Origin of the sequence: Cyanothece sp. BG0011, assembly GCF_003013815.1 — a bacterium.
GTDB lineage: Bacteria > Cyanobacteriota > Cyanobacteriia > Cyanobacteriales > Microcystaceae > Crocosphaera.
Genome location: NZ_PRLH01000140.1, coordinates 1 through 53,715 on the forward strand (window position 1 = coordinate 1; position 53,715 = coordinate 53,715).

Consider the following 53,715-nt stretch of genomic DNA (forward strand, 5'->3'; position numbering starts at 1 on the left):
TTTTATTATGCTGAAAATAAGCCTCCATCACTTGCCGTACCATGGGCGCGGCCACCGAACCGCCACCTCCGCCAGAATGCTCTGCAAAGGCAACCACCACAATTTCTGGGTTATCGTAAGGGGCAAAGCCACCAAACCAGGCATGAGACTCTCCTGGGGGGGCTTCTGCGGTGCCACTTTTACCGGCTGACGGGGGTAAACTCGGAACATTTAGAGCTTTTCCGGTTCCACTGGAAACCACGGCCCTCAGCCCTTCTCGTAGAATTTTCAGGGTACTGGGTTTAAGTTCCATCGAAGTGCGCCATTTTTCCAGGTCATCCTTTTCCTCAAAGAAATGAGGTTTTAAGCGATAACCTCCGTTGGCCGGCACTGCGAACATAATAGCCACTTGTAGGGGGGTAGCTTGGGTAAACCCTTGACCAATGGACATATTCACCGTGTCCCCGTCGGTCCATTCCCAATCATAATTTTCCATTTTCCATTCATTATCGGCAATTAAGCCGGCTGCCTCTTCTCCGAGTTCAATGCCCGTTTTAGACCCAAACCCATAAAGACGGGCGTATTTAATGAGGGTTGGCCCCCCCACGCCGCGGCCAATTTGACCATGAAAGGTGTTACTACTCCAGGCCATCGCCCTGACATAACCCATCGGTCCAAAGCCGGCCCGATTCCATTCTCCGAAGGCGGTTCCTCCTACGTTGAGATAGGCGAAGGTACTTAACACCGTATCGGGGGGATATTTGCCCGATTCCATGCCGGCGGTGGCGGTGACGACTTTAAAAGTAGAAGCGGGGGGAAAGCCCCTTAAAGCGCGGTTAACGAAGGGATTTCCTTTCTTTTGTAGCCGTTTCCAGGTTTGGGGGGTGATTTGAGTCGAGAAAATATTAGGGTCAAAGGTCGGGTTACTGGCCATGGCCAGAACCCCTCCCGTTTGGGGGTTAAGGGCAACCACTGCCCCAATACGTTCTCCTAGGGCGGCTTCTGCTGCTTTCTGTACGTCGAGGTCTAGGGTTAGGGTGACATCTTTACCGGGTTGGCCGACTTTTTGGCCTAAGACTTTCATCACTTTACCGGCCCCATCCACTTCTAATTCAATGCCGCCCCATTCTCCTCGTAACTGTTGTTCATAGGCCGCTTCGACCCCCATTTTCCCGACAATATCCCCTAAGCGATAGCCCTCAGAACGTCGTCGCTTCAGTTCTTCGGCGTTGAGTTCTCCGGTGTAACCTAAAACGTGGGCTGCTATTTCTTTATTAGGATAATCGCGAACGGTTTCAATATCGACTTCTAGGCCGTTTAATTCGGTTTTAAATTCTTCTAAAGCGGTAATTTGGGCAGGATTTAAACTACGAGCAATTCTAATTAGGGTTGAGGCGTTATAACCGGCCTGTTGAATTTTACTTTCAATACTTTCTTCAGGAACGGACAGGAGTTGAGCTAAATATTTACGATTTTGCGGCCAGTCCGGTTGATTAACCACCATGGGCCACAGATAAGCTGCGTGGGTGAGACGAGTGGAGGCTAAAACCCGCCCTTTGCGATCAAAAATATTGCCCCGAACAGGGGGTTTAGGAACGATGCGAACCCGATTATTTTCTGCTTTTTCTCGAAAGTCTTCCCCTTGCATTAATTGTAAAAAGGCCAGACGAGTGCCAATGGCCCCTAAGAGGATGACACTGACAAATAACATGATAAATAGGGGTTGACGTTGTTGCCCGATGGTTCGGTTCGTCTTTTTCTGTCGCGTATCGTAGGAACTATAATTATCGGTAGGTATGGCGTTTTGCCATTTAGACCGAGAGGATTGTTTAAGCCACATATTGCCGAGGAAACTAGGTATTAAGTTTCTAGGATAACTTTTTTCTGATTTTATCAAAGGAATTACCCATAACCTCAGTTCCCAATAAGCAAAGGCAGAGTGATTAAAATAAGATAACTATTAAGTCACTCGGCCTATAAGTTTCATGATTTATTGTCGGGGTTGCATCACAATAGGTATATTCATTCGAGCTAATAACTCAGATACTTGAGTTAAGTTTTCAGCAGTGGGTTCAATTTGTCCAAGATTAGCCACTAAACTACTTAATTGATTGACTTGATTTTCTTCGGAAAAACTGTCAATGGGAAAAGAGCCAGATTCTAGATTTTCCATGACCGCCATCACTAAATCATCGCTTAATGATAGGCCAGAAAAGCCAGCCGGTGCCACTTCATTTTCCCCTTGACCACTGGCAGTAACGAGAGAATAATTAATCTGGTCAAAGTCGATATTTTCTGTTGATAAATCATTGGGTAAAAAAGTTCCTCGAATTTCGGGTTGTAATAAAACAGGAACGTTTTGATTGGTTTGAGGTTGTATCCGTCCGTTACGAAAGGTAAAAGGAATACTTAACTCCACAAAACCTCTGATTTCAAAATCAGGATTAGGATTTCGGAGTAGGCTATCGGTGAGATTCGGTAATAGTTGCACCGTTGCCGTCTGTCTTGAGGGTAACGTAAATGAACCGATAAGAGAGTAATTAGCCGAAAAAAGACCTGGAGGCAAAGCAAAAATATTTTCTAGGGGTAAATTATCTCCCGCAATATCATAGAGTAAATTGACATTATTCTGACTTAAACGTCGGTCTAAATTATCGGGAGTGGGTGCGCTTGAACGAAAGCGAAAACTAAAGCGAATGTCTTCTCTGAAAAGGTTAGTAATGGTTAAAAAATAGCCTTGAACCACTCTTCTGGCAACCCCTTGGAAGGGAACAGGAATCGGACTTCTTGGAGCAATGGGTTTGACTAACAATTCAAAAGTTGATACATTAATCGTCATTGTTTTATGTCCTTAATTTGTGAAGGTTTTCAACAAGCAATTTCAGTATGACTCGTCATACCTAATCATTCAACAGAAGTTTAAGAAGTTAAGATAAGATTTTAAGCAATTGAATTTTAGATAATTGATCTGTCTTTAATCGATTTGAACCATTAATATATTGATGAAGACAGACCAGGGAATGGGAAACAGAAAATTTTTACGAAAATAGTCAAGAGGCAACAAAGGTCTTTGTTGAGTCTCCTTTGTCAAGGGGATTTGGTATCATATCCTTATTCAGTGAGTTCGACGAAATCTTAACAATTTATCTGTTAAACTTTGAAAGAAAAGCCAGGAAAAATCCTAGCTTTGTTGAATGTTTAGGTGTGTTGTAATCGGAGTTTATGAACGAATAGGACATTTAGCACTCATCTTTGTCATCCCCTGGACAGTCTTTACCATAGACGATAGAACTGTCAGAGAAAGGGTTAGAAGACGCAATGGCCATGGTCTCGACACCGAAAACAACCAACAGCGAAATTGCCATTATTGTCGCTAGTTTACGTTTTATGGTTAGTTTCTTGTTCATGGTTAGGTCTCTCCTTAACTCACACCTGGTTAGAGGGTTTCTTTTACCCTCTACTCTGATCATAGGAATCCTTTGTTAGAATGTCAGTCCCATTGATCACTAATTTTTCTTGTTTTCTGTAGGAGGTAACATGGAATTAAGTAGAAAATAGTAGAATTAAAATCCGTTTGAGAAAGGACAAAAGCAAAGGATTAATCTTCTTAAGTGACAATAAAAGCCAATTTTTTTCTAAATCTCATGATCGCTGTTCCCCACTACATCAGTCCCCAAGATTATCTAGATATCGAAGGCCAAAGTCCCATCCGTCATGAATATCGACGGGGTTTAGTATATGCCATGGCGGGTGGGACTGATAACCACGATCGCATTGCCCTTAACCTACTCACTCTGATTAACTTGCATTTAGGGGACTCTAGAGACTGTCGGTTTTACTCTGGTAATGTCAAAGTTAACTATAAAGATGAATATTATTACTATCCTGATGCTTTTGTCACCTGTGACCCCCGCGATCGCCAAGATCGTTATCTGAAACGGTATCCCAAAATGATCGTTGAAGTCCTTTCTCCCAGTACAGCCGTTTTTGATCAAGGGGAAAAATTTAAGGATTATCAACAGCTTGAAACCTTAGAAGAATATGTCTTAATTACTCAAGAAAGTCAGGGTGTAGAATGTCGTCGTCGTAATGCTACGGGGACTTGGGAAACGATGATTTATGAGAAGGATGATCCCGTAATCCTCCAAAGCATTAACCTGAAGTTAGCCATGGCTGATCTGTATCGTGGCATAGATTAGGGGTGAAAATCATCAAAAAGCACTCAAGTCAACTGTTACAATGCAATTGATTATGACTCTAAGGGCAAAATCTTTGACCCAATCTAGACAATTTTTGTTTTAATTAATCTTATCTATTTATGCGATCGCTATGAAACCAAAAAACTGGGATCAATTCCTGAAAGAAGTTGCCAATGATCAAAATTTAAAAGGAAGATTGAGAGAGATTTTTTTAGTCCGGTTTGCTTATGAAAATTGGCGTAAACCGGATACAGAAGTATGGGAACTAGCAGAAGCCGCTAGTCATGAAACTTATAAAAAGCAAATGACGGAGTTATATAGTTCTTTTTCCAGTGAAAAAGCCAATGGTTGTCCTGAATTAGACCCCCGCAGCAAAGGGCCAGGAAAGTTTCAAATCTTAAGAGAATGGTTAAAAGATATCAAATATCCTGAGTGGAAACAAACCACAACCATGCCGACGTTTACCACTTTTCCTATGGTGGATACTCGTACCCCCATTAAAATTGATTCTCCCATTTATATTCCCCGTCCCCCCATTGAATCAGATTGTTGTCAAACCATTCTCAAACCGGGTGCGTTAATTCGCATTAAAGCCCCTGAAAAAATGGGTAAAACTTCCCTGTTAAAGACCATTTTAGCCCATGCTCAAGTTAATGATTGTCGCAAAGTTTACCTAAATCTGCGATCGGCTGAATCGGCAATGTTTAGTAGTTTAGATAAATTTTTACGCTGGTTTTGTGCCAATATTAGCAGAGAATTGGGTTTAAAACCGCAACTAGACGATTACTGGGATGAAGAATTATTTGGGAGTTTAGTGAGTTGTAAAACCTATTTTCAAAGTTACGTTTTAGAAAATATTGATCGTCCTTTAGCCCTAGGATTAGATAATTTAGATCGCATCTTTGAATATGCTGATATTGCTAAAGATTTTTTACCCATGTTACGCTATTGGCACGAAGAAGCCAATAACTTAGAAATTTGGCAAAACCTACGTTTAGTAATTGCCAATTCAACGGAAGTTTATATTAAATTAGATGCCAATCAATCTCCGTTTAATGTAGGAAGACAAGTTAAACTACCAGGATTTAACTTAGAACAAGTGTTAAGCTTAGCAAAATATTATGGATTTGATTGGTCTGAAAATCCTGAAAAAGAAGAATTTGCTAAAGATTTAATTGACATGGTAGGAGGACATCCTTATCTCATTCGTTTGGCTTTGGATGGGTTAGCTTATAAGAATATTTCCGAAGATAAACTATTAGCAGAAGCCCCCACTCAAGGCGGCATTTATAGTGGTCATTTACGTCGTCATTGGGATAATTTACAATCGTCTCCTGACTTAGCAGAAGCAATGAAAGAAGTGGTAAAAAGTGATAATGGCGTTCAATTAGAACCGTCCGTTGCCTACAAATTAGAAAGTATGGGATTGATTACTTTAGTAGGAGATGAAGCTCAACCCAGTTGTCAATTATATCATCGTTATTTTGCTGATAATCTTTAGAAAAGTTATTAGTTAAACGGTTGAAAACTCAAAAGACAATATGATACCAATAAAACCTAAATATATTGAATGATAGAAAACCCCAACAGTTCATTAATGTAGGGTGGGTTAGACGGCTATAATCTAAGTTATAATAAGACCATAATTATTCGTCGTAACCCACCATTTTAGTTGAAACAGTCCACTTCACAGTCCACTTCTGATAATGTTATTAAACTATAATCCTCGTCATTGTTTACCCTCTGCTGAAGAATTACCCGACTCTGATGATACTCCTGTGGATAACGAATTACAAGACTTAATCCCCCATGTTCTTAAAGATAGTTTAGCCTTAATTTGGGAAGAGAGAATGGACTGGTATTTTGGGGTAGATATGGGAATTTATTATGACCCTGAAAACCCTACAGATGTTATTGTTCCCCATGGGTTTCTAAGCGTAGGAGTTCCCCGTATTATTGATTCAGATTTGAGGTTATCTCATGTCTTATGGGATGAACTGGTTATCCCCACAATGGTGTTAGAAGTTGTCTCTCAAACCAGACGAGGAGAATATACGCAAAAGAAAGAAGATTACGCAAAAATAGGGATTTTATACTATGTCATTTATAACCCTTTAAGAAAAAGAAAACCCCGTTTAGAAGTGTATCAATTAAACAATGGAGAGTATGAATTATTACCAGGGGAACCGGTTTGGTTATCAGAAATTAATTTAGGAATCGGTAGAGAAATCGGAGTTTATCAAGGGGTAAAAAGAGAATGGTTATATTGGTATGATCAACAAGGTAAACGCTATTTAACCCCTCAAGAAAAGTCTAAAAAATTAGAAGAAAAATTGAGAGAATTGGGTATAAATCCCAATGATATATAACTTAGGAATTTCAGATTATCATTAAACTAGAAATTATCAAATTTTTATGATACAAACCACTCAAAAAATTAGCGATCAAGAACTAATGAAACTCAGTTCTCAGAACCCAGAATTGAGATTTGAACGCAACGCAGATGGAACTTTAGTAACGATGGCACCCACAGGAAAAATATCAGGAAACAGAGAAGCGAAAGCAATCACTTATGTCTCTATTTGGGTACAAGAAAACGACTTAGGAGAGGTGTTTAGTTCCAGTACAGGGTTTAAATTACCGAATGGTGCAGTTCGTTCTCCTGATGTTGCTTTTGTAGCGAAAGATCGCTTACCTTTAGGGTGGGATGAAGGAGAAGATGAATTTTTTAATTTAGCACCAGATTTTATCATAGAAATTAGGTCTAAAACTGACAATTTAGATGTCTTAAAAAGTAAAATGGAAGAGTATCTAAATAATGGGGTTAAGTTAGGGTGGTTAATCGATCGCCATAACCGTCAAGCTTTAGTTTATCGTCAAGATGGTTCGATTACTATCTATCCTGCTGATGCAATTTTAAACGGAGAAAATGTTATCCCTGGATTCACTTTTACTTTAAAAATCTTACTGTAAGACCGATTACTATTCCCTATTACCCGTTCCCTGTTCCGGAGTTCCCTATACTTTCTTGAACCTCCCGTCGCCCAAAGCGAGGGATTCCCTTATAGACTCTTATCTAGACCGAAGTCCCCGACAGAACGCCATTACAGGGCTGTTTGTTTAACGGACATATTAAGCTGCCGAGGACACCTCGGCAGTCTTGTCCTCACGTTCACGGGCGCACCGACCGCAAACGGATCTAAATTCTATTCTGTTTTTTGGCTGTGCTTTTCAGCTAAACCTAATATACCAGTCGCGTCACCCTTCGGGTTCGTTAGTCGCTCATGGGGGAAACCCCCAAGACCGCGCTAACTCACCATTACAATTGCTAGGGCGATATTTGTCCCGACGATCTGAGGTAAGGGAGGCCAATCCCCTTAATATCTTACGCGCATTACCGCTATTTGGAAGAGTAGCACAAAACCAGCAAACCTTGCCCGAAATTCATCCCGTCAGCGTAGCCTATGGTCTTCTTTCGGGAAGAAAAGATAAAAAAAGATCGCCTCTTAATGAAAGAAGCGATCGCCTAAAATGTACCCAACAAAGACTTATTTAACGAAATGCTGACCGCGATTATAAAGTTCGCGAGCATAGTCAGTCCAAGCACCCTGTCCCCAATAGCGGAAACAGCTAGTTTCAACTAACATGGTGTAGAGTAGAGCTTCTTGGTACTCAGGGGTGCGAGTGACATTAGCGTCTTCTTTAACACGATTATCGAATTTTTGGTGGAAACCGGCACTCAGTTCGTTCATGGGTCCGAGGACGTTTTCGTACCCTTTAACCCAACTGAGATCATTAGTCCAAGATGCACCATCCATATGAAAGCGATCGTCTTCTTTTTCTAATTCTGCGATCGCCTTATTTACCTTCTCAGGAGTTAGGTTATCAGTACCGATTTTATTCCAAATTTTGTGTTGTCCCACTGCTTGGCAAACGGGATAATCATCTTCGGTAACACCGGCCTGTTCTAAGAGTTCGATGTATTCAGTTCCATTGAACCCAACTACACCCTCATTATTATCCTTGATGCTATAGAAAGCATTGCGGAAACCGTCAGGAAACTCATTCATCATCACGCCGCCGTTTTCTCCGTCAGCGATCTGAGAAACACAAGAAGGAACTTCTACATTACCTACTTTTTGCTTTCCTCTGGCTTTAGCTTCGTGATAGGGCTGCATTTGAGCCACTAACTTGGTGTCAGACCCTTGAGTTTTGATTAACGCGGTAATACTGATAACTTCGCCGTGAGAGTTACGGGCAACTAAACGGTTAGGAACATATTTATCGTCACCGTTTTTGTGGAAGTCATCCCCATTCAACCGTTCTACGGAGTCCTCTTGCACCAATAACCAACGATAACCACAGTCTTTCAACGCCTTGATATATTCGTAAAGCGTATCAGGGTTATTCGGTAGGTGCATTTCTGGGGGAGAGAACCCTTTAACCCGTCTGAGGGCATCATAACCGAACAAAGCAGCGAATTGATGTTGCCACGCTTGGATCTGTAATTTTAGGTCAGGAATGGGGGTAGAAGGGGCAACCGCATGACTCCACATGGTTCCTAACCATTCGACATAAGGCTGATATTGGGGGTCACAAGCCATCTGCTTGAGGGGTTCAAGGATGTCATGTCGGGGAGTTTGTTGAAAATCCCATAATAAATTTCCAGAATAGTCCAACATGATGCGAGGATTGCAACCATTATTAACTAATTCAGGGATAAACTCAGCAATTCGCTTGTAACACCAAGCAAAGGTAGGGGCGTTATGATTATCTCCAATATGTTGATTTTCAAACATATGTTGGAGGTTGCTAATTAAAGCACCATCTTGACCTGCTGGGATGGTGGGTTGGTGCATATGAAGGGCGCAAGCAAACCCTGATTTTACATTAGCGAGATTGATATTAGAATGAGGGGCAAAAATAGGATCATTGTGGTTCACAACTGAGGCGATTTCGTCTTCCCAACCACTAATGGGAGGTAGTCCTGGCTTCGTCCCATGAATATGGTATCCGTTAGAAGAGGGTGCTGCTGCAATCATATTTATCGGTTTTCCTTCAAATCTTGATCAAGATAATTTGATTGTTTTTTTAGCTCGTCACACTTAAATCAAATTTATCTCTATAATCTGCATATTACTATACATTTCGAGTAAGTAAACATTAAATTTTAATTAAGTTTTTAACAAGGGGTTAAACGAGTTAGTCTGGGCAAGCTATTTTTAATAATTTCTTTACTGTAAGGTATTAATTATGGATTCTTTACCTATTTACTCTTTTTTTTCTAATTTAACCCTAATTAAACTTATCGTTAGAATAAGACTGTAAGGATAAAAATCGTAACCGTGAAAATTATCTTCTCTTTTTTGATTCTTGTTCCGTTTTTAATGTCTTTTTTAAATTATCTTGATTTCATAACTTTTGCAAGATTAACTAAGTAGTTGGACATAAATATAATTAACTGTCTTAAGAAATGTAAACAAGCTGTAACCCCTTAAGGTGCGCTTTCCAATGGCGAGGGAACCTCGCCTTGGGTCGCACCTCTCCCTGCTCCCTACTCCGGCGCTCCCCCGCTCACTTGACAGTAACGTTTATTTTTGTCCAGGTACTTAGCTGTCAGCTATCAGCTATTTTTTGATAACCCTGAGTGCTGAATGCTTTTTTATGCAACATAGTGACAGGCTTGGCCGTCTAACCCACCAGTCACCTTTTTAAGATTCTAATCAGAATCATTGAATGAGGGTTATTTACAATCAAAGTATTTGCAAGACTAATCAAGGATCACTATGACTGCTGCACGCGATTATTTACCCACACCACCCCCCACCCGTTACCGTCGTCGTCCGCAAAAAACGACTATAACCCGTCGTTATCAGTCTGTTGCTCCCAAAACCGTTACGCCTCGTCCGTCTGAATCTCGTTCTAAAGTGACTCGTCTCCAAACGAAGTCCCAACGCCTACCGTTAGCCTTACAATTTCTCTTACTGGTACAAAAAAGTTCAACCACCTTCACCTGTGGTTTAGTGGCCATTACCTTGGGGGTTTATGGTTGGACCGTTTATGCACCCACCCTGTGGAGTCAAGAATTTTCTAAACTCAAAACCCTACAAAGAAATGAACGTCAACTGGCTGCCACCAATGAATCTTTAAAGCATAAAATGGCAGAACAAGCAGAGGAACCGGCATCAGGGTTAACCCCTCCCAACCCTTATCAATCAATCTTTCTCTCCCCTGCTGAAGTTCCTGTGATTGAGATAACCGAGCCAACACAAAAAACGAAAAAAACCCTTGTTATTACAGAAACCCCTGTGGCTTATTAAGCAGTCAGGGCATAGCAAAAGGTGTCAAGATTATAATTGTTTTTCTGAAGCATTTGATAACCCCTTCTCACACTTGAACAGGCCATGGTTAACTCTCGATTTCCATCTCGTTCTAATCGTTCTAAAAATACTCGTCAAACTCGTTCTGCTAAAAAATCAGTCCCTAAAAATAGAATTACACGGCGATCGCCCAATGCTTCAAGAGGCAGGGGTAAACCGAAACCCCCTCCTTTACCGAAGTTCCGTCTATTGTTAGTGTGGGCGGTTTTGGTGAGTGGAATGTTAGGGTTAGCCTGGAAGGCCTATCAATTACAAATTGTTCAGGCCGAAGAATTAAAACAAAAAGCCCGTTTGCAACAAACGGTTAATATTCGCCCTTATATTCCACGACGCTCGATTATTGACAGTGAAGGTAATATTCTAGCCACCGATCGCCTCGAATATATTTTATATGTCCATCCGATTCAATTTAAACTGCCCGAGGCAGAGGTGGCGGCCAAACTGAGCAGTGTTCTTGAAAATCGCACCCCCCAGGAACTAATGGAACGGTTCAAACAACGGAAAACAGGGATTCCTGTTGCTAGAAGATTAACTGAAGGGGTGGCCAAACAAATCCAAGGATTAGGGTTAGATGGGGTAGAAGTCAACGAAACCTATCGCCGTTTTTATCCCCAAGAAAAAATGATGGCCGATGTCGTAGGATTTGTAGACCATGAACGACAAGGGCAAGCCGGGGTAGAATTAAGTCAAGAAAAACTCTTACAACGGGATTTAGAAAGCTTATACGTCCAAAGAACCGCCCTCGGTGCGATTCTGCCCAACTCCTTACCCCAAGATTTACTTAAGTCTAATGATTGGCGGGTGCAATTAACAGTGGATATGCGCCTGCAACGGGCGGCCCGTGCGGCTTTGCAACAACAGGTGCAAAAGTTTAACGCCAAACGGGGGGCCGTTATCGTCATGGACGCAACGGATGGCTCTATTGTCTCTTTGGTGTGCGAACCCACCTTTGATCCCAATGAATTTTATGAGTCTAGCATCGAATTATTAAAAAATTGGACCGTTAGCGATTTATACGAACCGGGTTCTACCTTTAAACCCATTAATGTCGCTTTAGCCCTTGAAGCCGGGGTGATTCAACCGAACACCGTTATTCATGATTCTGGGTTGGTGACGGTGGACGGTTGGCCCATTAAAAATGCCTCTAAGATGGGTAATGGCTCTATTAATATTGCTGAAATTCTGCAAACTTCGAGTAATGTGGCCATGGTTCACATGATGCGACGGTTGAAAAAGGAAGATTATTATAATCGTTTACAACAGTTAAATATTAACCAAAAAACAGGCATTGATTTACCCGGCGAAGTGGCCGGAAGACTCAAAAGTAAAGAAGTGTTTACGGAGCGATCGATTGAAGTGGCCACCGCTTCTTTTGGTCAAGGATTTTCCTTAACCCCCATGAAATTAGTCCAGTTACAAGGCGCTTTAGCTAATGGAGGAAAGTTAGTCACCCCTCATTTGGTGAAAGGGTTAGTGGATACAGAAGGAACCCTACACTGGCAACCGGATTATCCCACTAAGCAAATTATTGATCCAGAGGTGAGTCAAACGGTGGTGGAATTAATGGAAACCGTGGTGGCTCAGGGATCAGGAGAACCGGCGAAAACAGAAGGGTATCGCATTGGAGGGAAAACCGGAACGGCACAAAAAGCCGGCCCCAGGGGGGGTTATTTACCTAATGCGAAGATTACCAGTTTTGTGTCGATTTTACCTGTAGAATCCCCTCGATACGTGGTTCTCGTAGTAGTAGATGAACCGAAAGGGGCTAACACTTATGGCTCAACAGTAGCGGCCCCTGTGGCTAAATTAGTTATGGATGCGTTGATTTCTTTGAAAGGTATTCCACCAGCAAAATAAGCAGAGGGTGCAAGGCCATACTGCTCGGTTAACCAAAAAAACTCACTGTGACTGCGGGGGAGCAGGGAGCAGGGAACGTTATTGTTTTCCCCTAAGACTTTGGATTTATCTCGAAGAACTTCGATCCAAATGGATGTATCAATCAACAATATAGCGATTTTTTCTGACGCTCTCCGTACTAAAACCCTCTACAAATTCAATTTCACCTGCTAGTTCTAAAAGGTCTTTTTGGGTGTTTCTTTTGACCAATTCTGCTAAAGCAAAATTCACTAATTCTTTTTTAGTTCTCAATCCTGTAATAGCAAAACCTTGTTTGACAAGTTGTTCATCTAAATCAATATTAGTTTTCATACTGACCAATCATGTACACAATACACAACATTATACACCTTATGTGCAGAAGTTAACTGATAGAACTACACATTATAATTAGACCTTTGTCCTCTAAGATTATATTAGTTATGAATTTTACATGAATCTATTGGAAGATGATATAAAGTTAAATCATAGCAGTACAAAAAATGTAATTTCAAGTTAATTATCAAGAAAAAGTTATGACGTTAGAACAAAAAATTGCCAATAGTTTCCAAATGAGTGATGAAGTTTGGGAACGTCATACAAATCCTTGGAGTGTTTGGACAAGGTTGACAGTTTTACCATTAATCATTTTAGGGGTTTGGAGTCGAATTTGGCTAGGGTGGTGGTCAATTTTAATTGTTATGATTGCTTTAATTTGGAATTGGCTTAATCCTCGTTGTTTTCCTGTTCCTAAGAATACGAATAATTGGGCTTCTCAAGCAGTTTTAGGGGAGAGAATTTGGTTAAATCGAGATCAAAGTAATATTCCTAGTCATCATCAATTAGCCCCTTTAATTTTAAGTGGAATGGCTGCATTGGGGATAATTTTTGTGGTTTTTGGACTGGTTAAATTAGCTGTTTATCCGACTTTAATGGGTGCCATTTTAGTTTATACTGGTAAGTTATGGTTTTTAGATCGAATGGTCTGGTTATACCAAGATTTTGAGGAATAAAATTTTTATTAAACAATGAACAGTAAATTTACTTATAAACCCCTAGAAACTTCTCAAGAAGCTAAAGCATTAGGAACAATTCTCGGTCAATGTTTTACAGGGTTTCCAGAAGATAAATGGGAAAAATATCACGAAAATATTGGCGTGGATAATTTCCGAATTCTCTGTCAAGATAAAACAGTAATCGGAGGATTAGCCATTTATGTGATGGGTCAATATTTTGGGGGTGAATCGATTCCGATGGCGGGTATTGCTGCGGTAGGAATTGCTCCAGAATATCGCGGAAAAAAAGCAGCAACGGCTTTAATGAGTGAGGTTTTAAAAGAACTTTACAGCAAAAATATTCCTCTGTCTACCCTTTATCCTGCCACTCAACAACTGTATCGTGGAGTGGGTTATGATCAGGGTGGTATTCATTGTCAATGGGAAATTCCTTTGAGTCATCTTTCGGTTAATAATCGTGTTTTACCTATCGAAAAAATAGAAGATCCTCAACCTGATGAGTTTCAGGAATTATATCAACAACAAGCTAAAAGAAATAATGGTTATTTAGACCGTTCTTTATCCATTTGGAAAAATATTTTTAACAATGATAAAGGAAAAATATATGCTTATTTAATTGGAGAAAAAGATAATCGACAAGGTTATTTAATTTATCAGCAAGTTGTTGTTAATGGTCAAGTTTATTTAAAAGTTAAAGATTGGGTTGCTTTAAATTCTTTAGCCATGCAACGGTTATGGACTTTAATTAGTGATCATCGTTCTCAAGTCAGTAAATGTCAGTGGAAAGGGTCATTTTATGACTCTAAAATGTTATTATTACCCGAACAAACAGGAAAAATTATTGATCATGATATTTGGTTTACCAGAATTATTGATGTGGTAAAAGCCTTAGAAATGCGTCCTTATCCTAGTCAGATAGAAACGGAATTAAATTTTGCTATTGATGATCCTTTAATTTCTCAAAATTGTTCTAATTTTCAACTACAAATATCAGGAGAAAAAGGGAAAGTAACCAAAGTAGAAAAAGCAGATATTAAAGTAAATATTCAAAGTTTAGCCTCTTTATACACAGGATTTTTAACCGCTAAACAATTACATTATTGTGGAAAATTAGAAGCAAATGACATACATTTAGATAGTTTAGAGCAAGTTTTTGGTTTACCTAGTCCTAGTTTACCTGATTTCTTTTAACTAACAGCAGTAGGGTGGGCAATGCCCACCTTACCTTAGTATTAGAATTACCCTTTAACACATAAAACCTGTTTCAAAGTCGCTACAACTTCCACTAAATCCGATTGTTGATTAATGACTTTTTCAATAGGTTTATAAGCGCCGGGAATTTCATCTAATACCCCTCGATCTTTTCGACATTCTACCCCTTCAGTTTGGCTAATTAAATCATCAAGGGTAAACTGTTTTTTAGCTTGAGTTCGAGACATTAAACGCCCGGCCCCGTGCGAACAAGAACAATAACTATCATGGTTTCCTTTCCCTTTTACAATGTAAGATTTTGCTCCCATTGAACCAGGAATAATCCCATAATCTTCTTCTCTTGCTCTCACTGCACCTTTACGGGTTACATACACTTCTTGACCAAAATGTAGCTCTTTTTCAGCATAATTATGATGACAATTTACGGATAATAAAGCTTGATTGGGTTTCCCTCCTGCTAAATGTTTATCAATAATTTGTTTAAACCGTTGCATCATTACATCTCGGTTAAAACGGGCATAGTTTTGCGCCCATTGTAAGTCGTGCCAATAAGCAGCAAATTCGTCAGTACCGGCTACAAAATACGCTAGATCGGGATCGGGTAAAGAAAGACTCGCTAACTTTGCTAACTCTTTCGCTGTCCCAATATGACATTGTGCTAACTTATTACCAATATGACGAGAACCAGAATGTAACATTAACCAAATTTGGTCTTCTGTGTCTAAACAAACCTCAATAAAATGATTACCACCGCCTAATGATCCCATTTGTTTTAAGGCTTTTGCTTCTAACTTTTGCACTCCTTTATGTAGGTGTTTAAACTCACGCCAATTTTGCCAATTGGTAACGGTTTTATCCGCTTCTTTATTCTGTTCAAACCCCACTGGAATAGTGGCTTCAATTTCTGAGCGAATTTGCTTTAATTTTCCTTCTAATTGATCAGCTTTATACGGGGTTTTAATGGCAGCCATCCCGCAACCAATATCTACCCCCACAGCAGCCGGAATGACTGCGTCTTCGGTGGCAATAACCGACCCCACTAACGCCCCTTTTCCTAAGTGTACATCGGGCATTAAAGCAACGTGCTTATACACAAACGGTAAAGAAGCCACATTTTTGGCCATTTTGGTTTCAGCCGATCCTAACTCATGATCAGCCCAGGATAAGACGGGTTTTTCTGTACTAAGTTTTAACGGTTCGTAAGGCATAAATTTTTACTTTAAAAACAATACACTACAATTATACTACAAATAATTCAAAAATGCTAATTCTTTATCCCAAGTTCTAAACTTGGGGTAGTTCAATTAAGTGAGGTAAAATATAATGTGATCCTAGTTCATCAAGTTAAATCATCAAAAACAATGAATTTAGATAATGAACGCTTAACGAACTTAAGTATTGACGAATTAGAAGCCCTTGCTAATAGTAGCCTAGTGCCAAACACTCAAACTCAACTAAGTGAATTATTAGATAAAAACGCCAATAATAAATTATCTGCTGAAGAACAAATCACCTTAGATAAGCTACTCAATCAAATTGATCAACTTAATATCTTGAAAACCAGAGCAAAATACACTTTAAGCTGTCTGCAAAGAGTTCAATGAGCGATTACATTCCGGTTGACTTAAAACGACGAATTAGACAGCAATTCAATGAGATTTGTGCATACTGTCAAACGGCTGAATATTTAACCGTTACCACTTTTGAGATTGAACATATTGTTCCCCTTTCCGCAGGAGGCAAAACTTTATTAGATAATCTTTGTTTAGCTTGTCCCTCGTGTAATCGTCATAAAGCTTCCCGTCAAACTGCAATTAATCCCAAAACTGGAAAACAAGAAAACCTATTTAATCCTCAAACACAACAATGGAAAGATCATTTTCAATGGAATGAAAACGGGACAGAAATAATAGGAATCACACCAGAAGGTAAGGCAACCATTTCTGCTTTGAAAATGAATCGCCCTCAATTGATTAGAGTCCGAAGAATGTGGGTTACACTCGGTGAACATCCGCCTAAAATTTAGAAAAATCATCAAATTCTATTCATCACTTTGCAGAACAGTCTTAGACACGATCCGAGTTTTCTTCCGTTGCGCTTCGGTGAGTTCTTCCCCTGCTTGCAGTTGGGTGGCGTTGCTTTGTAGTACGGTAGCTGCACTGTTATCTCCTAATTGGAGGGCAGTTTTCGCTGCGGTTTGTAGTAGGGTGGCCGCCCCTTGGCGATCGCCTTGATTAAGTTTCGCTTCGGCTAACTGGGTTTGACGGTATTTAGCCAAAGTTAAGATAGATTTTTGGACATTACTATCGATTTTCGCATCATAAACCACTTGAGCTTCTACGGTTAAGGGAATTTTTTCAGATAATAAAGCGGTTTGAGACAGGGCCGGATCATCGTAACGCACTTGTACCGTGCCGATGGTGTGAGTTCCGGGGGATAATTGGTTTAAATAGAGATTTACTAGGATTACTCGGTCTTTATCGGTCATTAAGTCCCCTAGACGGACAATGTAGGTGTTTCCTTCCTGTTGAGCGTTCAATTCGACGGTTTCGGGTTCCACTTGGGCAACCGGTTTAAAGCTTGCTAGACTCACTTCTGGAACAAATTCTAAACAAAGATAAGCATTAGTTAACCCCACCGACTGAATGCGAGTAAACAGACGAGTAAACTCGGTTATGGCTTGCTCTGGTTGTTCAATATAACAGAGGGTTCCCCCCACTGCATCGGCGATGCTTTCTAAAACGTCTTGATTCCAATGATTACCAAAGCCAAGGGTATTGAGGGTAATATTATATTCTGCGGCTACTTGAGCTAATTTTAAACAGCGTTCATTGTCCCCATGTTCATTTTCCCCGTCGGTAAGTAAAAAGATTTGAGAGACGCGATCATCTTTCCCTAAAGCGACTTCTTTGATCCCCAGTTTCATTCCTTCATCGATGCAAGTTCCCCCTGCGGGTTCGAGACGTTGGATCTGTTGGTTAACGGTTTTGATGTCGTCTACAGCTTGGTTGGGGACAATCACCTTTGCTTTATGATCAAAAGCCACCACTGAGAGGCGATCGCCTGGCCCGAGACTTTCGACGAGGCGGATGGCTGCTTCTTTGACGGTTTTGATGGGTTTGCCTGTCATGGAGCCACTATGGTCTAAAATTAAGCCTAGGTTTAAGGGTAGGGTGCGATCGCTGCTTTCGCTAATAGCAGAAAGGGATATGGCCACTTGTCTTTGAGTGTTGCTTTGATTAGCATCAATGTGACTATCGTTTAAGGCACTTTTTAATTGAACTTTCATAATCAACCCTTCACTTCATTACTTATTTTTGAAAGATTTTACTTTATTATTAGTATACAGCCCTTACTGATTTATCAGGTTGTCTTTAAGTGATTGTTATTACAATTGCTTAAATAAATGGTGATAGAATATTGTTTAGTAGTAATAGTTTAACTTTAAAATACCTATGATTATTAGAGCGGTTTTAGAGTGGGATGATGAAGTAAAAGCTTTTTCGGCAACTTGTCCAGAATTAAATTATATTTCTTCTTGTGGTGATACGAAGGAGGAAGCTATAGCAAATTTAAAAGAAGCGATTCAATTACTTTTAGAACCGATTCCTGAGCATATAGTTAATCCCGATCAAAAGTTTGATACAGTTGAATTTGTTATTTAAAATAGCTGTAACTTATGCCAAAAACACCTCGTTTAACAGCTAGAGAAGTGATTAAACAACTTAAACAATCGGGTTTTATTGAGGTTTCACAAACAGGTTCTCATTTAAAGTTGTTTAATCCTGAAACGCAACGGACAGCCATTGTTCCTATTCATCAAGGTAAAATGATTCCCATCGGTACTTTAAAATCGATTGAAAAGCAATCAGGAATTACTTTTAAATAAGTTAATAAAATAGAGTAGGTGCATTACACTACGTTAATGCACCCTACAAGATTAGCGATCGCACTTATAATTCATCATGATTACCTCCATCAGATTCAGTATCATCAGGATCCATTCTTTCTAAACATCTTTCAGTATCCTGATAATTATCTCCTACAATATTAAAACTAATGTCAGGATGCCTTCTATGTATTTCTTGAACTGGTGTTCCAAAAGGAACAGTCCAAGTCGTAATAGTGAAAAGTGCAGGAAAAGACCATCTTGTAAAAGTTGGCGTTATTGAATTTATGGGACAATAATTAACGTCAATTCTTAGATAAACACCTAAGTTATTATCACGAATTCTATTGTAATTCACAGCCTGATTATACAGGTGTCTCTCCATACCTCTCCATTGTCCAATTCTTTGCCAAAGAGCCCATTGAGGTACAGCGTTTTCTGGAGTATGAGGAAATCCAAGCTGCAATGCGCCTATGTGTCCTATATCTATATCCGAATAACCTACAGTATTAAATCCTGAGCTTGGAGTAATAGAAAATGGCCTTGAACCAACGTTATCAACTGGATATATAAATCCCTCAACTCCTATAGGTCTAGGTCCATAATTTCGATAATTATCTTCTAATTGCTGTAAATATATTCTTATGATTCCATATCTTTCTGGACGCTCAACCTCCCTCCCATTATTAACCATGGTATTATACTCACAATATATCAGACGAGTCTGTATTTGCCTTGAACACCGCTGATTATTTGCTTGTTTTAACTGTGCTATTACCTTCTTCGGTTTTATCTTCCTTCTGTTAAAGTCGGCTAAAAGCTGAATGACAAGATCAGAATTAATTTTCAAAAAGTTTTTACTATAAGAATTATATTTAGATATGGGAAATATCATAAATACGGATATTAATAATAAATTAAAAATCATATTCATACATTTCTACTCGCACTTATTATATTTTGGACAACAATATAGCTTAAATCTATAGGGAGTAGATACTACAGCTTGTCCCCCATTGGCTGGAATATCATCCAGTCGTTTATCTGTATGATTAGCTATATCAACCTTTATAGTAACTTTATGGTCACAAAAGTTATTAATAATAGCTCCACCATCAGCAAAAATAGCCTCAACACATGAAGGTAATTTTTGTCTATCTCTTGAGGAACAGTTGTCTGCTAAAGCGGATGGTACATAAAACAGGAAGAAAAAGAAAAACAGTAACCCTATATTGAAAGTAATAATTTTATTAAATTGGCTGAATTTTTTAAAACAATTATGCTTGTTCTTCATAGTTTTTTTGTATTGATTGTATATTTATTCTTTTCAAAATAACACTTCTTGAATGGAAAGTCAAAAATCACCCACATTACCTAAAAAGAGGTGCGTCAAAAACGCACCCAAAGTCATGCAAATAAAACTTAAATTAACAATTAGGCTGCATCATCATCATGAGCAAATCTGTTATAAAGAAAATCTAAAGCATAGTTGCGAAGATCATAGTATTGGGGATCTTCCATAATGCGATCGCGGTCCCTGGGCCGAGGAAAAGGAATATTCATGATTTCCCCAATATTAGCAGCCGGTCCATTGGTCATCATAACGAGGCGATCCGCTAAAAATAACGCCTCATCAATATCATGGGTAATCATTAACACGGTACAACGATGATCATTCCAAATTTTCAGCAATTCTTCTTGTAATTCCTCTTTGGTGATCGCATCTAACGCGCCGAAAGGCTCATCTAAGATTAACACTTCAGGACGAATCGCCAGGGCCCGGGCGATGGAAACCCGTTGTTTCATCCCTCCTGATATTTGGGTGGGTTTCTTGTTTTCTGCTTCCGTTAAACCCACCATGGCCAGGTGATCCCGTACAATAGATCGTTTTTCGGCTTCTCGCTTGTTAGGATGGACAGCATCCACCGCTAAATAGACGTTTTCAAACACGGTTAACCAAGGTAATAAAGCATAATTTTGGAACACCACCATGCGATCGGGCCCGGGTTTTTTGACCGGTTTACCATTAACTAAAACTGATCCGTGGGTGGGTGTAGCAAACCCGGAAACCATGTTTAAAAGGGTAGATTTTCCACAGCCAGAATGACCAATAACACAGATAAATTCTCCCTCTTTAACGGTTAAATTAACATCTTGTAAAACCGGATAAGGGCCTTTGGGAGTGGGATAAACTTTACTGACGTTTTCAATAACAACCGAAAGATTATGATTCATAGTAGGTTGAGGTTTGAGGTTAAGGATTTTGGGATTTTTAGATTGAATGGCGCGCATAATTTTCTCCGTATTGTGTAGGGTGGGCATTGCCCACCAAAAACTGAAATAAAAGTGAGTTTCGACTGACTGCAATAACTAAAAATTTTCCTCCTGCCTACAAACAAGAAATCTTGTTTTTTATAAGACAGAAAAATGCAGATTAAGCAGCAACAGGAACAGAGGTTTTAATACCATCAAGATGAACTTCTGCCATAGTAAAATTCTGTTTAATGGCTAATTCATTGAGATAATTAACGGGATCTTCTGCATCGAAAGTGATACCATCAAACAACTGAATGGGTTCTCTGCGATACTTAATATCGATCATCCCTAACTCCCTGGCTGCGGTACTAAACACGCTTACCCGACATACTCGTTCTAAAATTTCAACCCAGTTGCGAGGGAAAGGAATATGACCCCATCGGGCCATCTGTGTCATTATCCATAAATGTTCGGTCCGACTGGGCCGGTTCATTCCGTCCCCAAAGAACATATGATGGGCGTATTCCACCGGTTTTTCTACATTGCAAGTATAGTTTTTCGGGTCCCCTAACTGGATATATTCGGGGTTGGTACTGAGGTATTGACGACTGGCTAATAATTGGCGGATCTCTTCATGGTTAGCCGGATCAGCGCAATATTGACACCCTTCTAAAATGGCTTTAACCAGGGCAATATGACTATTCGGGTGGGTATTGGCCCAGTTTTCTCTGACTCCTAACACTTTACCCGGATGGCCTTGCCAAATTTCTAAATCTGTGGCAACAGTAAACCCTACCCCTTCGGTGGCGGCCCGAATATTCCAGGGTTCCCCCACACAGTACCCGTCAATGGTTCCGGCTTTGAGATCCGCTACCATTTGGGCCGGGGGGATGGTTTCTAGTTGGACATCGCGATCGGGATCGATGCCTCCTGCTGCAAACCAATAACGTAGCAGGAGGTTGTGCATAGAAGAGGGGTGAACCATGCCGAAAATATGGCGTTTTTGGGTAGATTCGAGTAACATCCGTCTTAATTCGTTGACATTTGTTACCCCTTGTTCATAAAATGACTGGCCCAAGGTGATCCCATTACCGTTGCGCGTCATGGTTAAAGCGGTGACAACCGGTAAGGGTTGATCTTGGTGTCCCCCGGCTGTTAACCAGGTGGGCATTCCGGCGGGCATTTGCGCCCCGTCTAGGTAGCCCCCTGCGATCCCATCCACCACCCCTCGCCAACTGCTTTCACGGACCAAATTCACCTCATCTAGACCATGTTTGGCAAAGAATCCCCGTTCTTGAGCAACAACTAGGGGAGCGCAAGCGGTGAGGGGAACAAAGCCGATTTCTAGGTTGACTTTTTCGAGGCCATAACGGGCGATCGCATCTGTTTTTTTGGCGCGTAATTTTTTGATTCGTTTCTGTTGGTTGAGAAAGTAAATAATCTCGCTACGAAGACTATAGTAACTGGGATGGTTAACCACTTCCATCCGTTTTCGGGGTCGAGGAATATCCACATCTAAAATGCCACCAATGTTTGACCCTGGACCATTAGTTAACATGACGATTCTATCTGAGAGTAAAACGGCTTCATCTACATCATGAGTTACCATAACGGAAGTGATTTGATACTGTTCACAAATTCGCATTAATTGTTCTTGTAAATTGCCTCTCGTTAAAGCATCTAATGCCCCGAAAGGTTCATCTAGTAACAATAATTTGGGACGAATAGAAAGGGCGCGAGCAATGGCGACTCGCTGCTTCATTCCCCCTGATAATTGTTTGGGATATTTATCAATGGCATGACGTAAACCGACTAAATCAATGTGTTTTTCAATGATTTCTTTTCGTTCTTTTGCTGGATAACCAGCCATGACTTCATCAACGGCAAGGGCAATATTTTGATAGACGGTTAACCAAGGTAATAGAGAATAATTTTGGAAAATGACCATTTTATCTGGCCCGGGTTTTTTCACTTTCTGCCCTTCTAAGGTAACAATTCCTTCTGTGGGTAAATCTAAACCTGCGATCATATTTAATAGAGTTGATTTACCACAACCTGAGTGACCAATTAATGAGATAAATTCCCCTTTTTTAATTTCTAAATTGATACTTTTTAGGGCAATATATTCGCCACCGTTATTCAACGAAAATACCTTATTAATGTCATCAACTGCAACAAAAACACCCATAATTTTACCTCTTTTTTTAAAAAAATTGAATTCAATATTATTCCTGTTGGGTTTCGTTACCTCAACCCAACCTACTTGTTACTTATTCACCAGGAGCAATAACTTTTTGTAAGTAAGCAATTCCCCGATCAAGTAATAGTCCAACTGCCCCGATATACACCACTGCTAAGATGATTTCACTGATATAATTTTGTTGGTACGCATCCCAAATAAAGAAGCCAATTCCGACAATTCCAGACATCACAATCTCTGCTGCGATAATAGCTAACCAAGCTAACCCGATCGCAATTCTTAATCCTGTGAAAATGTAAGGCAATGCAGAAGGAAGCAAAATCTTGAAAAAGAATTTTTGATTAGATAATTGTAAGACTTGCTGCACATTTATATAGTCTTGGGGAATTTGTTTTACGCCTTCCGTGGTATTAATTAAAATTGGCCACACCGCAGTAATAAAGATAACGAAGATAGCAGCTGGTTGGTTTTGTTGTAAAGCAACTAAAGCAATAGGAACCCAGGCTAAAGGTGCAACCATTCTTAAGAATTGAAATAGGGGATCTAAGGCTTTATTAATTTAAGGGTTGTGTTCCTACTAAAATCCCCACACTAATTCCTACAATAGCAGCTAAAGAATACCCTTGGGCAACCCGTCCTAAACTAGCTAAAGTTTGCCAAAATAAACCCTTATCTAAACCACCCCGATCATAAAAAGGATACATTAATAAAGTACGGGTTCGTTCATCAGTCCATAAACTACTGGGAGGGGGTAATTTAATTAAACCCGTCATAGAAATAAATTGCCAAACTACTAAAAATCCTAGAATTCCGATAATAGGTGGTATAATTTCACTTTTATTTTTATTCCAAAATGTTAACAATGGGTTTTGACTTTTTGTTCGGTTGGAACCTATCCTAGTGGTAGCAGTCATTATTTTTTTTCTCCTGTTTATTAATAAGAATTTTTGACTGAATTAAACTCGTTTAATAGCCAAACTATTTAAGTAAGCTTGGGGATTTTCAGGATCAAACTTGACCCCATCAAAAAAGGTTTCAACTCCTCTTGAGGTACTGGCCGGAATGTCCGCCGTAAACCCTGCTTCTGTGGCTGCTTCTCTCCAAATATCTTCACGGTTGACCTTATCGATAATTTTTTGAGCCGTATCAAGATCGGATATTTGATCTTTATGAAAACCCCATCGTAAGGTTTCAGTTAAGAACCAAAGATCGTGACTCTTATAGGGATAAGAAACGTTACCTTTGCCATCTTTCCAATATAATGGACCCATATTGATATCCTTAACTTCTGCTTTACCATCCCCCATTTTATAATTACCTTTATAGGGAGAGTCTAGAATATCAACCGGTACATTAAAGTAGTTTCTTCCAGCTAATATCTTAACCGCAGTAGCTCGATTATTGTTCTCATCAATCCATTGTTGTGCTTCCATTAATCCCTTTAATAAAGCTTTCGTTGCTTTAGGATTTTTATCTACCCAGTCAGCACGAATAGCCAGGTATTCTTCGGGGTGAAATTGCCAAATTTGCGAGGTTAAACCGGCCATATAACCAATATCTTCGGCAATAATTCGATAAGGCCAAGGATCACCTGTACTAAATGCGTCCATTGTCCCGTTACGCATCCCCTGTACTGTCTCAGCAGGAGGAACGGCGAGTAAATCGATGTCTGCATCAGGATCAATGCCTCCGGCAGCAAACCAATAACGAATCCAGAAATCTTGGTTAACATTGGGGAAAGTATGGGCAGCTTTGAACTTTCTTCCGTTAGTAGAAGGAAAGCTTTTTATATAGTCCGCTGCTTGGGAGATGTCCAAAGAAACCCCTTTTCCTTCGTGCATGGGTGCAACGGCAATGCCGTTCCCTTGGGTGTTTAACTGTGCTAGAACATACATAGGCACTTTGCGCCCGTTGGTGATAATCCCCTCGGTAATTAAGTGAGGCATGGGCATTTGCCACTGTCCCCCATCAATACCCCCACCCTCAGAACCAATGGTGACGTTATCCCTAGCAGATGCCCAGTTAGCTTGCTTGGACAATTCTACGTCAGTCATGCCATATTTAGCGAAAAATCCTTGTTCTTTGGCAACAACCAAAGCTGCAGCCTCAACAATGGGAATATAACCGAGTTTTATGGCTGTGGTTTCTGGTTGCATCTCTGGACTAATATTTGCTGCTTGTTGAGTCGTTGATGCGTTCGTACCACCGGGTTCAGGAGGGTTTCCTGCACATCCTTTTAATAAGATGGCCCCAGCGGCTGATAACGCTGAAGTCTGCAAGAACTTACGACGGGTTACGGGAGAAAAATTGGACATGAAAACCTCCTGCTGCTTATAATTTAGGCAGAAAAGATAGGAATAAATAAAATTAAGAAAAAAAGCTCTTGGATAAAAAAGTGACAATACTTTGATAGTTTATGTCTATTGCTGTTGTGATTGGAGCTTTTGAGTTAACGAATCGAGTCGCTTAGTTAACTTGATCAATCAGTTTAGCACCTTTGTTTTTAAAAAACTTATGTTTGAGTCAGTCAATCATGAACAATTTTTAATTTAGATGATAAGTATAGATTATTGGTTATTTAAAACTATTATTTGATAGGTCTTCATCTATAAACTGTTGCAAGAGGTCGATTAAATCAATCAATGGTATGATCGCGATCTTAAAAACTAGCCTGAATCGGTCAGCGTCCCTTATGATCCAAGAGGACGATTATCTGATCAAATAAGGATACCGTCTTTTATGCTTAATGTAATGGTGTCTTTTTGCGAAAACTTTGTTACTCAATAACTTATGGACTTTTCTAGCAACATTGCCAGTCAACTCAACGCTGGAACAATTTTACCCGAAGGCATTGTCATCATCACTCTGATGGTGGTTCTCATCGGGGATCTCATTGGGGGACGTAATGCCAGAACTTGGCTACCCTACGGGGCGATCGCGGGTTTATTGGCTTCGATCGCGGCCCTTTACACGGCTTGGGATAGCCCTTCAACCATCGCCTTTCTGGGGGCATTTAATGGGGATAATTTAAGTATTGTCTTCCGAGGGATCATTGCCTTATCGACTGTAGTGACTATCTTAATGTCGATCCGCTACGTCGAACAAACCGGCACATCTTTGGCCGAATTCATCGCTATCATGTTAACGGCTACTTTGGGGGGAATGTTCCTCTCCGGGGCCAATGAGTTGGTGATGATTTTTGTCTCGTTGGAGATGTTAAGTATCTCGTCTTATTTAATGACAGGATACATGAAGCGCGATCCCCGTTCCAATGAAGCCGCCTTAAAATATCTGTTGATCGGGGCTTCAAGTTCGGCCATTTTCCTCTATGGTAGTTCGTTATTATACGGGTTATCCGGGGGAGAAACCACTTTAGATACCATTTCAACCAAAATTTTAGCCAGTGATAGTAGTTCTTCTTTGGGACTAGCGATCGCTTTAGTGTTCGTCATTGCTGGTATTGCCTTTAAAATTTCGGCGGTTCCTTTTCATCAATGGACACCGGATGTGTATGAGGGTTCCCCGACTCCTGTGGTAGCGTTTCTCTCCGTGGGCTCAAAAGCGGCCGGGTTTGCTTTGGCGATTCGCTTATTAGTGACGGCTTTTTCCTCTATTATCGATGAATGGCATCTAATCTTTACGGCTTTAGCTATCCTCAGTATGGTCTTGGGTAATGTGGTAGCTTTGGCCCAAACCAGCATGAAACGGATGTTAGCCTATTCTTCTATTGGCCAAGCCGGCTTTGTGATGATTGGTTTAACCGCCGGAACCGATGCCGGATACTCTAGTATGGTGTTCTACTTATTAGTGTATCTATTCATGAATTTGGGGGCCTTTAGTGGAGTGATTCTCTTCTCTCTACGGACTGGAACGGATCAAATTAGTGAATATGCAGGACTTTATCAAAAAGATCCCCTATTGACCTTAGGATTAAGTCTCTGTTTACTGTCTTTGGGCGGTATTCCCCCGTTAGCTGGATTTTTTGGTAAGATTTATCTGTTCTGGGCTGGTTGGCAGGCGGGACTCTACGGACTGGTGTTATTAGCGTTAGTGGCCAGTGTGGTGTCGATTTACTATTACATTCGTGTGGTGAAAATGATGGTGGTTAAAGAACCTCACGAAATGTCTGATTCTGTGAAAAATTACCCAGAGATTCGCTGGAATTTACAGGGAATGCGTCCTTTACAAGTGGGCTTGGTGTTAACAGTTATTGCCACATCCTTAGCAGGGATTTTATCGAATCCTCTGTTTAGTTTGGCTAATGATTCTGTTACGAGTACCCCGATTTTACAATCGACTATTGTTAATACTCGTATTTCTCAAGGGGAAACTTCTTCTTCTAACATTAACCCATAATTATCCGTTAGGTGGGCATTGTCCACCTAACATCATTTTTTACTTAAGCGTCTTTCAGGATAATGAAAGTTACCCCATTACCATCCAGGATTAAAACACACATTAAAAAACTAGATTATATTCGGGGTTTTGCGGCTGTTTATGTTTTAATTTATCATATATTTGCTTTGACGGATTTTATGCCAGAAATGGTGGAAAACCTCTTTTTTTCTTTTGGCCAAGAAGCCGTTATTTTATTTTTTCTTCTCAGTGGTTTTGTCATTTATCTATCGGTTTATCCCAAGACTGATCTCACCTTTCGTTACTATTTTATTCGACGATTTCGGCGTATTTATTTTCCTTTAATTGTCGCCTTATTGTTATCGGTATTTTTAGCTATTTTAAACCAGCAATTCTTGCGAATTTTTTCGACTAGGGAACTGCTAGGCAATTTATTAATGTTACAAGATTTTTCTGCTAAACCCGGTGTTTTAGTTCGGCCTTTTTTGAGTAATTATCCTCTTTGGAGTTTATCCTATGAATGGTGGTTTTATCTTTTATTTTTTCCCTTATATAAAAGTGTTCTTTTTAAATTAAATAACCGTATTTATTTTGTTTTTATTGTTTCTTTTATCTCTTACTTAATTTATATTATTTATCCTAATGCGATTGCGTTATATTTAGCCTATTTTATTATTTGGTGGTGTGGGGTTGAAGCAGCGGAAATTTATCTAAAAACGAAACGATTTACCCTCAGAACCATGAAACCCATTCTTATCTGCTTGTTTTTGATGTCAATGGTTAGTTTTATCCCCGTTATATCAACAGATACCATTAGATTGGGCTATTATCCTTTTCTTAATTTTAGACATTTTGCCAGTGCTTTTCTTTTTATATTATTTGCTTTAATTTGGTATATAAATAAGTTACGCTACTTTGACAATATCTTTAGTATTTTCTATGGTATTGCCCCCATTTCTTATGGGGTTTATATTTTTCATTATCCCATTTTAAGCCAATTACATTTAGATAAATATATTTCAAATCTTTATATAGGTTGGGATTATGCGTTAAAATTAGTGCTAGTTTTTGCCCTAGCTTACTTAGTAGAAATAAAATTACAACCCAGGGTTAATGGTTGGCTAAAATAATTAGTTAAAAAATGTAAAACTATGGTAAAATATTAAAAAATCAAGTAATGACTAAAATAAGATGGAAATCTATCCTAGTTTAGTAACTGTTATCGCCTTAGCCGTCTATTTTGCTATTACTGCAAATGTGGGTCGCAATAGGATTAAATATAAGGTACTCCCTCCTGCAACCACAGGAGATCCTAACTTTGAAAGGGCTTTAAGGGTTCAACAAAACACCTTAGAACAAATGGTATTTTTTCTACCTTTATTATGGTTGTTTTGTTTCTATATTGACCCTGTTTGGGGATCAGCTATTGGAGGAGTTTGGATAGTTGGCCGTATTTTGTACGCTATCGGATACTATCAAGAAGCTAACAGAAGAATGATTGGTTTTGCTATTAGTTCTCTCAGTAGTTTAGCTTTATTAGTTGGTTCTGTAGTGGGTATGGTTTTAGTCTTAATTAAATAATTGGTAATAAAATTATAGAAAACAAGCATCTTTAATAGTACAAAGGTGTTTGTTTTTTTCTACAGTGTAATTTAAGTTTGTTGAGAATTCAAAAATAATGCAGCCTTTATTTATTGTATTAGAAGGAATTGATAAAGCAGGAAAAACCACTCAAGCTGAAGGATTGAAACAGTATTTAATTAATCAAGGAGATTCAGCAATTATTAGTTCTGAACCCACAGAAGGAGTGATCGGACAGTTGATTAGAAACGCGATGCAAAATGAAATATTTTTGATGAAAAATAAAGCAAAATTTGATCAACAAATGGCCTATTTATTCGCGGCCGATAGACATTATCATTTATACAATGAAGTGGATGGAGTCTATAAATTAATTCAACAAGATGATTGTCATGTGATTGCCACTCGTTACTATTTTTCTTCTTTGGCTTATAATTCTAATAATCAAGAAGAATTTAACTTTGTCTATGGATTAAATCAACGCTTTCCTAACCCTGATTTAGTTGTTTATCTAGACATTCCTTTAGAAATTGCCTTATCTCGTTTAGAAAATGCGGTTTATAAAGAGGTATATGAAACCAAAGATAAATTACAGCAAGTTAAAGATAATTATGATAAAATTTTTCAATCCTATGACGGTCAAATCTTAACCATAGATGGTAACAATAGCATTGAACAAATTCAGCAAGAAATTATCACTTATCTTGAAAAACAGTTTAGTTGACGTTATATTAAAAATAATATGAATATAAACTAATTTTTTTTATGAATTTAAACTCTAATCTTTCCTATTTACCAGAAAATAGTCGTAAAGGATTACAAATTGCTGATAGTCGTTGGCAAGCTTTGCGAAATAATAATCTAACCCCTCCTACAGTGATTAGTGAAAGGAATGAAAGGTTAAATGACTTTGATGCAGATATTATTATTTCTGGAGGAACCCTAGGCATTTTAATCGCTGCCAGCTTACAAAAGCAAGGAAATCAAGTTATTTTAATTGAAAAAGGAAAATTAAAAGGGAGAGAACAAGAATGGAATATTTCTCGTGACGAATTAGAGACTTTTGTGGAACTTGGGTTATTATCAACCCAAGAATTAGAACAAGCGATCGCAACAGAATATAATCCAGGAAGAGTCAGTTTTCATAAAGGATATGAACTCTGGGTTGAAGACGTTTTAAATATTGGGGTTGATCCTGTTTTTTTATTAGAAATCCTTAAGAAAAAATTCTTAGAAGCGGGAGGTAAGTTATTAGAAAATACTCCCTTTACTTCAGCAACAATTTATGATAATGGAGTCTTAGTTAAGGCCGATGATACTGTTTTAAAATCTCGTTTACTGATAGATGGAATGGGTCACTTTTCTCCTATTGTTCAACAAGCAAGAAAAGGTGAAAAACCAGACGGTATTTGCTTAGTTGTAGGCAGTTGTGCAGAGGGTTATCCTAATAACGAGACAGGAGATTTAATTGCCTCTTTCACACCCATTTTAAATCAATGTCAATACTTTTGGGAAGCCTTTCCAGCCAGGGATGGAAGGACAACTTATTTATTTACTTATGTTGATGCTCATCCTGACCGTTTTAGTTTAGAATTTTTCATGGAAGAATACCTAAGATTACTTCCCGAATATCAAAATATAGAATTAGATAAGTTAGACTTTAAACGGTTTTTATTTGGCTTTTTTCCTGCCTATGAAAATAGTCCTTTAAAAATGCCCTGGAATCGGATTTTACCCATTGGAGATAGTGCTGGCGGTCAATCTCCTGTTAGTTTTGGTGGATTCGGATCGATGGTTCGTCATTTAAAACGGCTGACTTTGGCCATAGATGAAGCTTTAAAAGTTGATAGTTTAGATCAAAAATCTTTATCGTTATTGCAACCCTATCAACCGAATATTTCCGTCACTTGGTTATTCCAAAAAACCATGAGTGTTGAGGTTGATCAAACCGTTTCTCCTAATCAAATTAATGAATTAATGAGTGGGGTTTTTCAAGTCATGGATCGATTGGGGGACGATGTGTTAAAACCCTTTTTACAAGATGTGATCCAGTTTCCGGCTTTAATGAAAACCTTACCGTTAGTTAACCCTAAATTAGTCTTACCTATCTTACCCCAAGTGGGGGTACAACCGTTACTCAATTGGATGGTACACTATTTTAATTTAGCTGTCTATAGTGGGTTATATCCCGTGGGAAAATGGGTTAAACCTTTGATAGATAACTTATCCCCTCAAAAACAATTTTATTATCATCGTTGGTTAGATACTTGGAAATATGGGTCAGGAGGGGATTATAATAAGGAATAAGCATGAAATAAAGGGGGAAAGTAATGAAAATTCTGGATCATAAACAGGTGAAGTATTGTAATTTAATTCGTCGTCAAGAAGATACGATAGAATACTTACCCGGTTTAGTGTTTAAAAATAAAATGTTTGTTAAGGATAAAAGCTTTCCCAGAGAACAACAAAAAGAGGCACAAGACTATGGTAAGATGCAGTTTTTAGATAATAAAGGACAGATGGAATATTTATTATTAGAAGATGTCACCGGGGTGATCATTTGGAGAGAAAGTAATGAAGTGGAAATCTGGACAAATAATTCTCAAAAAAATCGATCAGCCACCAGTGATTTAGATAAAATTATTGATAAAATAAGAAGCGAAAAGGGAGTTACGATTAAAAATCGTCGTTACCGTCTTAAGTCCTATCCTAAGTGTTTTATTGGTAGCGAGTTAGTTGATTGGTTAACGAAAAACTTATCCATTTCCTCAGAAGAAGCAATCAAGATAGGACAACAATTAATTGACAAAAAAATCATTCATCATGTTCACAATGAAAAGGAATTTAAAAACGATTATCTATTCTATCGATTTTATATAGATGACTAACTCTTTTTTGGGTTAATCGATGTGTTAATGTGATAAAATTGCTAAAAATATTCATCTGATATGCAGTCTTTTTTACAAGAAACCAATAAACCAGATAGACAAATTAATCTCGCTAAAGCCGCTTTAATTTATGCCAAATATGAATACCCTAAACTCAATATTGAAGATTATTTAACCACTTTAGATATCATTGCTGAGAGAGTAAAAGATAGTTTACCAGGAAATTTATATCCCCTGAAAGTGATTAACACCATCAATCATTATTTATTTCAAGAGTTAGGGTTTAGGGGAAACCAAACAAATTATTATGATCCCAACAATAGTTATTTAAATCAGGTTATTGATCAAAAAACAGGTATTCCTATCACCTTATCTGTGATCTATTTAGAGATAGCCAAACGCCTTGATTTTCCTATGGTTGGCATTGGAATGCCGGGACATTTTCTGATTCGTCCTGAATTTGAAAATGTCGGAATTTTTGTGGATGTTTTTAACCAAGGAGAGATTTTATTTAGAGAAGATTGTGAGATCAAATTACAAGAAATTTATCAACAACCGGTGGCGTTAGCAGATCATTTTTTAACCCCCGTTAGTAATCAACAAATATTAGGAAGAATGTTGACCAATTTAAAATATATTTATCTCAATGGTCAAGATTATCCGAAAATGTTGAGAATTATAGAATTACTACTGCAATTATTTCCTAATCATCCCATAGAATTACGCGATCGCGGTTTACTCTATTATCAATTGCGACAATGGGAAAAAGCAACGGCGGATCTACAATTATATTTATCTATTTTACCCACCGCAGAAGATGCCCCAACCATTCGCCAACTTTTGCAACAAATGCGCTAAACTAAAACACATTATCCTATCTTTCCATTATAAAAGCTGTGTTTATAAGTGTTGTCATTCCTACTTACAATCGTAAACCGATTTTAGAAAAATGCCTTAAGGCTTTAGAAAAACAACAATTCAATGATACTATAATTAGTGATTACGAAGTGGTTTTAGTCGATGATGGATCGACGGATGGAACCCTAGAATGGTTAGAGAAAAATAAAGAAACTTTTCCTCATGTTCATCGTTTTTCTCAAGATCATTTGGGTCCAGCCGCAGCCAGAAATTTAGGCGTAACTAAGGCAAACGGTGATATAATTATCTTTATTGATAGCGATTTAGTGGTAACAGAAACCTTTTTAGAATGCCATGCTAACGCTTTAATTAAAGGAGAGAAAACATTAGATAGCGATCGCTTATTTACCTATGGGGCCGTTATTAATACTTGTAACTTTGATGATCCCACCTCTGAACCCTATAAAATAACGGATTTTTCCGCTGCTTATTTTGCTACGGGAAATGTAGCGATCGCTAAAAAATGGTTAGAAAAAGCCGGGTTATTTGACACCAGATTTCAACTGTATGGATGGGAAGATTTAGAACTGGGGGTCAGATTAAAACAGTTAGGTTTAAAATTAATTAAATGCCCTGAGGCAGTGGGTTATCATTGGCATCCTCCCTTTAATTTAGCGCAAATTCCTAACTTAATCGACAAAGAAATTCAACGGGGAAGAATGGGGGTTTTATTCTATGAAAAACATCCCACTTTTGAAGTTCGTTTAATGATCCAAATGACCTTACTCCATCGTATTTTATGGGGAATTTTATCCTTAGGGGGGACTTTAAATGAGCGTACCCTTGCCCCCATTTTACAATGGTTAATTAATAAAGGAAAGCCCCAACTCGCCTTAGAAATTGCACGAATTTTTCTTAACTGGTATAACGTGCAAGGGGTTTATGCTGCATACCGAGAAACTACTAATCATTAATCCTAACTCGGGTAGGGGTTAACGGCCGTTAACCGAAGAGAATGAAGAATGAAGAATGAAGAATTATTAGGGAAATCGGATACAAGACCCCGAATTTATTCGTGGATAGAAAAATTTTTTTCTTAACTCATGGGCCTTGATTTATCAATGGGGTATAATTCTACATTCTAAATTTTTAATTCTAAATTCCTTTGACCCCTACTTTTTTCCTTAATTTTTCAAATAGTAATTTTGGGGAATAATTTGTATTTTTTCCCAAGCGGTAATGGCATGATAAAGGGTTTCTGCTAGGACAGTGTTAGACTTTTCAGTTAAATGAACGGTATCACTAAACATGGGAGTGGGAAAATTAGAATTACTTTGATAGAAGTTCAAAACTTTAACATTTTTTGGATAAGCTTGACCAAGTTGTTGAGTTGCCTTAACAAACTCCTTATAAGCGTTAGGAAATTTTTCGAGGTATTCTTTTCCTAAGCGATCGCGGATAGCTTTTTCATCCGAAGAAAGCTTTTCTAGGGGACGAGACGTAATTTCTGGTTGAACCGCCAAAACCACGGGAATGCCTAATCTAGCCGACATTTGGATTAATCGTTGATGGTTCTCTCGATAACGATCAACCCGACGATTTAACTCCTCTTGATTATCAGGTAAATAATGCTTTAAAGCCTTGCCATCGGTATTAATAGGTAAGCTAGTCTCCACCGCCGGACGGCTATTATTGCTAGGATTGGTCAAAGAATTATAAGTTCTGACTAACCCCGTATTTTTAATCCATTCATCCGCCGAAAAATTCAAAGAATTCTTAAAATGCGCCTTAGCATCAGCTAAAAATTCATCAATCTGAGGCACATCTGTTTGTGACTGACTACTGGGTAACATCATGTCTTCGTAGCCATCTAAAACCACAATTAAATCCGGTTGATAGGGGAGAATTTTTAGGGCCAATTGAGACAACTGATTACCGGAGGTATAACCCGGAACAGCCGCATTAATCACCCGATAATTGCCTTCCCGAATTTTAGGAGGTAACTTCATCAATTTTTGTCGTGACGGAACAAAAAAGGGAAAAACATCAGGACGATAGGTGGAGGGGGAACTTTTCTGCTGATTGACCCGTTGTTTAAGACGGGCTTCTAATTGATGACTAATGGTACTGTCATTATTAGGGTTTAACTGTCCAAAGGCCGTTGAACCCCCTAAGACAAAGATGCGAATCTCATTTTTAGGTTTAGCGACTGGAACCGGATCATTATCCCGTAACCCCTGTTCATTGATATAGAAAAATTCGCTTTTTTGGCCGTCAACCAATTCATATCCCGTGGTTGAACTCCGTTCCATCACCAAGTTACCTTGATTTTTCAGTCCCTCGATGGGTTTATCGGTGGCGGTACGAAACTGTAACTTATAGGCTTCTATCAGGGGAGATGTCCCTTTGCTGGTGTCTCCTTTTCCGGTGATCCCTAAATAAGTCTGGGCGAGAAATTCTGAGAGAATAATCAACACAGGTAAAGCGATGATAATCCCCAGTAACGATATCTTAGGCCGAGTTTTTCCCTTATTGTAGTAAGAACTATTGTAATAAGAACCGTAAGAACGGGTTTTTTTCGGTAATTTCAACATTAAATGGTTCCTCTGTAAAAATAGGTTTACAAAATTATTGGTCAAACCTTAGCATTGAATTGGGTCAAGAATCCACCGGAGATGTTCAAGGGCGGTTTCCCCTGTAAATTTACTAATTTCTTAGTTTAACCATCATTTGTAAAATTTATGGCGTATAAATTACTATTTGTCTGTCTGGGTAACATTTGCCGGTCTCCCTCGGCAGAAAATATTATGAACTATTTAATCCAAGAAAGAGGGCTAGAAGGCAAAATTATCTGTGATTCTGCTGGAACTTCTAGTTATCACATTGGGGCATCCCCTGATCGACGAATGCAAGCGGCCGCAGCCCGTCGGGGTATAAAATTAGTGGGACAAGCCAGACAGTTTGATGTGTCTGATTTTGAAACGTTTGACATGATTTTAGCCATGGATCGTTCCAATTATCGGGACATTTTACAACTTGACCCCGATAACCTTTACAAAGATAAAGTCAGGTTAATGTGTGATTTTGCCAGTCAACATCGCGATCGCGAAGTCCCTGATCCCTACTACGGAGGGGAAGCGGGGTTTGATCATGTTATTAATTTATTATTAGATGCTTGTGACGGCTTATTAGAGGAAATTTTAAAGTAATGGATGAACAACGAATTGCGGTGGGGAGTAAAGTCTCTTTAGTCAGTAAACCTCCCTATCTCAAAACTGCTGATCCCATGCCCATGTTACGGCCCCCTGACATTTTAGACATTGGAGACGAAGGCATTGTTATGAACCGTCGTCCTGGGGGTTATTGGGGGGTAAAATTCGAGAAAGGAACCTTTTTGATGGAAAGTCAATACCTTGCTGTTGCCACTATCCAAGAATCTCATACGGATGTTTAGGTAAAGGGAATGGGGAATGGGGACGGCGTATGATGGGGGCTTTAGACCCCCCACACCCCCCACACCCCCCACACCCCCCACACCCCCCTTTAAAAGGGGGGCAGGGGGGGTAGGGGGCAGGGGGGGTAGGGGCGTTAACGATTAATACAATCATCTAAATCATTCAAAACATAAGGGACTTCAGATTTAAACCATTGATTCCAAATTTCTGCCTCTGCTTGACTGGCAATAAATTCGTTAATAATCGTTTTCCATTGAGGATCATCATGGGGTAGAATTAGCCCGTAATATTCACAAGTTAATGGTTGAGGAGGAATCAGTTGATAGTTTTCTTGGGATAAAGATTGACGTTTTATTTCCCCAAGCAGTAAAATTCCCTCACTGGCTAAGACATCAATTTGTTCCTTTTCTAATGCTTCAATTCCACTCATTCTGCCATAAGAAGCGTTAAATCTTTCTCGGTTTGCTTGAGGATATTTTTCAGTAATAAATTGTTCTGTTGTCGTATTTTCTAAGACTCCGATATTAACATTCATCAAAGATTGAAACGGATTAATTTTACCTAAGTTATTGACTTTTATTAAAAACTGTGTTCCTGTTAAAAAGAAAAAGTTAGAAAAACTAACCTCAGATAGCTCCTCTCGAATGGTATTCGGTCCACATTCTAAATAAGCTTGTTTTTCTTTGACTAATTCAAACCGGTTATCTAAATTAGAAGCCAGTTGAACCACTTCAATTGCAGTGTTCATATCATAATTTTCTTGTAAATATTCCCCTAATTCATCAATAAAATCGGTACAATATCCTGCCCATTCTCCCTCATTATTAATATAGCCAAAGGGAGGCGCATCTCCCCTCAACGCTACTTTAAGAACCCCAGTATTGGCGATTTCTTCCATAATTGATCCTGACGCGGTAACATTGGTTTGTTGTTGGATAGGGGACGGAATAATGGCCACAGGAGGAGTGTCTTGATAAGCTTGTTCGAGTTGTTCAGGGGTCAGAGATTGGATCGTCTGTAGGGTTAATTTTTCTTCGCTAATTTGCTGGTTATAGGATGCACTAAGATAGGGTAAATAGTTATTATCTTGGTTAAGATAAGCTTCAAAAAATGCCACCGTTACCCCTTTGAGGTAAGCGTTTCCTAAGTCTGCATTATCACCAATTAAAAATTTAGGAAGTCCTTCCACGCCTTCGGTATCGCTTTCTAAGGTACTGGAAAAATGAGTCCCCGGAACCATCACAGAAAGGTGTTTTTTGGGGGTATTTAGCCAGATAAAAGGATGAACTTGTTCGATCATCATAGGGGTCACTAAGTCTTGACTCCCTCCGACAATGAGGGTGGGAATATCAATTTTTTTAATTTCTTCAGGACCAAACAGAGAACTTCCCAAAGGATGGGCCAAAGCGATCGCTTTAATTCTCTCATCTCCTAAGTTATAGGTTTGCTGGGGTAAGTAACTGCCACGACATTGCAGAAATAGAGACGAATTCAATAGGGGATTTTTTTGTTCGCAGTCTTGGGCGAGTCGTTGATGATTAATATTAGCCCCTGCCAGGGAATAAGCGGTCGATCCCCCTAAAGAATGACCTAAAACACCCACTTTGTTTAAATCTATCCCCATAACCCAGGATGTATTCGTTTTAGCCAGTTTTTCTAGTTCATCTAAGAGGTTTTTAATATCTAGGGGCCGACTGACAAATTCCATGGGACTGAGGACAACTCGTACTTCTCCCTGTAAAAAGTCCTCGCGATAGGTTAAATCACTACCAATATGACGAGGAACGGCCACAGCAAAGCCATAGGATGCTAAATGCTCCGCAATGCTATAGTTTCCTTGATAAGAGCCAAATCCATGACTAATAATGACTAAAGGAGATGGGGTTTCTTTTCCTTGAGGAAGATAAAAGTCGACTTCTAAAGGATAATGGGTAGTCAGTCCTTGATTAGTTTGACGAAGATTAGCAATTTCAAAGGTTATTATCTTTTTTTGCGCTTTAAACTGCCCAACTTTCCGTAAATCGGTTAATTGATCTAAATTGCCGAATTTTTCTGTTGTTGCTTCGTTGTTAGATTGTTGAGCGATCGCGTTAATACTGGTTTGGGTATAGTCAGATAAAGCAGTGAAAGCTTGGAGCAATTCTAGCATTCCATCGGTTTCGAGTCTTACGTCTCGGCGAGGAAAACGACGTAAAACGTTGATGATGCCAACCCCTTCAGGGTCAGCCGCAGAAAGGACTAAAGATGACCGTAAAGCGTAAAATCCGTTGGTATTTCCTTCCATTTGCACTAAGTCTCCTACCCGTTTAAGGAGAGTTTGGCCGATCCCAACTTTAGTAAAATTAGAAACAAGCACAGGACTAACAGGAAAGCGTTTCTGTAGCAGTCCTCGAAACTGATTTAAGGTAGCTTCATCAAGATAATTAGTATATTTTGCTAAATCTGAGGAAATTTCTCCCGTTTTTTCAAACTTTTCCAAGGAATCGAGAGAAACGGTAAACTCTCCTAACACCGAAAGGTTAAAAACGACTCTTTCTGCACTAAGAATCGGTTTTCCTTGTCCGAGTAATATTAAAAAAGTGAGAGAATAAAATAGGGATTTACATACTTTTTTAAGATTCATTGATATGCGATCGTATCAAGTTAATTGTTAATTCTTTATTTTCTACGATCTACTAAGCTAAATCAAGTTAGCTTAATTATTTATTCCTTATTCCCTTCAATTAACCAATTCTACCCGTAATATAATCTTTGGTTTTCTGTTGTTCTGGAGCAGAAAAAATAGCATCGGTTTGGCCAAATTCGATCATTTCTCCTAAGTACATAAAAGCAATATAATCAGACACTCTAGCTGCTTGGTGCATACTATGGGTGACAATAATCATGGTTACTTTTTCTTGTAAGTGACTGATTAATTCTTCTATACTATTAGTAGCAATGGGATCAAGAGCAGATGTAGGTTCATCTAATAAGATAACTTCCGGTTCTGTTACTAACGCTCTAGCAATACATAAGCGTTGTTGTTGGCCTCCAGATAAGTCATAAGCTGATTTATGTAAACGATCTTTGACTTCGTTCCATAAGGCAGCATTTTGTAGGGCTTTTTCTACTTTTTCATCTAAAATACTTCTATTTGTTTCTCCCCTAACTCTCAAACCATAGACCACATTTTCATAGATTGACTTAGGAAAAGGATTCGGTTTTTGAAAGACCATACTGACTCGCATTCTCACTTCAATGGGGTCAACTTTAGGGCTTAAAATGTTTAAGGAATCAAGGCGTATTTCCCCTTCATAACGGTTATTTGGATAGAGATCGTGTAAACGATTAAAACATCGTAATAACGTCGTTTTACCGCAACCAGATGGACCAATTAAAGCCGTTACTTTTTGCTGAGGAATCCTAAAACTAACATTTTTAATAGCGTGAAAATCTCCATAGTAAAAATTAAAGTTTTTAACTTCTACTTTCGGGTTGATAGTTTCTAAATGATGAGAATTATTAGAAAAATTGTCTACCATTTGATACCTTGACGTAAACGATAACGTAAATAAATTGCAAGTCCATTAATGCCTAAAGTCATCATTAATAACACCGTTCCTGCTGCTGCTGCATTCACTTGAAAATCTTGTTCAGGACGAGATACCCAGGTAAACATTTGAATAGGTAGAACGGTAAAAGGAGCATTTAACCAGGCAAAGAATTTCTGAAAATTGAAGAAAGGAAAGGTCATTTCCAGAGGTAAAAAAGGAAACTCACTGTTAAAGGGTGATTCGGGTAAAAAGGCAATAAAAGTTAATGCGCCAATGGTAATTAAAGGGGCAGTTTGACCAATAGCACGGGCTAAACCGATAATAATTCCCGTTAAAATACTGCCAGAAGAATAGGGTAAAATATGATCCCAGATGGTTTGCCATTTCGTTGCACCAACGGCATAGGAAGCTTCCCTTAAACTAATAGGAATGGCTCGAATTGCTTCACGAGTGGTAACAATAACCACAGGTAAAATTAACAATGCTAAGGTTAATCCTGCGGTTAAAACACTTTGTCCTAACTGAAATTGATAGACAAACAATCCTAATGCTAATAAACCATAAACAATGGAGGGAACACCAGCTAAATTAGTGACATTAATTTCAATAATCGCTGATAGCCAATTCTTGCGAGCATATTCTTCTAAATAAATACCCGAAGCGATGCCAAGGGGAATGGCAACACAGGCGGTTACAAACATAACTAGACTGGTGCCAACCCAAGCCGAAAGAATTCCCGCTTGCTCTGCTTTACGACTCGGAAAAGAGATAAAAAATTGTGGGGTTAAACGGGGTAAACCTGCGATAAATATTTGTAAAACTAATCCCACTAAAATGAAAATAGCTACAAAAATAATCAATAATCCTAAAATAGCAAAGCAACTATCTATCAGCTTACGTTTAGAAATATCATTAACTAAATGTTTCTCTGACATAGACCTAAAACTTAATAAATTTCTCGATAACGTTTTGCCAAAAAGTACCCAATAACATTGAGAATTAATGTTATTATCACTAACGTTAAACCAGCAGCAAAAATTGTTTGATATTCTACTGTTCCGTGGGGTAAATCCCCTAAACTAACTTGGGCAATATAAGCGGTAATGGTTGCCCCTTGCTCTAAAGGATTTAAGGTTAATTGAGGTAATAAACCCGATGCAATGGCGACAATCATTGTCTCACCAACGGCACGAGAAGCTCCTAAAATATAAGCTGCACCAACCCCTGAAATAGCAGCAGGAAAGACCACTTTTAAGGCAGTTTGTAAACGGGTTGCTCCCATCGCATAAGACCCCTCTTTTAAGACCACAGGAACCGCTCTCATGGCATCTTCGCAGATTGAACTCACTAACGGTAAAATCATCAAACCCATAACTAAACCACCGCTTAACATATTAAAAGTGGGTAGATTAGTAAATACTTTTTGTAGTAAAGGAGTGACTACTAATAGGGCAAAGTACCCATAAACCACTGTAGGAATAGCTGCTAATAATTCTAAGATTGGTTTAACCCATTCTCTCAATTGTACTGAAGCAAACTCACTTAAATAAATAGCCACAGTGGTTCCTAATGGAATCGCCACCAATAAAGCAATGGTTGAAGTCACTAAAGTTCCTGAAAGCAGGGGTAAAATGCCGTAATGTTTATCGTTAAATAAAGGAGTCCATTGAGTGTCCGTTAAAAAATTAATAATAGGGACTTGCTGAAAAAAAAGCCAAGATTCTGTAACTAAAATGTACAAAATACCGAAGGTTGTCCCTACTGAAGATAAAGCAGCTAGAAAAAGGGCAAACTCTATAATACTTTCTCGAATATTCCGAAAAACACTATTAGAAATTTGCCCATTCCTATTATCTTTAGATAAAATTGGTGTCATAACTTAGCGAATGGCTTGAGCTAATTTTTGCTTATGTGCTTGATAGTCAGTGCGAGGAATAGAGCGAACTTCTTTAACTAATTCCGGCGCACTATCTAAATAGTATTCTACAAATTCTTTAACAGCAGAGTTACTTTTTACTGCGTCAAGATTAACGTAGATAAAGATAGGCCGAGCTAAAGGTGTATAAGTTCCATCACTCACGGTTTTAGAGGAAGGAGCAACCCCATTAATTTTTAAAGCTTTGAGCTTATTTTTATTTTCTTCGTAGTAGGTATAGCCAAAGTAAGCTAATGCTTGTTTATCATTAGCCACCCCTTGAACTAATACATTATCATCTTCACTGGGAGTATAATCAGTGCGACTATCCCCTGAGTTACCGATAACTTCATCAGTAAAATAATCAAAGGTTCCTGAGTCTGCACCGGGTCCATATAGCTTTAAGGGAGCATTGGGCCAGCTAGAATTAACTTGATTCCATCTAGTAATTTTATTAGTAGCAGCCGGTTCCCACATCTTTTTAAGTTCTGCTGTTGTAATATTTGTTAAAGGATTATCTTTACTAACAACAACAGTAATGGCATCATAAGCAACAGGAATTTCCATATATTTAACTCCTGCTTTTGCACACATTTCTTTCTCACTATCTTTAATGGGTCGAGAAGCATTAGAAATGTCTGTCTTTACCGCTTCGTTATCAGAACAAAACTTTTTGAAACCACCACCCGTTCCAGAAATCCCAACGGTTACTTGAACCGCACCCCGTTTTTTATTCTGAAACTCTTCGGCCACCGCTTCAGTAATGGGATAAACCGTACTAGAACCATCAATTTTGATGACCTGACGACCTTGGGAGTTAACAGGAATATTACTCAAGTTAACTAAGAATAAGCCTAATGCAAATGCACCGGCAAAAAGCCAACCATTTACGTTAATGTTCATCGCTGATTATTTCCTAATGGGTTAATTTTTGTCATTCAAAGGTAAGCCCGATCTATTATTTCAAAAAAAGTATTAATTAGGGTTAAAAAATAGTAAAAAATAGATTAACTTTACTAATATTTATTGTGTTTTTAACCTAAATTTAGTTTAAAAATTATTTTTTAGTTAAAACTGTATTAATAACAAAAAAATAGCAAATTTATGTTTATTATCTAAAAAGAAATTTTGCGATTTTAGAAAAATGACCTTAATCAGACCAATTTACAATCTATTATTAAAGTTTCGTTTTTTGTTTCGACCGATGTTTTTTCTTTCCCTAATCTTTCATATTGGGTTTTTAAGCTTACCCCTTCCTTCTTCTCCTGAATTAGAAGAAAATAAGACAGAAGAAATTGAAGAAAAAGTAGAAATTACTCGTTTAATTCCTCCCTCTCCTCAACCGTCTCCTAACAACCCTAAAACACCACCGAAAGTTAAATCGACTCCGACACCAACACCTATCCCAAGTCTTCCAAAAGTGAGACAACAACCCAGACAACCCCCTCGACAAATTCCCAGAATTACTACCCCTTCTCCCACTCCTCAAATTACACCAACTCCTCAGAAAACCCCCTTACAAACCACCCCTAAACCTTCCCCGTCTCCCACTCCCAAACAAACACCCACACCCAATCCAACACCGACACCGACACCAACCCCAACCCCTACACCTAATCAAGAATTAATAGAAAACGATGTAAATAATTTAGAAAATCAGAATGAAATTGCTTCGGAAGCAGGTTCAAGTTTATTAGAAGAATTAAGACCAAGAATTTTAAAACGTTTAGAAAAAAGTAGTAATGATTTAGACGCAATGAAAGAATATATTGATACGCTACCGATACAATTTATTCGAGAAGAACATATTCCTTTCTTTTTAACAGAAGAAAATCAACTCAAACCAGAAACATTAGGATTTCTAACTATACCTCAAACCAGTCCTTATGGTGCTTATTTTGATTATATTGAACCGGTTGTTAAAAATGAATTAGGGTTTGAAATTAATCAATTAGAAGAAGAATATGGTGATTCTTTATTCTATGAAGCTAAAAACTCATCAGACATTACATTTTATATGAGTGTTGTTAAATTAAAAGGTAGTGGTGCTTTATTAGTTTTATGGATTAATAACCCTAATAACTCCCAAACTTCTCAACCTTTTGAATAAATTATGATTCTTCATTTTCTGCTGTAATTGCTAAAGAAACTCTTTCTTTTTCTAACTGTTTTAATTGAATTAAAATCTCGATAACTTGTTTATAAGAGACTGTTTTATCTGCCATTAATAAAACGGTTCCTGTTTTTTGCTTCATTAAATAGTCTTGAACAATTATTTTTAGTTGTTCTACTGTTTCTATTCTTTGCTCATATTGATTAATCGTAAAACTATCATCAGATTTCAATGTAACAATTAAATTTTTACTTTCTGTATCCATTGATGTTTCTGCTGTTTCTTCATCACTAGGTAATTCAACTTTAACCCCTTGAGGACTGGTAGTTAAATTCATCGAAACCAACACAAAAAATGCTAATACAGACATCATTACATTAAGCATCGGTATTAAATTAATACTAGGGATGGATTGCTGAGACTTTTGATTTTTAAATCGCATAATTTACATTCAACTTTCTTTGTCAATTGCTAAGAATACTTGCTTTTCACTTATTTTACTCAGTTTATTTAATAACTGCGAAATATCTTGATAAGATAATTCTTCATCTGCTTTAATAATGACTTCTCCTGATAAATTTTTATCTAAGAAAATAGAGACATTTTGCAGCATTTCTTCTTCCTTAACTATTTCCTCACCAATAAATAAATTTTTATCTTTGTCTATTCCAATAATTAAGGTGGGTTGATTAGTGTCTTGTTGTTCAGTATTGCGATTATTTTCTATTCCTGGAACATTAATATTGCCTAATATTTGGCTAGTTAAGGTCATAGAAGTAATGATGAAAAAGAGTAAGACTGACATTAAAACATCAATCATAGGCACTAAATTAACTTCCGGGACAGACGAAGATCGTTGTTGTTTAAATTTCATTTTTTATTGGTAATTGTCCATATTAACTGTATTGACAGGGGGTAAAGCAGGAGACATTGCTTGTTTTTCTTCTAATTCTGGCTCATACCAAAACTGTCGATAAATTAACTCTAATTCTGTACCCACTTCAGCAAAATACTCAACTTGTCCACTTTGCAAAGTAACAGAAATACGATAAATTAATAATGCAAGAATAGCCACTATCATTCCGGCTGCTGTGGTAATTAACGCTTCAGAAATACCAGAAGCAGCTTGAGAGGTTTCTGCTAAATTTGCCCCTTCTCCTATTTTTAAATTATTAAAAGTTGTAATTAGTCCCGTTACTGTTCCTAATAATCCTAATAATGGGGCAACTGCGATCACAGTTTCGAGAAATTTATCCCCTTTTCTCATTTGAATAAATTCGCGATCGCCTCTAGCTTCCATTGCTAAACGAAAGGTTTCAGGGCTTGGTTTTTTCAGTTGTAGAGGGGCTAATAAAAAGCGTCCAATGGGCAAAAAACGGGCGTGTTGAGCGATTTTTTGAGCTTGTAGGAGATCGTAACGAGCCGTCTCTAAAACATCACTAACAATGGGATTTTCTTGGCTTAACAATCGAATCCAAAACCAAGCTCTTTCTAAGGCAATGGTGATGGTAAAAACAGATAAAGCTAATAGGGGCCACATCACAGGGCCTCCTTTTAGAAATAAGTCGTAAATATGAGTCATTTAACCTTAAAGTTTACTATTTCACTTAAACAGAAACCATTATTTAACAGTAAGGTTAAAATCAGTTAAACAAAGCTAAGGTTAATCAAGTCAGAAATCAGCAGAGGTTTACTCGATTAATATAATTTAAAAACCCTATATGATGAGGGCTTAATATTATTAAGCCCCTACGAATTATATTAACTTTTAGCCTCTCCAGGAATGGTGATATCAATGGAGGTAACGGTTTGTCCCAGTTGGGATAAAGGCGGATTAATTTCTTGTTCATTCCCCACCACGACAGTAACCAGATTTTCTGGTTTAAGATGTTCTTGTGCCACCCGTTGCACATCTTCAATAGTGGTTGCTTTTACCCCTTTTTGATAGTCAAAAATAAAGTCTTGAGGATACCCATAATATTCATAGGCCATCAGACGAGATAAAGTTTGACTAGGGTTCTCAAACTTGAAGACAAATGAGTTTAAAATCGACTCTTTAGCATAGTCTAATTCATCGGGTTCAATGGGATTGTTTTGTATTCGTTCAATTTCTGTGATCAAAGAATTAATAAACTGTACCGTCGTTTGAGATGCAGTTTGTCCCCCGGCAATAAAGATCCCAGGATAGTCATAGGCTGCATTCCAATAACCATAGACACTGTAGGCTAAGCCTTGACGCGATCGCAAATCATTGTACAAACGACCCCCAAACCCATTCAGTAAACCATTCACCACCGCTAAGGCCGGATAATCAGGACTATTAAATTTTCCCCCTAAATGCCCCAATAACACATTACTTTGATTCAATTGAGGTTGATTGACGAAAAACACTCCCTGGCCTTGTTTTTGTTGGGCTGAGGGAACGTTTATGTCTGGGTCTGGGGTGGTCGGTTGCCACTTTCCTAAGGTATTGGCAATCAAGGATTTCATGGTTTCAGGATCAAAGTCGCCGACGATCCCTAAAATCATGTTTTCGGGCCGTACATATTTTTGATGAAAGGCCACCACATCCTCACGACTAATATTATCGATGGTTTCATACTCAGTGGTACGAGCATAGGGACTCTCTTCCCCATAGATCAATTTGTCTAACTCTCGACTGGCAATGTCCCCTGGATCATCGTTACGACGGGCAATTTGACCCTGTTGTTGGGTTTTGATTAAGGTTAAAAATTGAGGGGAAAAAGCAGGTTCTTGTACAATTTCACTGAAGAGATTAAAAACAGTTTCTAAGTCTTCGGTTAGGGTGTTAAACCCGGCACTCCCAGAACTGGTTCCAATGCTCACCTCTACCCTGGCGGCCCGTTGTTCTAAGAGTTCGTTAATGTCATTACTAGAATGTTTTGTGGTTCCCCCTAACCGCATTAAGGCCCCGGTGGTTTCAGCTAAACCCACTTTTTGGGCCGGTTCAAGTCGTGATCCAGTCTTGATTAACGCACTCCCTTTCACTAAAGGTAACTGATGATCTTCTACTAAATAAACCACCATCCCGTTGTCGAGTTGGTAGCGTTCGTATTGGGGAAGGGATATTTCAGGTAACGGGGGAAACTCTAACTCGGTGTAATGTCTGGGGGTTTGAGCAACGGCCGGTAAACGAAAAATTAAGACTAGCAAGGTTGTTATTACCACTAACCCTAACCAGCGAAATCGTTTTATAGAGATGTCAATCATAGAAACGGTTAAAAATTTTTGTGTGATGAAACTATTATTTTACTCTCTTATCATAAGTCTTCTTTTGTCTTGTTGCCGTTCAAGGGGATTTCTATCATTTGCTAATGACTCAATTTTTTTGCTATACCAATAGTTAACTTACTCATACTTTTGGAATTAGTCGTGTCTTTATCCGCTACAAATAAGGTCTTATTGTTACCTTTTCTTCTTGTTCTTACTTCTTGTTTACCCACTCCAGAAGGGAGGGATTCTCTTAACAATATTTTAATGGCAAATTCTCAAATAATTACTCAAACTTATATTTCTGATCCCCGTCTCAATGACTTATTAATTCAAGGGATGGAAAAAGGAATTAAAGGGGATTATCAAGGGGCGATCGCTCTTTTTACAGAAGTGTTACAGTCTGATCCCCAAGAAGTTGAAGCTTATTATAATCGAGGGATTGCCTACGCTAAGATGAATAATTATCCAGCAGCTTTAGAGGATTTTTCTACAGCGTTAACCCTTAATCAAACCATGGCAGATATTTATGTCGAAAGGGCAAAAGTTTATTTACAATTAGGCGATCGTAACGCAGCGATCGCCGATTTACAAAAAGCTAAAACACTCTTAAAACAACAAGGCCACACCTCTCGTTATCCAGAAATTGATAATCTTCTCAATTGATAATCGGTAACTGTTCACTAACTCAAGCCCCTTAATTTATCAAGCTTGGGAATAATTCTACATTCTTCATTTTAAATTCTAAATTCCCTTGACTAAGCATTTTGACGGAATTGAGCTAAAATGAATTTTCGTATCGAAATATAAAGTTACATTACAAATCATTTTAGGAGTCTCCTGGATGTCAACAGTCGCAACCCCTAGCCAAATCTGGAATTCATCTTTTAACCAGCAATCATTGAGAATCGTGGCGTTAGGAGATAGTTTAGTGTATGGGTATGGTGATCCCGTTGGGGGTGGATGGGTTGAGAGGTTACGTCGTCAGTGGATGGCGCAAGAAAAGGGTCATGTGTTATATAATTTGGGGGTAAGAGGCGATCGCACCCATCAAGTGGCCCAACGGTTAGAAGGGGAATATCGCTATCGAGGCGAGTTACGCAACCGGGTTCCTGATGTGATTATGCTTTCCGTTGGGGTGAATGATTCGGCCAGGTTGAGACGGCCTGATGGGCGTTTATTTACAGATTTTGAGACTTATCAACAAGAAATAGAGAATTTATTAGATCAAGCGCAGCAATTATCTCCTGTTTATTTTGTGGGAATGGTTCCTGTAGATGAAGAAAAAATGCCCTTTATCGACTGTTTTTATTTTAATCATTTTGATCAATATCGTTACAAAGAAGTGACTAAAAAAGCCTGTCAGTCTCGTAATATTCCTTATCTAGATATTTTTGATTTATGGTTAGGAAGAGGGGAAGATTATGTCAAGTCACGGTTAATTAATGATGGATTACATCCCAATGTTAAAGGCTATGAATCCTTGTATGATGATATTTTGAATTGGCAAGCATTACAGCAATTAAATATGAGTAGTGTATCAGCGATCGTTTAACTGTAGGGTGGGCATTGCTCACTAACTAGAAAAATAGCTAACTAAAAAACTAGCGAAAAAAATAGCAAGCAAGATGCTTGCACTACTAACAAAATTACTCATTGAATTACAACAATTAAGGGAGAATGAAGAATCATGAATCAGTATAGTATGATTATTGAGTGGTCTGAAGATGATCAATTATTTCTAGTAACCATTCCCGAATTTTCTGAACAAGTTATTATGCCTTGTACTCATGGAAAAACCCGTGAAGAAGCAATGCGAAATGGAGAAGAAATTATTGAAATGTATTTAGAAGCATGGCAAGCAGAAGGTCAAACAATTCCTAAACCAAAAACGTTACAAATTGTTTAATAAATTTATTTTCTTTGTCTTTTTTTTCTTTTATATTTTAGTTAATCAAGTTCTTTTCTGAGACTTGGGATTTTCAAAGCAGATTGATTCAATATTTTTGATTATTCACTACTTTTACTAATTAACTTATTATAACCCCCAAATAACTCGAATCGGTTCTACAGTTCCCCTAAACTCTACACTCTGATAACCTGCTCATTAATTTCTACATTTAGAGAGATATTTTAAGGGTCTATCTCTAATACTATAAATGTACAGATTAGATACCTTAACATTTGTAGTCAGCTTAACGTGCCAAAATAAGAGGATGAAAAGTCATGAAGACAATACCTAAAGATAAAGGATTTGATAGTAGCTTGGGCTTACTATTTGACGGTTATGATTTTATCTCTAAACGATGCAAACGTTATCAATCTAATATTTTCCAAACTCGGCTAATGCTCGAAAAAACGATCTGTTTTAAAGGAGAAGAAGCTGCTAAAGTTTTTTACGATAAAACAAAATTTACTCGCGAAAATGCGGCTCCCGACAGGGTTAAAAAAACCTTATTCGGAGAAAAATCCATTCAAGGAATGGACGGGGATGCTCATCTACATCGCAAACAAATGTTTATGAGTTTGATGAGTGAGGAAGGCATTCAAGAACTAGCCACTTTGACCCAACAACAATGGCATAATTATGGCAAAAAATGGGAAAACATGGATAAAATTGTCCTGTTTGACGAAGCTAGAGAAGTTTTATGTCGTGCTGCTTGCGCTTGGGTAGGTGTGCCTCTTGAAGAGTCTGAGGTAAAGCTTAGAAGCGAACAGTTTGAAGCCATGATCGCAGGTTCTGGAGTAGTTGGACCAAAGCACTGGCAAGGGAGAAAGGCCCGCCAAAAGAATGAAAAATGGATAGAAACTATCATCGAAAACGTGCGGAATCATCAGTTAAACGTTCCTGAAACTAGCCCGATCTATATTTTTGCTAATCATCGTGACCTATCAGGAAAATTACTGGATAAACGAGTCGTAGCCGTTGAATTAATTAATGTTTTACGTCCTATCGTTGCCATTGATCGTTATATCACTTTTGGGGCATTGGCTTTACATGAACATCCAGAATGTCGCCCCAAACTTTTAGAAAGTGACGATTATTTACAGGCATTTGTTGAAGAAATTCGCCGTTTTTATCCCTTTTTTCCCTTCGCCGCTGCCCGTGTTCGTCAAGACTTTGATTGGCAAGGGTATCATTTTCCCCAAGGAACCAGAGTATTGCTGGATCTCTATGGAACGAACCGTGATCCTCAATCGTGGGATAAACATGATGTTTTTGATCCGGAACGATTTCTTAATTTTTCTGAGCTAGATTCTTTTAAATTTATTCCCCAAGGAGGTGGAGATTATCACACAAATCATCGTTGTCCAGGGGAATGGATTACCATTGAATTACTAAAGGTAACGATGCGCTTTTTAATTGAGTCGATAAACTATAATGTACCTGAACAAGATTTACGAATTAACCATTTAAGAATGCCGACGATTCCTGCTAGTGGTTTCGTAATTGACAAAGTAAAGGTATGTTATTGAAGAAGGAGTCAGAATACAGGAGTCAGGAGAGAAAATGTTTCTAGTAATGATCAAAGGAACGGTTAAAGAAGTTGACCTAGCTATCAAGATTATTACTCAACAATCAGGAATTCTTAAAGAAGCCGATAGATAGTTATTTCTGACAATAAGGTTAGGGATAAACTTATGAGTCTTTTTTGAGTGGCTTTTCTTTGATTATTACTAGAGTTAAGAACAAAATTTGCTAAAATAATCAAGCAATAAATTGATAAACCATTCAATAAATAATGCAAACTAAACGAGTTAGAGACATCTTAAGACACGGTAAACCCGACGAAACCGTTACTATTCAAGGGTGGGTACGCACTAAACGGGAATTAAAAGGATTTGCTTTCATGGAAGTTAATGACGGTTCCTCTCTCAACAGTTTACAGGTGGTTCTCGATGAAAGTGTCCCCAACTATCAAGATGCTCTCAAACTCCTTAATACAGGGGCTTCTGTGGAAGTTTCAGGAACCCTGGTACAATCCCCCGGAAAAGGCCAAAACATCGAGTTAAAGGCTGCTACAGTGCAGGTATATGGCACATCTGACCCCGAAACCTATCCCCTTCAGAAAAAACGCCATTCCTTTGAATTTTTACGCACCATTGGCCATCTGCGATCGCGGACCAATACCTTAGGGGCAGTGATGCGCGTCAGAAATGCTTGTGCAACGGCAATTCATCAATTTTTTCAAGAACGGGATTTTATTTGGATTCATACCCCCATTATTACCGCTAGTGACTGCGAAGGGGCAGGGGAATTATTCACCGTAACTAATTTTGATTTAAGCAAAGTTCCTGTTGATAAACAACAAAAAATAGACTACACTCAAGACTTTTTTGGTAAGCAAGCTTATCTAACGGTAAGTGGACAATTAGAAGCGGAAGTGATGGCTATGGCCTTTCAAAATGTTTATACCTTTGGGCCTACCTTCCGGGCAGAAAATTCTAACACCTCTCGTCATTTGGCTGAGTTTTGGATGGTCGAACCAGAGATGGCGTTTTGTGATATTGAAGGAGATCAAGACTTAGCCGAAGCATTCTTAAAATACATTTTTAACTATGTGTTAGAAACTTGTCCCGAAGATATGGAATTTTTCAATAAACGTATTGACAAATCTGTGTTAGAAACAGCAGATAACATCATTAACAATGAATTTGAAAGAATTACTTACACCAAAGCGATAGAGTTACTCGAAAAGTCTACTAAAAAGTTTGAATATGCTGTGGAATGGGGCATTGACTTACAATCGGAACATGAGCGATATCTAGCCGAAGAATTGTTTAAAAAGCCCTTAATTGTTACTAATTATCCCACAGGAATTAAAGCCTTTTATATGCGCTTAAACGATGATAATAAAACGGTGGCTGCGATGGACGTTTTAGCCCCGAAAATTGGCGAAATTATCGGCGGTTCTCAACGGGAAGAAAGACTAGATATTTTAGAAAAAAGAATTAATGAAATGGGTCTGATTCCTGATGATTTGTGGTGGTATTTAGACTTAAGAAGATATGGAAGTGTTCCCCATGCAGGATTTGGTTTAGGGTTTGAAAGAGTCGTCCAATTTATGACAGGAATGGCTAATATTCGGGATGTAATTCCTTTCCCTCGTACCCCCTTAAGTGCAGAATTTTAAATTATTTTGTAGGGTGGGCAGTTATTAATTATCAGAGGAAAATAAACGATTATAAATATAAACTGCCCACCTCATTTCATCAATATAAATACAACCTGTAACAGCAAGGTTGGCAAATGATAAAATTATCTGAGTTGATCTTATTTCTCAACCCTTTGCCCACCCTACCCCTGGAGAAAATTATGTCAATAGAAACCACAATTTCAGAGTATTATAACAGTTTGGCCGCCATGAATCCTCAAGGTTGGTTAGACTGTTTAGCTGAAGGTGCAGCTATTTATGATCCCGTGGGAAAACCTGCTTTAAACCCCGAAAAAGATTCAGAAAAATTGTTCACTATTCTCACTAATTTTTATAGTAAATTTGAGATAGAAAGACAATCTTTATTTATCGTCAATAACGAAGTTGCGGTAAAATGGAAAATGACCGTTGTTTCCAAGAATGGCAAACAAGCTAACGCCGAAGGGATTAGCACTTTTAAACTCAATGAAGCAGGAAAAATTACAGAAGTTAAAGCTTATTGGGACGAAAATCAATTAAAATCACAATTAATGTAGGAGGAAACTACAAATGAAAGAACCCCAAAAAGAAAAGAATATTATTCCTATTAGTCCACAAACTGCTGTATTAATTATCAGTTTATTGATTTTATTACCCTTATTACTAACTGGATTTTTTGCCCATTAATTTATACAAAATTATTGGTTAAAAAGGTTTTGAACCCTTTGAGGAAGATTAATCATTTCTCTCAATAAATCTTGAGAATCAATACCAAAACCAACTTGTAACAGTAGTATAATAACTGCTATGGTTATAGCGGTGGTAGCCGTTGACTTAATGACAGTAAACAGCCAACGAAACACCAACCAAGACACCAATAAAGCAGCCACAAATAAAATTAAATTGATAGGCATTTTATCAAGTTTAATCTATAAAATAGTTCTACTTTAACACAAGAGGGCTTAATAATATTAAGCCCCTACAATATAATATTAAGCCCCTACAATATAATATTAAGCCCCTACAATATAATATTAAGCCCCTACAATATAATATTAAGCCCCTACAATAATCTATTTTTCCAGACGATAACTGTCACTATTTTAGAGAAACAACTTTATTTTCTGTTCCTAATGCCTCAGCCGCCGTTAAAACCATTTTTCTTGCCCACTTATCTGCTTCTAAAATATCGGCTAAACTAGGCTGAGAAGGATTATCATCTCGGAAAGTATCACAAGTCTTTTCAATCACTTTAGGAATATCTAAAAAGGCAATTTTTTCTGCTAAAAATAACGCTACCGCTTGCTCATTGGCTGCATTTAAAACCGCCGGCATTGCCCCCCCTGCATTGCCAGCCGCATAAGCTAACTGCATACAAGGATATTTATCATGATCCGGTTCTCTAAAGGTTAAACTACCGGCTTTAACTAAGTCTAATGTTTCCCAATCCGTATAAATTCTTTCGGGCCAAGATAAGGCATATAATAAAGGAAGACGCATATCGGGCCACCCTAACTGAGCCAAAACTGACGTATCTTGCACCTCAATTAAAGAGTGAATAATACTCTGAGGATGGATAACAATATCAATATTTTTGTAGTCCATTCCAAACAAGAAATGAGCTTCAATCACCTCTAATCCTTT

The 53,715-nt window shown here is 38.3% G+C and carries 53 protein-coding genes and 2 pseudogenes; 30 read left to right on the plus strand and 25 right to left on the minus strand.

The annotated features are described in order from the left end of the window. The 3 genes from mrdA to C4E06_RS29250 all read right to left on the minus strand — a co-directional run. Positions 1 to 1,819: penicillin-binding protein 2 (gene mrdA, locus C4E06_RS17575; protein WP_107669232.1), on the minus strand; the 1,819-nt coding region annotated here is incomplete at its 3' end. 150 nt (positions 1,820 to 1,969) lie between these two features. Continuing rightward, positions 1,970 to 2,818 carry a hypothetical protein gene (locus tag C4E06_RS17580; RefSeq protein ID WP_107669233.1) on the minus strand — a complete coding sequence of 283 codons (849 nt, stop codon included), beginning with the start codon at positions 2,816 to 2,818 and terminating at the stop codon, positions 1,970 to 1,972. 400 nt (positions 2,819 to 3,218) lie between these two features. After that, positions 3,219 to 3,344 (minus strand): hypothetical protein, encoded by a 126-nt coding sequence (locus tag C4E06_RS29250; protein ID WP_255412160.1) that lies wholly within the window; start codon positions 3,342 to 3,344, stop codon positions 3,219 to 3,221. A gap of 279 nt (positions 3,345 to 3,623) precedes the next feature. Here C4E06_RS29250 and C4E06_RS17585 point away from each other — a divergent pair, with 279 nt between their 5' ends. The 5 genes from C4E06_RS17585 (at position 3,624) to C4E06_RS27375 (ending at position 7,734) form a co-directional block, all read left to right on the plus strand. Beyond that, positions 3,624 to 4,178, plus strand: coding sequence for a Uma2 family endonuclease (locus C4E06_RS17585; RefSeq protein WP_107669234.1), 555 nt, complete (start codon positions 3,624 to 3,626; stop codon positions 4,176 to 4,178). Positions 4,179 to 4,308: 130 nt separating this feature from the next. Continuing rightward, complete coding sequence (locus C4E06_RS17590) at positions 4,309 to 5,679, plus strand: AAA-like domain-containing protein (protein ID WP_107669235.1); 1,371 nt, start codon at positions 4,309 to 4,311, stop codon at positions 5,677 to 5,679. A gap of 205 nt (positions 5,680 to 5,884) precedes the next feature. Further along, positions 5,885 to 6,547: a Uma2 family endonuclease gene (locus tag C4E06_RS17595; protein WP_107669236.1), complete on the plus strand. Its 663-nt coding sequence runs from the start codon at positions 5,885 to 5,887 to the stop codon at positions 6,545 to 6,547. A 46-nt stretch (positions 6,548 to 6,593) separates the two neighbouring features. After that, positions 6,594 to 7,151: a Uma2 family endonuclease gene (locus C4E06_RS17600; RefSeq protein ID WP_107669237.1), complete on the plus strand. Its 558-nt coding sequence runs from the start codon at positions 6,594 to 6,596 to the stop codon at positions 7,149 to 7,151. Between the two features lie 187 nt (positions 7,152 to 7,338). Next, positions 7,339 to 7,734 (plus strand): hypothetical protein, encoded by a 396-nt coding sequence (locus C4E06_RS27375; RefSeq protein WP_157951180.1) that lies wholly within the window; start codon positions 7,339 to 7,341, stop codon positions 7,732 to 7,734. On the opposite strand, the gene C4E06_RS17605 is transcribed toward C4E06_RS27375, so the two are convergent. Next, entirely contained in the window at positions 7,727 to 9,220 is a 1,494-nt protein-coding gene (locus tag C4E06_RS17605; RefSeq protein ID WP_107669238.1) for a glycosyl hydrolase family 57, read from the minus strand. The two genes, C4E06_RS27375 and C4E06_RS17605, sit on opposite strands and share 8 nt — an antisense overlap. Positions 9,221 to 9,964: 744 nt before the next feature. Between C4E06_RS17605 and C4E06_RS17610 the strand changes: the two genes are divergently transcribed. Both C4E06_RS17610 and C4E06_RS17615 read left to right on the plus strand, forming a co-directional pair. Further along, complete coding sequence (locus C4E06_RS17610) at positions 9,965 to 10,498, plus strand: hypothetical protein (RefSeq protein WP_107669239.1); 534 nt, start codon at positions 9,965 to 9,967, stop codon at positions 10,496 to 10,498. A gap of 84 nt (positions 10,499 to 10,582) precedes the next feature. Then, positions 10,583 to 12,415, plus strand: coding sequence for a penicillin-binding protein 2 (locus C4E06_RS17615; RefSeq protein ID WP_107669240.1), 1,833 nt, complete (start codon positions 10,583 to 10,585; stop codon positions 12,413 to 12,415). A gap of 138 nt (positions 12,416 to 12,553) precedes the next feature. Here the strand turns inward: C4E06_RS17615 and C4E06_RS17620 are convergent, their stop codons facing one another. Further along, positions 12,554 to 12,766 (minus strand): type II toxin-antitoxin system VapB family antitoxin, encoded by a 213-nt coding sequence (locus tag C4E06_RS17620; RefSeq protein WP_107669241.1) that lies wholly within the window; start codon positions 12,764 to 12,766, stop codon positions 12,554 to 12,556. A gap of 203 nt (positions 12,767 to 12,969) precedes the next feature. Between C4E06_RS17620 and C4E06_RS17625 the strand changes: the two genes are divergently transcribed. Further along, positions 12,970 to 13,446, plus strand: a complete 477-nt coding sequence (locus tag C4E06_RS17625) for a DUF6653 family protein (protein WP_107669242.1) — start codon at positions 12,970 to 12,972, stop codon at positions 13,444 to 13,446. 15 nt (positions 13,447 to 13,461) lie between these two features. Next, positions 13,462 to 14,640 carry an enhanced intracellular survival protein Eis gene (gene eis / locus C4E06_RS17630; protein ID WP_107669243.1) on the plus strand — a complete coding sequence of 393 codons (1,179 nt, stop codon included), beginning with the start codon at positions 13,462 to 13,464 and terminating at the stop codon, positions 14,638 to 14,640. Positions 14,641 to 14,687: 47 nt separating this feature from the next. Here the strand turns inward: eis and C4E06_RS17635 are convergent, their stop codons facing one another. Then, complete coding sequence (locus C4E06_RS17635; protein ID WP_107669244.1) at positions 14,688 to 15,869, minus strand: RtcB family protein; 1,182 nt, start codon at positions 15,867 to 15,869, stop codon at positions 14,688 to 14,690. A 153-nt stretch (positions 15,870 to 16,022) separates the two neighbouring features. On the opposite strand from C4E06_RS17635, the gene C4E06_RS17640 reads away from it, so the two are divergent. Together C4E06_RS17640 and C4E06_RS17645 are read left to right on the plus strand one after the other, a co-directional pair. After that, on the plus strand, positions 16,023 to 16,265 hold the full coding sequence (locus C4E06_RS17640; RefSeq protein WP_107669245.1) for a hypothetical protein: 243 nt from the start codon (positions 16,023 to 16,025) through the stop codon (positions 16,263 to 16,265). Further along, positions 16,262 to 16,687 carry an HNH endonuclease gene (locus C4E06_RS17645; RefSeq protein WP_107669246.1) on the plus strand — a complete coding sequence of 142 codons (426 nt, stop codon included), beginning with the start codon at positions 16,262 to 16,264 and terminating at the stop codon, positions 16,685 to 16,687. The genes C4E06_RS17640 and C4E06_RS17645 overlap by 4 nt, the downstream gene beginning before the upstream one ends. Positions 16,688 to 16,702: 15 nt before the next feature. On the opposite strand, the gene C4E06_RS17650 is transcribed toward C4E06_RS17645, so the two are convergent. Next, positions 16,703 to 17,950: a VWA domain-containing protein gene (locus tag C4E06_RS17650; RefSeq protein WP_107669247.1), complete on the minus strand. Its 1,248-nt coding sequence runs from the start codon at positions 17,948 to 17,950 to the stop codon at positions 16,703 to 16,705. Between the two features lie 166 nt (positions 17,951 to 18,116). Here C4E06_RS17650 and C4E06_RS17655 point away from each other — a divergent pair, with 166 nt between their 5' ends. Beyond that, entirely contained in the window at positions 18,117 to 18,326 is a 210-nt protein-coding gene (locus tag C4E06_RS17655; protein WP_107669248.1) for a type II toxin-antitoxin system HicB family antitoxin, read from the plus strand. A 14-nt stretch (positions 18,327 to 18,340) separates the two neighbouring features. Then, positions 18,341 to 18,550, plus strand: a complete 210-nt coding sequence (locus C4E06_RS17660) for a type II toxin-antitoxin system HicA family toxin (protein WP_107669249.1) — start codon at positions 18,341 to 18,343, stop codon at positions 18,548 to 18,550. Between the two features lie 64 nt (positions 18,551 to 18,614). On the opposite strand, the gene C4E06_RS17665 is transcribed toward C4E06_RS17660, so the two are convergent. The 6 genes and pseudogenes from C4E06_RS17665 to C4E06_RS17690 form a co-directional block, all read right to left on the minus strand. Then, positions 18,615 to 19,484: a hypothetical protein gene (locus C4E06_RS17665; RefSeq protein ID WP_107669250.1), complete on the minus strand. Its 870-nt coding sequence runs from the start codon at positions 19,482 to 19,484 to the stop codon at positions 18,615 to 18,617. A gap of 6 nt (positions 19,485 to 19,490) precedes the next feature. After that, positions 19,491 to 19,844: a hypothetical protein gene (locus tag C4E06_RS17670; RefSeq protein WP_107669251.1), complete on the minus strand. Its 354-nt coding sequence runs from the start codon at positions 19,842 to 19,844 to the stop codon at positions 19,491 to 19,493. Between the two features lie 140 nt (positions 19,845 to 19,984). Beyond that, complete coding sequence (locus C4E06_RS17675; RefSeq protein ID WP_232826287.1) at positions 19,985 to 20,785, minus strand: nitrate ABC transporter ATP-binding protein; 801 nt, start codon at positions 20,783 to 20,785, stop codon at positions 19,985 to 19,987. A gap of 199 nt (positions 20,786 to 20,984) precedes the next feature. Then, on the minus strand, positions 20,985 to 22,994 hold the full coding sequence (locus tag C4E06_RS17680; RefSeq protein WP_107669253.1) for a nitrate ABC transporter ATP-binding protein: 2,010 nt from the start codon (positions 22,992 to 22,994) through the stop codon (positions 20,985 to 20,987). A gap of 82 nt (positions 22,995 to 23,076) precedes the next feature. Further along, positions 23,077 to 23,920, minus strand: a pseudogene (gene ntrB / locus C4E06_RS17685) (nitrate ABC transporter permease). 42 nt (positions 23,921 to 23,962) lie between these two features. After that, on the minus strand, positions 23,963 to 25,321 hold the full coding sequence (locus tag C4E06_RS17690) for a CmpA/NrtA family ABC transporter substrate-binding protein (protein ID WP_107669254.1): 1,359 nt from the start codon (positions 25,319 to 25,321) through the stop codon (positions 23,963 to 23,965). Between the two features lie 475 nt (positions 25,322 to 25,796). Between C4E06_RS17690 and C4E06_RS17695 the strand changes: the two genes are divergently transcribed. From C4E06_RS17695 to C4E06_RS17730, 8 genes are all read left to right on the plus strand, one after another. Further along, positions 25,797 to 27,362, plus strand: coding sequence for an NAD(P)H-quinone oxidoreductase subunit N (locus C4E06_RS17695; RefSeq protein WP_107669255.1), 1,566 nt, complete (start codon positions 25,797 to 25,799; stop codon positions 27,360 to 27,362). Between the two features lie 62 nt (positions 27,363 to 27,424). Further along, the gene (locus tag C4E06_RS17700) at positions 27,425 to 28,492 is read left to right on the plus strand and encodes an acyltransferase (protein ID WP_107669256.1); all 1,068 of its coding nucleotides are present in this window, start codon (positions 27,425 to 27,427) and stop codon (positions 28,490 to 28,492) included. A gap of 61 nt (positions 28,493 to 28,553) precedes the next feature. Beyond that, positions 28,554 to 28,943: an MAPEG family protein gene (locus tag C4E06_RS17705; protein WP_107669257.1), complete on the plus strand. Its 390-nt coding sequence runs from the start codon at positions 28,554 to 28,556 to the stop codon at positions 28,941 to 28,943. A 97-nt stretch (positions 28,944 to 29,040) separates the two neighbouring features. Then, complete coding sequence (tmk, locus tag C4E06_RS17710; RefSeq protein ID WP_107669258.1) at positions 29,041 to 29,667, plus strand: dTMP kinase; 627 nt, start codon at positions 29,041 to 29,043, stop codon at positions 29,665 to 29,667. Positions 29,668 to 29,708: 41 nt separating this feature from the next. Next, positions 29,709 to 31,250: an NAD(P)/FAD-dependent oxidoreductase gene (locus C4E06_RS17715; RefSeq protein WP_107669259.1), complete on the plus strand. Its 1,542-nt coding sequence runs from the start codon at positions 29,709 to 29,711 to the stop codon at positions 31,248 to 31,250. 23 nt (positions 31,251 to 31,273) lie between these two features. Then, the gene (locus C4E06_RS17720; RefSeq protein WP_107669260.1) at positions 31,274 to 31,831 is read left to right on the plus strand and encodes a DEP domain-containing protein; all 558 of its coding nucleotides are present in this window, start codon (positions 31,274 to 31,276) and stop codon (positions 31,829 to 31,831) included. Between the two features lie 60 nt (positions 31,832 to 31,891). Beyond that, positions 31,892 to 32,689, plus strand: coding sequence for a SirB1 family protein (locus C4E06_RS17725; protein ID WP_107669261.1), 798 nt, complete (start codon positions 31,892 to 31,894; stop codon positions 32,687 to 32,689). A 38-nt stretch (positions 32,690 to 32,727) separates the two neighbouring features. Beyond that, positions 32,728 to 33,663, plus strand: coding sequence for a glycosyltransferase family 2 protein (locus C4E06_RS17730; RefSeq protein ID WP_107669262.1), 936 nt, complete (start codon positions 32,728 to 32,730; stop codon positions 33,661 to 33,663). A 210-nt stretch (positions 33,664 to 33,873) separates the two neighbouring features. Here the strand turns inward: C4E06_RS17730 and C4E06_RS17735 are convergent, their stop codons facing one another. Then, a complete protein-coding gene (locus tag C4E06_RS17735) occupies positions 33,874 to 35,283 on the minus strand; it encodes an SGNH/GDSL hydrolase family protein (protein ID WP_107669263.1) in 1,410 nt (469 codons plus the stop codon). 147 nt (positions 35,284 to 35,430) lie between these two features. Between C4E06_RS17735 and C4E06_RS17740 the strand changes: the two genes are divergently transcribed. Further along, complete coding sequence (locus C4E06_RS17740) at positions 35,431 to 35,898, plus strand: low molecular weight protein-tyrosine-phosphatase (RefSeq protein WP_107669264.1); 468 nt, start codon at positions 35,431 to 35,433, stop codon at positions 35,896 to 35,898. Beyond that, on the plus strand, positions 35,898 to 36,143 hold the full coding sequence (gene sipA / locus C4E06_RS17745) for a regulatory protein SipA (RefSeq protein ID WP_107669265.1): 246 nt from the start codon (positions 35,898 to 35,900) through the stop codon (positions 36,141 to 36,143). The genes C4E06_RS17740 and sipA overlap by 1 nt, the downstream gene beginning before the upstream one ends. Positions 36,144 to 36,277: 134 nt before the next feature. Here the strand turns inward: sipA and C4E06_RS17750 are convergent, their stop codons facing one another. From C4E06_RS17750 to C4E06_RS17770, 5 genes are all read right to left on the minus strand, one after another. Further along, positions 36,278 to 38,767 (minus strand): alpha/beta hydrolase, encoded by a 2,490-nt coding sequence (locus C4E06_RS17750; RefSeq protein ID WP_107669266.1) that lies wholly within the window; start codon positions 38,765 to 38,767, stop codon positions 36,278 to 36,280. A 100-nt stretch (positions 38,768 to 38,867) separates the two neighbouring features. Beyond that, a complete protein-coding gene (gene pstB / locus C4E06_RS17755) occupies positions 38,868 to 39,665 on the minus strand; it encodes a phosphate ABC transporter ATP-binding protein PstB (protein ID WP_107669267.1) in 798 nt (265 codons plus the stop codon). Further along, positions 39,659 to 40,612 carry a phosphate ABC transporter permease PstA gene (pstA, locus tag C4E06_RS17760; RefSeq protein WP_107669268.1) on the minus strand — a complete coding sequence of 318 codons (954 nt, stop codon included), beginning with the start codon at positions 40,610 to 40,612 and terminating at the stop codon, positions 39,659 to 39,661. Before pstA ends, pstB begins: the two co-directional genes overlap by 7 nt. 11 nt (positions 40,613 to 40,623) lie before the next feature. Then, positions 40,624 to 41,553, minus strand: coding sequence for a phosphate ABC transporter permease subunit PstC (pstC, locus tag C4E06_RS17765; protein WP_107669269.1), 930 nt, complete (start codon positions 41,551 to 41,553; stop codon positions 40,624 to 40,626). A 3-nt stretch (positions 41,554 to 41,556) separates the two neighbouring features. Next, on the minus strand, positions 41,557 to 42,495 hold the full coding sequence (locus C4E06_RS17770; RefSeq protein WP_107669270.1) for a PstS family phosphate ABC transporter substrate-binding protein: 939 nt from the start codon (positions 42,493 to 42,495) through the stop codon (positions 41,557 to 41,559). A 241-nt stretch (positions 42,496 to 42,736) separates the two neighbouring features. Between C4E06_RS17770 and C4E06_RS17775 the strand changes: the two genes are divergently transcribed. Then, complete coding sequence (locus C4E06_RS17775; protein WP_107669271.1) at positions 42,737 to 43,702, plus strand: hypothetical protein; 966 nt, start codon at positions 42,737 to 42,739, stop codon at positions 43,700 to 43,702. 1 nt (position 43,703) lies between these two features. On the opposite strand, the gene C4E06_RS17780 is transcribed toward C4E06_RS17775, so the two are convergent. The 4 genes from C4E06_RS17780 to C4E06_RS17795 form a co-directional block, all read right to left on the minus strand. Continuing rightward, complete coding sequence (locus C4E06_RS17780) at positions 43,704 to 44,147, minus strand: biopolymer transporter ExbD (protein ID WP_107669272.1); 444 nt, start codon at positions 44,145 to 44,147, stop codon at positions 43,704 to 43,706. A gap of 9 nt (positions 44,148 to 44,156) precedes the next feature. Continuing rightward, positions 44,157 to 44,579 carry a biopolymer transporter ExbD gene (locus C4E06_RS17785; protein WP_107669273.1) on the minus strand — a complete coding sequence of 141 codons (423 nt, stop codon included), beginning with the start codon at positions 44,577 to 44,579 and terminating at the stop codon, positions 44,157 to 44,159. A gap of 3 nt (positions 44,580 to 44,582) precedes the next feature. Continuing rightward, positions 44,583 to 45,287: a MotA/TolQ/ExbB proton channel family protein gene (locus C4E06_RS17790; RefSeq protein ID WP_107669274.1), complete on the minus strand. Its 705-nt coding sequence runs from the start codon at positions 45,285 to 45,287 to the stop codon at positions 44,583 to 44,585. Between the two features lie 179 nt (positions 45,288 to 45,466). Beyond that, positions 45,467 to 46,936 carry a pitrilysin family protein gene (locus C4E06_RS17795; protein WP_107669275.1) on the minus strand — a complete coding sequence of 490 codons (1,470 nt, stop codon included), beginning with the start codon at positions 46,934 to 46,936 and terminating at the stop codon, positions 45,467 to 45,469. 267 nt (positions 46,937 to 47,203) lie between these two features. Between C4E06_RS17795 and C4E06_RS17800 the strand changes: the two genes are divergently transcribed. The 6 genes from C4E06_RS17800 to C4E06_RS17825 all read left to right on the plus strand — a co-directional run bounded on the left by C4E06_RS17800 (position 47,204) and on the right by C4E06_RS17825 (position 52,628). Further along, on the plus strand, positions 47,204 to 47,602 hold the full coding sequence (locus tag C4E06_RS17800) for a tetratricopeptide repeat protein (protein WP_198648782.1): 399 nt from the start codon (positions 47,204 to 47,206) through the stop codon (positions 47,600 to 47,602). Between the two features lie 178 nt (positions 47,603 to 47,780). After that, positions 47,781 to 48,491, plus strand: a complete 711-nt coding sequence (locus tag C4E06_RS17805) for a GDSL-type esterase/lipase family protein (protein ID WP_107669277.1) — start codon at positions 47,781 to 47,783, stop codon at positions 48,489 to 48,491. A gap of 135 nt (positions 48,492 to 48,626) precedes the next feature. Continuing rightward, on the plus strand, positions 48,627 to 48,845 hold the full coding sequence (locus C4E06_RS17810; protein ID WP_107669278.1) for a type II toxin-antitoxin system HicB family antitoxin: 219 nt from the start codon (positions 48,627 to 48,629) through the stop codon (positions 48,843 to 48,845). Positions 48,846 to 49,162: 317 nt separating this feature from the next. Continuing rightward, positions 49,163 to 50,413: a cytochrome P450 gene (locus tag C4E06_RS17815; protein WP_107669279.1), complete on the plus strand. Its 1,251-nt coding sequence runs from the start codon at positions 49,163 to 49,165 to the stop codon at positions 50,411 to 50,413. 266 nt (positions 50,414 to 50,679) lie between these two features. Continuing rightward, on the plus strand, positions 50,680 to 52,071 hold the full coding sequence (gene asnS, locus C4E06_RS17820; protein ID WP_107669280.1) for an asparagine--tRNA ligase: 1,392 nt from the start codon (positions 50,680 to 50,682) through the stop codon (positions 52,069 to 52,071). 182 nt (positions 52,072 to 52,253) lie between these two features. Beyond that, on the plus strand, positions 52,254 to 52,628 hold the full coding sequence (locus C4E06_RS17825; protein WP_107669282.1) for a nuclear transport factor 2 family protein: 375 nt from the start codon (positions 52,254 to 52,256) through the stop codon (positions 52,626 to 52,628). Between the two features lie 141 nt (positions 52,629 to 52,769). Here the strand turns inward: C4E06_RS17825 and C4E06_RS17830 are convergent, their stop codons facing one another. Together C4E06_RS17830 and C4E06_RS17835 are read right to left on the minus strand one after the other, a co-directional pair. Further along, positions 52,770 to 52,985, minus strand: coding sequence for a hypothetical protein (locus C4E06_RS17830; RefSeq protein WP_107669281.1), 216 nt, complete (start codon positions 52,983 to 52,985; stop codon positions 52,770 to 52,772). 184 nt (positions 52,986 to 53,169) lie between these two features. Further along, positions 53,170 to 53,715, minus strand: a pseudogene (locus tag C4E06_RS17835) (1-deoxy-D-xylulose-5-phosphate reductoisomerase); the annotation flags it as partial.

Excerpts from the sequence above, each read along its gene's own strand:
- C4E06_RS17580 (WP_107669233.1), bottom strand. The coding sequence starts at position 2,818 with ATGACGATTAATGTATCAACTTTTGAATTGTTAGTCAAACCCATTGCT.
- C4E06_RS29250 (WP_255412160.1), bottom strand. The coding sequence starts at position 3,344 with ATGGCAATTTCGCTGTTGGTTGTTTTCGGTGTCGAGACCATGGCCATT.
- C4E06_RS17585 (WP_107669234.1), top strand. The coding sequence starts at position 3,624 with ATGATCGCTGTTCCCCACTACATCAGTCCCCAAGATTATCTAGATATC.
- C4E06_RS17590 (WP_107669235.1), top strand. The coding sequence starts at position 4,309 with ATGAAACCAAAAAACTGGGATCAATTCCTGAAAGAAGTTGCCAATGAT.
- C4E06_RS17595 (WP_107669236.1), top strand. The coding sequence starts at position 5,885 with ATGTTATTAAACTATAATCCTCGTCATTGTTTACCCTCTGCTGAAGAA.
- C4E06_RS17600 (WP_107669237.1), top strand. The coding sequence starts at position 6,594 with ATGATACAAACCACTCAAAAAATTAGCGATCAAGAACTAATGAAACTC.
- C4E06_RS17605 (WP_107669238.1), bottom strand. The coding sequence starts at position 9,220 with ATGATTGCAGCAGCACCCTCTTCTAACGGATACCATATTCATGGGACG.
- C4E06_RS17610 (WP_107669239.1), top strand. The coding sequence starts at position 9,965 with ATGACTGCTGCACGCGATTATTTACCCACACCACCCCCCACCCGTTAC.
- C4E06_RS17615 (WP_107669240.1), top strand. The coding sequence starts at position 10,583 with ATGGTTAACTCTCGATTTCCATCTCGTTCTAATCGTTCTAAAAATACT.
- C4E06_RS17620 (WP_107669241.1), bottom strand. The coding sequence starts at position 12,766 with ATGAAAACTAATATTGATTTAGATGAACAACTTGTCAAACAAGGTTTT.
- C4E06_RS17625 (WP_107669242.1), top strand. The coding sequence starts at position 12,970 with ATGACGTTAGAACAAAAAATTGCCAATAGTTTCCAAATGAGTGATGAA.
- eis (WP_107669243.1), top strand. The coding sequence starts at position 13,462 with ATGAACAGTAAATTTACTTATAAACCCCTAGAAACTTCTCAAGAAGCT.
- C4E06_RS17635 (WP_107669244.1), bottom strand. The coding sequence starts at position 15,869 with ATGCCTTACGAACCGTTAAAACTTAGTACAGAAAAACCCGTCTTATCC.
- C4E06_RS17640 (WP_107669245.1), top strand. The coding sequence starts at position 16,023 with ATGAATTTAGATAATGAACGCTTAACGAACTTAAGTATTGACGAATTA.
- C4E06_RS17645 (WP_107669246.1), top strand. The coding sequence starts at position 16,262 with ATGAGCGATTACATTCCGGTTGACTTAAAACGACGAATTAGACAGCAA.
- C4E06_RS17650 (WP_107669247.1), bottom strand. The coding sequence starts at position 17,950 with ATGAAAGTTCAATTAAAAAGTGCCTTAAACGATAGTCACATTGATGCT.
- C4E06_RS17655 (WP_107669248.1), top strand. The coding sequence starts at position 18,117 with ATGATTATTAGAGCGGTTTTAGAGTGGGATGATGAAGTAAAAGCTTTT.
- C4E06_RS17660 (WP_107669249.1), top strand. The coding sequence starts at position 18,341 with ATGCCAAAAACACCTCGTTTAACAGCTAGAGAAGTGATTAAACAACTT.
- C4E06_RS17665 (WP_107669250.1), bottom strand. The coding sequence starts at position 19,484 with ATGAATATGATTTTTAATTTATTATTAATATCCGTATTTATGATATTT.
- C4E06_RS17670 (WP_107669251.1), bottom strand. The coding sequence starts at position 19,844 with ATGAAGAACAAGCATAATTGTTTTAAAAAATTCAGCCAATTTAATAAA.
- C4E06_RS17675 (WP_232826287.1), bottom strand. The coding sequence starts at position 20,785 with ATGAATCATAATCTTTCGGTTGTTATTGAAAACGTCAGTAAAGTTTAT.
- C4E06_RS17680 (WP_107669253.1), bottom strand. The coding sequence starts at position 22,994 with ATGGGTGTTTTTGTTGCAGTTGATGACATTAATAAGGTATTTTCGTTG.
- C4E06_RS17690 (WP_107669254.1), bottom strand. The coding sequence starts at position 25,321 with ATGTCCAATTTTTCTCCCGTAACCCGTCGTAAGTTCTTGCAGACTTCA.
- C4E06_RS17695 (WP_107669255.1), top strand. The coding sequence starts at position 25,797 with ATGGACTTTTCTAGCAACATTGCCAGTCAACTCAACGCTGGAACAATT.
- C4E06_RS17700 (WP_107669256.1), top strand. The coding sequence starts at position 27,425 with ATGAAAGTTACCCCATTACCATCCAGGATTAAAACACACATTAAAAAA.
- C4E06_RS17705 (WP_107669257.1), top strand. The coding sequence starts at position 28,554 with ATGGAAATCTATCCTAGTTTAGTAACTGTTATCGCCTTAGCCGTCTAT.
- tmk (WP_107669258.1), top strand. The coding sequence starts at position 29,041 with ATGCAGCCTTTATTTATTGTATTAGAAGGAATTGATAAAGCAGGAAAA.
- C4E06_RS17715 (WP_107669259.1), top strand. The coding sequence starts at position 29,709 with ATGAATTTAAACTCTAATCTTTCCTATTTACCAGAAAATAGTCGTAAA.
- C4E06_RS17720 (WP_107669260.1), top strand. The coding sequence starts at position 31,274 with ATGAAAATTCTGGATCATAAACAGGTGAAGTATTGTAATTTAATTCGT.
- C4E06_RS17725 (WP_107669261.1), top strand. The coding sequence starts at position 31,892 with ATGCAGTCTTTTTTACAAGAAACCAATAAACCAGATAGACAAATTAAT.
- C4E06_RS17735 (WP_107669263.1), bottom strand. The coding sequence starts at position 35,283 with ATGTTGAAATTACCGAAAAAAACCCGTTCTTACGGTTCTTATTACAAT.
- C4E06_RS17740 (WP_107669264.1), top strand. The coding sequence starts at position 35,431 with ATGGCGTATAAATTACTATTTGTCTGTCTGGGTAACATTTGCCGGTCT.
- sipA (WP_107669265.1), top strand. The coding sequence starts at position 35,898 with ATGGATGAACAACGAATTGCGGTGGGGAGTAAAGTCTCTTTAGTCAGT.
- C4E06_RS17750 (WP_107669266.1), bottom strand. The coding sequence starts at position 38,767 with ATGAATCTTAAAAAAGTATGTAAATCCCTATTTTATTCTCTCACTTTT.
- pstB (WP_107669267.1), bottom strand. The coding sequence starts at position 39,665 with ATGGTAGACAATTTTTCTAATAATTCTCATCATTTAGAAACTATCAAC.
- pstA (WP_107669268.1), bottom strand. The coding sequence starts at position 40,612 with ATGTCAGAGAAACATTTAGTTAATGATATTTCTAAACGTAAGCTGATA.
- pstC (WP_107669269.1), bottom strand. The coding sequence starts at position 41,553 with ATGACACCAATTTTATCTAAAGATAATAGGAATGGGCAAATTTCTAAT.
- C4E06_RS17770 (WP_107669270.1), bottom strand. The coding sequence starts at position 42,495 with ATGAACATTAACGTAAATGGTTGGCTTTTTGCCGGTGCATTTGCATTA.
- C4E06_RS17775 (WP_107669271.1), top strand. The coding sequence starts at position 42,737 with ATGACCTTAATCAGACCAATTTACAATCTATTATTAAAGTTTCGTTTT.
- C4E06_RS17780 (WP_107669272.1), bottom strand. The coding sequence starts at position 44,147 with ATGCGATTTAAAAATCAAAAGTCTCAGCAATCCATCCCTAGTATTAAT.
- C4E06_RS17785 (WP_107669273.1), bottom strand. The coding sequence starts at position 44,579 with ATGAAATTTAAACAACAACGATCTTCGTCTGTCCCGGAAGTTAATTTA.
- C4E06_RS17790 (WP_107669274.1), bottom strand. The coding sequence starts at position 45,287 with ATGACTCATATTTACGACTTATTTCTAAAAGGAGGCCCTGTGATGTGG.
- C4E06_RS17795 (WP_107669275.1), bottom strand. The coding sequence starts at position 46,936 with ATGATTGACATCTCTATAAAACGATTTCGCTGGTTAGGGTTAGTGGTA.
- C4E06_RS17800 (WP_198648782.1), top strand. The coding sequence starts at position 47,204 with ATGGCAAATTCTCAAATAATTACTCAAACTTATATTTCTGATCCCCGT.
- C4E06_RS17805 (WP_107669277.1), top strand. The coding sequence starts at position 47,781 with ATGTCAACAGTCGCAACCCCTAGCCAAATCTGGAATTCATCTTTTAAC.
- C4E06_RS17810 (WP_107669278.1), top strand. The coding sequence starts at position 48,627 with ATGAATCAGTATAGTATGATTATTGAGTGGTCTGAAGATGATCAATTA.
- C4E06_RS17815 (WP_107669279.1), top strand. The coding sequence starts at position 49,163 with ATGAAGACAATACCTAAAGATAAAGGATTTGATAGTAGCTTGGGCTTA.
- asnS (WP_107669280.1), top strand. The coding sequence starts at position 50,680 with ATGCAAACTAAACGAGTTAGAGACATCTTAAGACACGGTAAACCCGAC.
- C4E06_RS17825 (WP_107669282.1), top strand. The coding sequence starts at position 52,254 with ATGTCAATAGAAACCACAATTTCAGAGTATTATAACAGTTTGGCCGCC.
- C4E06_RS17830 (WP_107669281.1), bottom strand. The coding sequence starts at position 52,985 with ATGCCTATCAATTTAATTTTATTTGTGGCTGCTTTATTGGTGTCTTGG.